The organism is Bacillus massiliglaciei (assembly GCF_900098925.1).
GTDB classification, from domain to species: Bacteria; Bacillota; Bacilli; order Bacillales; family DSM-1321; genus Peribacillus; species Peribacillus massiliglaciei.
Map to the genome: position 1 here is coordinate 1 of NZ_LT622360.1, position 46,360 is coordinate 46,360.

51 protein-coding genes, 1 tRNA gene and 1 pseudogene are annotated in these 46,360 nt (G+C 40.7%); 37 read left to right on the forward strand and 16 right to left on the reverse strand.

Annotation, left to right across the window (positions count from 1 at the left end; genetic code table 11):
* The coding region (locus BQ4305_RS21605; RefSeq protein ID WP_199880795.1) for an IS3 family transposase at positions 1-554 on the reverse strand (554 nt) is incomplete at its 3' end.
* Positions 539-868, reverse strand: a complete 330-nt coding sequence (locus BQ4305_RS16460) for a hypothetical protein (protein ID WP_110928850.1) — start codon at positions 866-868, stop codon at positions 539-541. The genes BQ4305_RS16460 and BQ4305_RS21605, both read right to left, overlap by 16 nt.
* A 727-nt stretch (positions 869-1,595) precedes the next feature.
* Here BQ4305_RS16460 and BQ4305_RS16470 point away from each other — a divergent pair.
* The 10 genes from BQ4305_RS16470 to BQ4305_RS16510 all read left to right on the forward strand — a co-directional run bounded on the left by BQ4305_RS16470 (position 1,596) and on the right by BQ4305_RS16510 (position 12,513).
* Positions 1,596-1,937 carry a peptidogalycan biosysnthesis protein gene (locus BQ4305_RS16470; RefSeq protein WP_199880732.1) on the forward strand — a complete coding sequence of 114 codons (342 nt, stop codon included), beginning with the start codon at positions 1,596-1,598 and terminating at the stop codon, positions 1,935-1,937.
* A gap of 129 nt (positions 1,938-2,066) precedes the next feature.
* Positions 2,067-3,206 (forward strand): MFS transporter, encoded by a 1,140-nt coding sequence (locus BQ4305_RS16475; RefSeq protein WP_110928853.1) that lies wholly within the window; start codon positions 2,067-2,069, stop codon positions 3,204-3,206.
* A 38-nt stretch (positions 3,207-3,244) separates the two neighbouring features.
* Positions 3,245-3,373, forward strand: a complete 129-nt coding sequence (locus BQ4305_RS22045) for a hypothetical protein (RefSeq protein ID WP_267888124.1) — start codon at positions 3,245-3,247, stop codon at positions 3,371-3,373.
* Positions 3,374-3,639: 266 nt separating this feature from the next.
* Positions 3,640-4,332, forward strand: coding sequence for a hypothetical protein (locus BQ4305_RS16480; RefSeq protein ID WP_199880733.1), 693 nt, complete (start codon positions 3,640-3,642; stop codon positions 4,330-4,332).
* A 269-nt stretch (positions 4,333-4,601) separates the two neighbouring features.
* The gene (locus BQ4305_RS16485; RefSeq protein WP_110928855.1) at positions 4,602-5,879 is read left to right on the forward strand and encodes a toprim domain-containing protein; all 1,278 of its coding nucleotides are present in this window, start codon (positions 4,602-4,604) and stop codon (positions 5,877-5,879) included.
* Positions 5,855-7,264, forward strand: coding sequence for a hypothetical protein (locus tag BQ4305_RS16490; protein WP_110928856.1), 1,410 nt, complete (start codon positions 5,855-5,857; stop codon positions 7,262-7,264). The genes BQ4305_RS16485 and BQ4305_RS16490 overlap by 25 nt, the downstream gene beginning before the upstream one ends.
* Complete coding sequence (locus BQ4305_RS16495) at positions 7,224-7,931, forward strand: hypothetical protein (RefSeq protein WP_110928857.1); 708 nt, start codon at positions 7,224-7,226, stop codon at positions 7,929-7,931. Before BQ4305_RS16490 ends, BQ4305_RS16495 begins: the two co-directional genes overlap by 41 nt.
* Positions 7,912-11,136, forward strand: coding sequence for a coiled-coil domain-containing protein (locus BQ4305_RS16500; protein WP_110928858.1), 3,225 nt, complete (start codon positions 7,912-7,914; stop codon positions 11,134-11,136). The genes BQ4305_RS16495 and BQ4305_RS16500 overlap by 20 nt, the downstream gene beginning before the upstream one ends.
* Positions 11,137-11,429: 293 nt before the next feature.
* A complete protein-coding gene (locus tag BQ4305_RS16505) occupies positions 11,430-11,984 on the forward strand; it encodes a DUF6241 domain-containing protein (RefSeq protein ID WP_110928859.1) in 555 nt (184 codons plus the stop codon).
* 19 nt (positions 11,985-12,003) lie between these two features.
* Positions 12,004-12,513: a hypothetical protein gene (locus tag BQ4305_RS16510; protein ID WP_110928860.1), complete on the forward strand. Its 510-nt coding sequence runs from the start codon at positions 12,004-12,006 to the stop codon at positions 12,511-12,513.
* An 87-nt stretch (positions 12,514-12,600) separates the two neighbouring features.
* Here BQ4305_RS16510 and BQ4305_RS16515 read toward each other — a convergent pair whose 3' ends face one another.
* The 3 genes from BQ4305_RS16515 to BQ4305_RS16520 all read right to left on the reverse strand — a co-directional run bounded on the left by BQ4305_RS16515 (position 12,601) and on the right by BQ4305_RS16520 (position 14,640).
* Complete coding sequence (locus BQ4305_RS16515; RefSeq protein ID WP_267888130.1) at positions 12,601-13,647, reverse strand: MFS transporter; 1,047 nt, start codon at positions 13,645-13,647, stop codon at positions 12,601-12,603.
* Positions 13,604-13,987, reverse strand: a complete 384-nt coding sequence (locus BQ4305_RS22050; protein ID WP_267888125.1) for an MFS transporter — start codon at positions 13,985-13,987, stop codon at positions 13,604-13,606. The genes BQ4305_RS16515 and BQ4305_RS22050 overlap by 44 nt, the downstream gene beginning before the upstream one ends.
* Positions 13,988-14,064: 77 nt before the next feature.
* Positions 14,065-14,640, reverse strand: a complete 576-nt coding sequence (locus BQ4305_RS16520) for a cysteine hydrolase family protein (RefSeq protein ID WP_110928861.1) — start codon at positions 14,638-14,640, stop codon at positions 14,065-14,067.
* A gap of 114 nt (positions 14,641-14,754) precedes the next feature.
* On the opposite strand from BQ4305_RS16520, the gene BQ4305_RS16525 reads away from it, so the two are divergent.
* Both BQ4305_RS16525 and BQ4305_RS16530 read left to right on the forward strand, forming a co-directional pair.
* A complete protein-coding gene (locus BQ4305_RS16525) occupies positions 14,755-15,363 on the forward strand; it encodes a TetR/AcrR family transcriptional regulator (RefSeq protein WP_110928862.1) in 609 nt (202 codons plus the stop codon).
* A gap of 191 nt (positions 15,364-15,554) precedes the next feature.
* On the forward strand, positions 15,555-15,893 hold the full coding sequence (locus BQ4305_RS16530; RefSeq protein WP_199880734.1) for a hypothetical protein: 339 nt from the start codon (positions 15,555-15,557) through the stop codon (positions 15,891-15,893).
* Positions 15,894-15,942: 49 nt separating this feature from the next.
* Here the strand turns inward: BQ4305_RS16530 and BQ4305_RS16535 are convergent, their stop codons facing one another.
* Positions 15,943-16,242: a hypothetical protein gene (locus tag BQ4305_RS16535; protein WP_110928864.1), complete on the reverse strand. Its 300-nt coding sequence runs from the start codon at positions 16,240-16,242 to the stop codon at positions 15,943-15,945.
* The gene (locus tag BQ4305_RS16540) at positions 16,239-16,529 is read right to left on the reverse strand and encodes a hypothetical protein (RefSeq protein ID WP_110928865.1); all 291 of its coding nucleotides are present in this window, start codon (positions 16,527-16,529) and stop codon (positions 16,239-16,241) included. The genes BQ4305_RS16535 and BQ4305_RS16540 overlap by 4 nt, the downstream gene beginning before the upstream one ends.
* Positions 16,530-16,742: 213 nt before the next feature.
* Here BQ4305_RS16540 and BQ4305_RS16545 point away from each other — a divergent pair, with 213 nt between their 5' ends.
* Complete coding sequence (locus tag BQ4305_RS16545; RefSeq protein WP_110928866.1) at positions 16,743-17,060, forward strand: hypothetical protein; 318 nt, start codon at positions 16,743-16,745, stop codon at positions 17,058-17,060.
* 56 nt (positions 17,061-17,116) lie between these two features.
* On the opposite strand, the pseudogene BQ4305_RS16550 reads toward BQ4305_RS16545, so the two are convergent.
* Both BQ4305_RS16550 and BQ4305_RS16555 read right to left on the reverse strand, forming a co-directional pair.
* Positions 17,117-17,446, reverse strand: a pseudogene (locus BQ4305_RS16550) (transposase); the annotation flags it as partial.
* A 5-nt stretch (positions 17,447-17,451) separates the two neighbouring features.
* Positions 17,452-17,664 (reverse strand): helix-turn-helix domain-containing protein, encoded by a 213-nt coding sequence (locus tag BQ4305_RS16555; protein WP_110928868.1) that lies wholly within the window; start codon positions 17,662-17,664, stop codon positions 17,452-17,454.
* A gap of 283 nt (positions 17,665-17,947) precedes the next feature.
* Between BQ4305_RS16555 and BQ4305_RS22110 the strand changes: the two genes are divergently transcribed.
* Complete coding sequence (locus BQ4305_RS22110) at positions 17,948-18,115, forward strand: GIY-YIG nuclease family protein (protein ID WP_324611598.1); 168 nt, start codon at positions 17,948-17,950, stop codon at positions 18,113-18,115.
* 221 nt (positions 18,116-18,336) lie between these two features.
* Here the strand turns inward: BQ4305_RS22110 and BQ4305_RS16560 are convergent, their stop codons facing one another.
* Entirely contained in the window at positions 18,337-19,113 is a 777-nt protein-coding gene (locus BQ4305_RS16560) for a 3-hydroxybutyrate dehydrogenase (protein WP_110928869.1), read from the reverse strand.
* Between the two features lie 228 nt (positions 19,114-19,341).
* Between BQ4305_RS16560 and BQ4305_RS16565 the strand changes: the two genes are divergently transcribed.
* The 6 genes from BQ4305_RS16565 to BQ4305_RS16590 all read left to right on the forward strand — a co-directional run bounded on the left by BQ4305_RS16565 (position 19,342) and on the right by BQ4305_RS16590 (position 26,571).
* A complete protein-coding gene (locus BQ4305_RS16565) occupies positions 19,342-20,286 on the forward strand; it encodes a 3-hydroxyacyl-CoA dehydrogenase family protein (RefSeq protein WP_110929672.1) in 945 nt (314 codons plus the stop codon).
* Entirely contained in the window at positions 20,283-21,458 is a 1,176-nt protein-coding gene (locus tag BQ4305_RS16570; protein WP_110928870.1) for an acetyl-CoA C-acetyltransferase, read from the forward strand. The genes BQ4305_RS16565 and BQ4305_RS16570 overlap by 4 nt, the downstream gene beginning before the upstream one ends.
* A 58-nt stretch (positions 21,459-21,516) precedes the next feature.
* Positions 21,517-23,187, forward strand: coding sequence for a sigma-54 interaction domain-containing protein (locus BQ4305_RS16575; RefSeq protein WP_110928871.1), 1,671 nt, complete (start codon positions 21,517-21,519; stop codon positions 23,185-23,187).
* Between the two features lie 539 nt (positions 23,188-23,726).
* Complete coding sequence (locus BQ4305_RS16580) at positions 23,727-25,112, forward strand: GntP family permease (protein WP_110928872.1); 1,386 nt, start codon at positions 23,727-23,729, stop codon at positions 25,110-25,112.
* 101 nt (positions 25,113-25,213) lie between these two features.
* The gene (locus BQ4305_RS16585) at positions 25,214-25,909 is read left to right on the forward strand and encodes a CoA transferase subunit A (RefSeq protein WP_110928873.1); all 696 of its coding nucleotides are present in this window, start codon (positions 25,214-25,216) and stop codon (positions 25,907-25,909) included.
* 14 nt (positions 25,910-25,923) lie between these two features.
* Complete coding sequence (locus tag BQ4305_RS16590) at positions 25,924-26,571, forward strand: 3-oxoacid CoA-transferase subunit B (RefSeq protein WP_110928874.1); 648 nt, start codon at positions 25,924-25,926, stop codon at positions 26,569-26,571.
* A 14-nt stretch (positions 26,572-26,585) separates the two neighbouring features.
* Here the strand turns inward: BQ4305_RS16590 and BQ4305_RS16595 are convergent, their stop codons facing one another.
* Entirely contained in the window at positions 26,586-26,810 is a 225-nt protein-coding gene (locus BQ4305_RS16595; RefSeq protein ID WP_110928875.1) for a hypothetical protein, read from the reverse strand.
* A 287-nt stretch (positions 26,811-27,097) separates the two neighbouring features.
* On the opposite strand from BQ4305_RS16595, the gene BQ4305_RS16600 reads away from it, so the two are divergent.
* From BQ4305_RS16600 to BQ4305_RS16610, 3 genes are all read left to right on the forward strand, one after another.
* Positions 27,098-28,342, forward strand: coding sequence for an MFS transporter (locus BQ4305_RS16600; RefSeq protein WP_110928876.1), 1,245 nt, complete (start codon positions 27,098-27,100; stop codon positions 28,340-28,342).
* Positions 28,343-28,510: 168 nt separating this feature from the next.
* Positions 28,511-29,650, forward strand: a complete 1,140-nt coding sequence (locus BQ4305_RS16605; protein WP_110928877.1) for a zinc-dependent alcohol dehydrogenase — start codon at positions 28,511-28,513, stop codon at positions 29,648-29,650.
* A gap of 142 nt (positions 29,651-29,792) precedes the next feature.
* Positions 29,793-30,251, forward strand: coding sequence for a hypothetical protein (locus tag BQ4305_RS16610; protein ID WP_110928878.1), 459 nt, complete (start codon positions 29,793-29,795; stop codon positions 30,249-30,251).
* A 164-nt stretch (positions 30,252-30,415) separates the two neighbouring features.
* Here BQ4305_RS16610 and BQ4305_RS16615 read toward each other — a convergent pair whose 3' ends face one another.
* The gene (locus tag BQ4305_RS16615) at positions 30,416-30,784 is read right to left on the reverse strand and encodes a hypothetical protein (RefSeq protein WP_110928879.1); all 369 of its coding nucleotides are present in this window, start codon (positions 30,782-30,784) and stop codon (positions 30,416-30,418) included.
* Positions 30,785-31,063: 279 nt separating this feature from the next.
* Here BQ4305_RS16615 and BQ4305_RS16620 point away from each other — a divergent pair, with 279 nt between their 5' ends.
* The 5 genes from BQ4305_RS16620 (at position 31,064) to BQ4305_RS21610 (ending at position 33,522) form a co-directional block, all read left to right on the forward strand.
* A complete protein-coding gene (locus BQ4305_RS16620) occupies positions 31,064-31,849 on the forward strand; it encodes an HAD family hydrolase (RefSeq protein WP_110928880.1) in 786 nt (261 codons plus the stop codon).
* 83 nt (positions 31,850-31,932) lie between these two features.
* Complete coding sequence (locus BQ4305_RS16625; RefSeq protein WP_110928881.1) at positions 31,933-32,349, forward strand: YbjN domain-containing protein; 417 nt, start codon at positions 31,933-31,935, stop codon at positions 32,347-32,349.
* Between the two features lie 217 nt (positions 32,350-32,566).
* Positions 32,567-32,640, forward strand: a tRNA-Gly gene (locus tag BQ4305_RS16630).
* A gap of 233 nt (positions 32,641-32,873) precedes the next feature.
* On the forward strand, positions 32,874-33,329 hold the full coding sequence (locus BQ4305_RS16635; RefSeq protein ID WP_110928882.1) for an ASCH domain-containing protein: 456 nt from the start codon (positions 32,874-32,876) through the stop codon (positions 33,327-33,329).
* Positions 33,330-33,345: 16 nt separating this feature from the next.
* Positions 33,346-33,522, forward strand: a complete 177-nt coding sequence (locus BQ4305_RS21610; protein ID WP_199880735.1) for an N-acetyltransferase — start codon at positions 33,346-33,348, stop codon at positions 33,520-33,522.
* 199 nt (positions 33,523-33,721) lie between these two features.
* On the opposite strand, the gene BQ4305_RS16640 is transcribed toward BQ4305_RS21610, so the two are convergent.
* From BQ4305_RS16640 to BQ4305_RS16650, 3 genes are all read right to left on the reverse strand, one after another.
* Positions 33,722-35,080: an IS1182 family transposase gene (locus BQ4305_RS16640; RefSeq protein WP_110928883.1), complete on the reverse strand. Its 1,359-nt coding sequence runs from the start codon at positions 35,078-35,080 to the stop codon at positions 33,722-33,724.
* Between the two features lie 279 nt (positions 35,081-35,359).
* Complete coding sequence (locus BQ4305_RS16645) at positions 35,360-35,605, reverse strand: type B 50S ribosomal protein L31 (RefSeq protein WP_110928884.1); 246 nt, start codon at positions 35,603-35,605, stop codon at positions 35,360-35,362.
* Positions 35,606-35,742: 137 nt separating this feature from the next.
* Positions 35,743-36,414 (reverse strand): B3/B4 domain-containing protein, encoded by a 672-nt coding sequence (locus tag BQ4305_RS16650; RefSeq protein WP_110928885.1) that lies wholly within the window; start codon positions 36,412-36,414, stop codon positions 35,743-35,745.
* 105 nt (positions 36,415-36,519) lie between these two features.
* Here BQ4305_RS16650 and queG point away from each other — a divergent pair, with 105 nt between their 5' ends.
* The 5 genes from queG (at position 36,520) to BQ4305_RS16675 (ending at position 42,265) form a co-directional block, all read left to right on the forward strand.
* On the forward strand, positions 36,520-37,668 hold the full coding sequence (queG, locus tag BQ4305_RS16655) for a tRNA epoxyqueuosine(34) reductase QueG (protein WP_110928886.1): 1,149 nt from the start codon (positions 36,520-36,522) through the stop codon (positions 37,666-37,668).
* 86 nt (positions 37,669-37,754) lie between these two features.
* Positions 37,755-38,609 carry an amidase domain-containing protein gene (locus tag BQ4305_RS16660; RefSeq protein WP_110928887.1) on the forward strand — a complete coding sequence of 285 codons (855 nt, stop codon included), beginning with the start codon at positions 37,755-37,757 and terminating at the stop codon, positions 38,607-38,609.
* 64 nt (positions 38,610-38,673) lie between these two features.
* Positions 38,674-39,162 carry a tRNA (uridine(34)/cytosine(34)/5-carboxymethylaminomethyluridine(34)-2'-O)-methyltransferase TrmL gene (gene trmL, locus BQ4305_RS16665; RefSeq protein ID WP_110928888.1) on the forward strand — a complete coding sequence of 163 codons (489 nt, stop codon included), beginning with the start codon at positions 38,674-38,676 and terminating at the stop codon, positions 39,160-39,162.
* A 43-nt stretch (positions 39,163-39,205) separates the two neighbouring features.
* Positions 39,206-39,955: an oxygen-insensitive NADPH nitroreductase gene (gene nfsA, locus BQ4305_RS16670; protein ID WP_110928889.1), complete on the forward strand. Its 750-nt coding sequence runs from the start codon at positions 39,206-39,208 to the stop codon at positions 39,953-39,955.
* Positions 39,956-40,369: 414 nt separating this feature from the next.
* Positions 40,370-42,265 carry a PrkA family serine protein kinase gene (locus tag BQ4305_RS16675; protein ID WP_110928890.1) on the forward strand — a complete coding sequence of 632 codons (1,896 nt, stop codon included), beginning with the start codon at positions 40,370-40,372 and terminating at the stop codon, positions 42,263-42,265.
* A 79-nt stretch (positions 42,266-42,344) separates the two neighbouring features.
* Here BQ4305_RS16675 and BQ4305_RS16680 read toward each other — a convergent pair whose 3' ends face one another.
* Positions 42,345-42,557, reverse strand: a complete 213-nt coding sequence (locus BQ4305_RS16680) for a heavy-metal-associated domain-containing protein (protein WP_110928891.1) — start codon at positions 42,555-42,557, stop codon at positions 42,345-42,347.
* A 127-nt stretch (positions 42,558-42,684) separates the two neighbouring features.
* Here BQ4305_RS16680 and BQ4305_RS16685 point away from each other — a divergent pair, with 127 nt between their 5' ends.
* The 4 genes from BQ4305_RS16685 (at position 42,685) to ltrA (ending at position 46,313) form a co-directional block, all read left to right on the forward strand.
* Positions 42,685-42,870 (forward strand): hypothetical protein, encoded by a 186-nt coding sequence (locus tag BQ4305_RS16685; protein WP_110928892.1) that lies wholly within the window; start codon positions 42,685-42,687, stop codon positions 42,868-42,870.
* Between the two features lie 387 nt (positions 42,871-43,257).
* A complete protein-coding gene (gene yhbH / locus BQ4305_RS16690) occupies positions 43,258-44,430 on the forward strand; it encodes a sporulation protein YhbH (RefSeq protein ID WP_110928893.1) in 1,173 nt (390 codons plus the stop codon).
* 294 nt (positions 44,431-44,724) lie between these two features.
* Entirely contained in the window at positions 44,725-44,895 is a 171-nt protein-coding gene (locus BQ4305_RS21615) for a hypothetical protein (protein WP_199880500.1), read from the forward strand.
* 158 nt (positions 44,896-45,053) lie between these two features.
* A complete protein-coding gene (ltrA, locus tag BQ4305_RS16700) occupies positions 45,054-46,313 on the forward strand; it encodes a group II intron reverse transcriptase/maturase (protein ID WP_110926134.1) in 1,260 nt (419 codons plus the stop codon).
* Positions 46,314-46,360 lie beyond the last annotated feature (47 nt).

The window sequence follows — 46,360 nt, forward strand, 5'->3', positions numbered from 1 at the left end:
ATGACTCCTTTAGGGTTTCCTCGCTTTTCTAGTGCTTCATTCAAGGTATCAATCACCAAAGGAATTTGTTGATGAGTATAAAGTTTATAGGCAACAATTTGATTATTAAACAAGTCCATGATCGTTGATAAATATAAAGTGTCTGGCCCATATTGGATGTAGGTAATATCTGTTACCCACTTATGGTTAGGTTTGCTTGCGTGAAACTCTCGCTGTAATAAGTTTGGTGCGACAACGACAGATTCTCCTTGAGACTTCCACCTTCTCTTTTGTTTTACTTTACATTGAAGGTGATATTTCTGCATGATTCGTTGAACAGTATTGCAGCTCAATTTGATATGGTAGTCACGTTTTAAAAGCTCCTTGATTTTTCGATGACCATATCGGTATTTAGTTTTTTCGCAAAGGTAAATAATCGCTTCTTCTTCCTTAGACAACTCAACTGGTTGCGCATTTGCCCAGCGATAATAGGTGGATCTAGGAACATTTAAAGCTGATAAAATAGCTGATACTGTATATTTCTTTCGTAAATTCTGAACTAATTGGAGAACGATTTCTTTTTCAACTCCTTTTCGATCTCCAAATACTTTTTTAAGATTTCATTTTCCTGTTTTAAATGATTCAATTGACGTTCTTTTTTCTCTTCAGGACTCGAACTGTCTGGTCCATGACCATAGGAATATTGTTTTCCTATTGGTTGATCAAATCGATGAACCTGATTATCTCGATACCATTTCATCCACGTTTTGATTTGAGATACATTTTTAATCTCATACTTCTCCATGATTTCACGGTTCGAAAACTGACCACTCATTTTATCTTTCACAACTGCCCACTTAACTTCATTTGAATATACATTTTTGCCCATGCAAAAACACCTCCGAATTAGTACTTTGTTTAAGTGTACCATTTCGAAGGTGTTTTATAGTGTCTCATTAATTTAGGTTAGTCTAGAAATATAAGCTCTTCATGCAGGCTTCTTATTTCTTAACGTTTCAAAAAAAGTATGGGAAGTTTAATAGATAAAAATTTCCTGAGTCCAGCCTTCATATTAAAAAATTAATATGATAAGATAAAGTTTAGTGAATGGATATTTTTTCCTGATTCCTTTCGGGTAGCTAATGCTATCTGTGATTTTCTCGTAAGTCTAACGGAGCAATAGAGATTTGAGACTGGTGTCTATAGTAGTGGAATTGAAGGGATAAACAGCACTGTGAATAATGGAAATATGTCAGGTGTTGATGCATTCATTCAGGCACAAGTTATCTGGAAAGAGATGTTATTGACCGTGCAATTGTTATTACGATGGATGATATTGATAAAGCCAGTATTCATCATAAAAATAACGAAAAGATCAGGAGAGCAAATCACTGAATATTCAGTCGAATTTATTTTGAAAAGTCTCAAATAGAATTAGGGAGTTATGGAATGATTAAGAACATTGTATCTTGGATGACTTCGTATATTTCAATGGAAAACTGAATAATGCAGTTTCTGCAAGTCTTAAATATAACTCCTTAATTGATCAAATTTTGAAGGAATTCACAGCAAAAAAAAGATAAGGTAAGCGAATCTATAAGAGGATGCAAAAGAGTATGTCTACATTTGATGAATACCTATTGTCAGTCAAGAAAAAGAAGCGATGGGATATTAAGAATAAAATAAAAATAAGGCAACAGTACGGAGCAACCATAGAAGTCGTAAACAGTATCAATCACAAAGAGTCGGAGAAGGTTTTTGAATTATATAGTAATACGGCAGAACGAGGTGATGCTTCTCCATATCCCATCATCTGCTCTAAATCCAGTTTTGGGCAATGGGATGAAATGGGGGAGAGCTATAAATGGATTTTAGTAAATTCCAATCATATAATAGCTTTTGCTATAGTCGTTAAAGAAGGAAATAATTTGTTATTTAAACATGTTGGCATGGATTAAGAGTCTTGGTTGCAAACTTGTAGAATTAAATGCTTACTTGTCCGTTAAGAATCTTTTCTTAGAAAAGGTAATGAGCAAAGCATTAACAAGGGCTTTTAAATAAGAGTTTTATGTGGAGATGATCGTGTAATGAAACGCTTGTTGTATATTGTTTTTATGTTTAACTTTCTTTTTAGCTTACTGACTGCCATTTTACCATTATTAGTATTTGACATAACCAGTTCTGCTGCAACTTCCGGTTATGTCTTGTCTGCTTTTATGATTGCCCTTTTGGGAACGAGAATGGTCTTACTGACTCATGAGGTTGACGCTTACTTGTTATTAAGGACGGGCTTAACAGCTTATTGCCTGGGCTTCTTGTTATTATTAGCCAATGGTACATCAATAGCCATGTTCTATTTTGGGGCCATTATATTGGGTATGGGGGTAGGAATAGTTGCTCCGATCCTCATTACCATTATAACCGATATCAGCCGAAAGCCTAATGTAGCTGTTGGATGGCACAATTCACTTTTAGGAATTGCATCTGCAATAGCTCCCATACTAGGTATTTCACTTTACTATTTTTTTGATCAACGAGGTTTTTTGTATCTAATTCTAACCATTTTATCTATTACAACACTTGGTATAGCATGTTTTGTAAGAAGAATAGGGGATAAACAGCCTTTAAAAAAAACCAGGATTAATAGAGAAGCTTTTAGTAAAGAATACATTCCCAGTTACATAATCTTCTTATTGACTTCTATTAGTTACGGTGCAGTTATCGCTTTCTCCCCTATTTTTTATGAAAAAATAGGCTTGAGAGTGGATGTATTTTACTTCTTTTTTTGGAGCTTTTTTATATTAGCCCAATTAACTATGTTAAAAATTAAAAACAAGTTTACAGAGAATACTCTTCTGAATATATGTATCTTATTTGTTTTTATAAGTTCACTTTCCATTATATTTACAACGAATTATGTAATATTAATACTTACGGCAATAGTATTTGGATTCTCTTACGGAGGAATTATGAATTTATTTTATAATCGCATTGCTGCCGTTAATGAGAGTAAAGCTAAAACGGATGCATATAGTATTTTCGGGTTGATGTCTTACTTAGGTGTAGGATTAGGTTCAACGCTTCTGAGTCCTGTTGCAAATCATTCATTAATAGTCCTTTTCATTCTTTCTTCCTTGTTTCCTTTAGCGGGAGTACTGATAAGCATTTCATTAAATAAGAAAAATAAAGCGAATGTATTGGAGCATAAGCAATTGGAAATACGATGATTTATAGTACAGGGATAGATATGGTACGGAAAAATTAAGTGTTTGATACAGCTATACATGTAATAGGCGGAACGGAAGCGGGAGGAGAAATCTACAATTTATATAATCAAGGAGTAGATAATCAAATTGAATTTCTTGCCGTCAATCCTCTATTAGGCTATGGATAGACGAGTGTTACTATAAGATACCCGCTAATCTTATGATTTAAAAATAAGTATGAGTAAGTCGTTTCGTGCGGGGATAATAACAAAAGGCAGGTAAATCTGTCTTTTTTGTATTAATGGAAAAACTGACATAGCTATTAAGGGATCTAAAGCTGAAAATGGAGATTCAAGCATATGCTTCCTGATCTTTATTCATCATTCTATTTGTTTTATACTTTATGAATCTATATGGTAAAACTAAGTATAAGCAAATTTGAGGGAGGATGGACATGCAATATTTGAAATACATAGGTGTTCTGTTTATATCTGTGCTATTAACCGGCTGTGTGGATGCGACAGCCCATGTAAATATTCATAAGGATGGCAGTGCCGATCTTAATATGGAAACGACTGTAAATTCAGAGGTGGATTCTATTGCCGGTCCTGCGATAGAGGAGATGATTGACCGGCAATTGAGCGGCGATGGCTATAAGGTGAGCAGCAGCAATGGTACGATTCGGGTTTCCAAGCATTTTTCATCCATGGAAGATATGAACGAGGGCGGGGGAAATAGTCAGGTAATGAAGGATTTCACGGTTATAAAGGAAGACCATTTCTTTTATAAAACGTATCAGGTGGACGGGGAAATCGATTTGGCGTCTCAGATGAACTCGCAGATAGAGGAAGTCATTGATAATTCGTTTGTAAGATCTTTAATTACGCAAAATTTAGAACAGGCTGACCTGAATTTAGTGGTTCAATTGCCAGTCAAACTGCCGACGGAGAGCAATGCGGACGAAGTGAGCGGAAAGACATTAACATGGAATATTTCAACAACGGAAAGCACTCCCATCGAGTTAAAAGTGAGTGCACCAAATGTAACAGCCATTGCGGCTGCAGCCGGAGCTGTTATTGTCGTGTTGATTTTAGCCATTATCTGGAATTTGAGAAGGAAGAAAAGGAAGGCTGAAAATCATGAATAAATCATTGATAACGCTAAAGAAAGATATATTCCTGTAAAAATGCCTTAAGATAAAGTTAGTAAAAAAAAAATTTAAAGAATGCATTTTATTTCACAAAAATACCAGGTCGATGAGATGAGAAAGGAAAGGAATATTTTTGATACAGGAAAGCAAAGAATTGCTCTCCTGTTTTTCTTTTGCTCATTTCAAGACAGTCCTATAAAAACTTAAGTGAAAAGTTGATCTCTGCTCTATGATAAAATAAAAACAAATTAGAGGGGGATTATAGTTTGATCAATAATGGTTGGAATGATTATTTATATAAATATATTTTATTGAAGAATGAGGAGCTTAATTTACAAGACATTAGAGAGAGTAATGGAATAGTAGATATTCCTGTAATAAAAAAGACAGCCCGTACCAGAAGGACTGTTGCAATGTTGACAATGGGAGTTAACAATCAAATTGTACCCCCGCAAAAACTGTTGAAAGATTTTGCAAGTCCCTCGACAAAGAAAAAAGTTGAACTGACAGATGAAACTTATGAATGGATCCGAAATGCCTGGATCATAAGAGAGTATCGTTTGGCAAAAGATGAGAGAACCGTGAAAAGCGAACAGTTTCGAATGGGACTGTCTTTATTCCAATATAAAAAGCAAATCGAGAATGAACTGGAAACAAAGAAAAATGAAGCCCTTTTGGAATGGACAAATCGATGGATTAAAATAAAGCAATCTTCTTCTGCACTTAACTATAAACGTAAAGAAAAACTCAATAGATTAAAAGATATATTAGATAAAGTTGTAACTGGAGATGAAGTTACTACTAATAGTTCTGTGTGGCGGTTTCAGAAACAACTATTATTTCTCCATTTTTTAGTGGCTTTTTATCAAATTTCAATGATCGAACGTCATTTTGATTGGAAGCAGATTGGAGCCAAGTATTATAGAAAAATTGGCGGTTCAAAAGAGTTCGATTTTTATAAAAAGGAATTCATTCAAGGGGCTGAAGAGTTACTTGATTATCCATTACATTTACTTGGACTAAGCAGTTTAGGGACGATTACGCCAATTTTTTTTACTGGACCGATGCAGGGTGAAAGTGTTTTATACAAGTATGGACCAATTCATGCGACAACAGATTTAGCGGTGTTTTCTGAGGAATTTCAAACTGATGCAGAGGTATTGTGGTTAGTTGAGAATCGAGGGATTGTAACAAGAATGGGATACGAGAAGGACTTTTTAATAGATTCAAAGAGTTTCGTGTTAGGAATAGATGGTCAGTTAAGGTCTGCGCATCGAAGATTGATTGAGCAGCTTGTCTCCAATATAAAAAGTGTGATTATTTGGACAGATGTTGATGAAGCGGGACTTATCATTGCTAAAGAAGTAGGAGAAACCGTGCAAAGATTTCAGGTATCCTGTAAATGGGTTGTTCCGCCATTGGAAACAGTTCTAAATCTTGAAGAACTTCAATTACGATATGAAAAAGCAATACAGGTTCAAAAAGAAGAACAGGAACAAGAGATTGGAGGGGTAGAACTGTGGAAAAAATGGATCAGTCCTTAATTTCTATTTTTAATATCGAAATGGAAAAACCAGAACTTCACCAAACAATGCGCGATATGGCTGCACTAGCAGGGGTTTTAAATGAACTAAGCGATAAGGAATCATTTCAGGCGCCTACAAACGTATTTCGCTTTTTACGTGTACTTTATCTGATTAATCAAGAAGCACTTGGTATGACTGACCCTATAGAAAATGAGGATACACTCTTTTATCGGTATCGCCATACTTTTGGCTCTGCTGAAGAGGTTACAATAGAATATGTGAAGCACTTAATCTATGTATTGGGTAAATTTAATTGGATAACCAAGACAACAAAGAGAATTAAGATGCGTGATTTAGGAAAAAGAATGATGGATGTTTTAATTCGTTTAGCCAATGATTCGCTTGCTTATTATATGAATGACGATGTGGCTAGGTCTTTATTTCAAGCAAAAAGAGACGCGGAAATTAGTGAAGCTTATGATGATAAGGGGATTTCAGGCGGAAATAAATTAGCTAGTATGATTAAAAATGTTGAAGAGGCTATCTTGCTGTTGGCTGAAAGGGAATTAGAGTATCTAGCTGATCGAAATGCTTTATCTCAAGTAGAAATAATTCATCACTTGATGAAAGAGTTAGAAACAAAAATGGTTGAACGTCTGGCGAAATTTGAAACATTTGATCAGGAATTAGTGTTCGCATCTGTCAAGCAGAGAGGCATGACAGCTATCAGTGCTGGCACAAAGATTAGCCTTGGAACGATCAACAAAATTCTTAAGTTTGCCCATATACAAGAGTCAGATTTTATAGAAACGATACAACCAGAATTACTAAGAAATTTTATCGAAAAATCGTTTGATCCGGCGATTGGATCAGATATTCCAAATGCACATCAAATACTTAGCTTTATGGAACAAGGTCAATATGAGGATGAAGATTTAGATGGGCTTTGGGTGCCGGTTAAATTTGCTAGTCATTTGTCTCCGCAAGCTATTGAGGAAGGGATAGACTATGTCGAGCATTATCAACCTATAACAGATGAAATTGAGGAAGTATTAGAAGAAGAGTTTCGAGATATAGATGAAATCATGGAGGATAATTTGGAAGAAGTAATGGGCGATTCAAAATGGCAAATGACAAAGCAAATGATTCATACTGAGCACATTGAGAAATACCTTGAAGAGATAGAAGAAGCAGGGTTGGATGAGTTAGTTATACAAGCTGGTTCTAACAAATGGAGTGATGTATTAAACGGATTAATAGGTGTATCAGCATTAGTTGCAAATAAAAAAGCAGAGATTAATGAAACAGCAAAAAAAACATTACAAGGTAATATAGAAGAAAGAGATTGGAGGTGGGCAGATAATGAACAAGGAAGCTACGGAATTAGAAAACGAAGCAAATGAATTTATTAACGATAATCCTTTAAATGCATTACAGTTGATTCAAGGCTTTTTAACTAAGGAAGAAGAGCTTACTTTTATGCAAATTTTATTTTCCTCATCTGCTACGATTAGGGTAGGGAATTTTGGTTTGTCTCGAAAAGAAGTGGAAAAATTGCTGGGAATAAATGATGAAGAGGCATTCTTTTCTTTCTTAAAGCGAGTGAATCAAGCTATTAGCCGTTACTTCAAAGTTATTTATGATGACCGAAGAAACCAAGTAGTAGCACTTATGCGTGTTCCCCCAAAACAAGCTAGAAATGTGTTAAATAAGGAGAGCTTGGCAATCCTTATGTTTATCTTTTATCATCAAGAAGTATTGCAGAATGAGTATACATTGTTTTCACAATTGATAAATAGCTTTGGTCATGAGTCCTTACAGGTAACGAGAAAGATTCAAGCAAATTTAGATCCATTAAAAAAAATAGGCGCAATCGAAATTTATGACACGAACTCGGATGAAGAAGCATATCAGCTTACTTCGATAGGTGCACATCTATTTTCTGATTCATTTTTACGCAGATATGCAGAATTCAGTCAATCCAATCAGCTCCATATGGAGGACGTTCTTCGCTTCTTTAAACGCTACAATATGAATGGAGGTAAGCCAGATGATACCTTGGAGGCTTAGATTTTCTGGAATTCGGGATTATATTCCAACAGTATTGGATTTATCTGGAGAACATGATCATATTCTTATATCGGGACCTAACGGAGCGGGGAAATCTACCGTAACATTTTGTATGGGCGGGGTTCTCAATTCAAGTAAAGTGGATATGGAAGGACTAAAATCGAACAATCTGTCATCTAACAAGACGTGGCGGGCAAAAATTGATCTTCTATTTAAAAATGAAGGAGAGATTAAGGTTGATGCTCCTCTTTATGTACAATTCCGGTTGGAAATTGAACAAAAACCTGGGGATCCAATCAAAAGAGAATTTTATATTGAAGAGGGAGATGAAATTGATGAATGGGGACGTAGTACGAAGTTCACTAGTGGTGGTAATTTGAATTTTTCGGAATATAAAAATCAAGTACTGTATAAGTATGCGGTTGACCCTGATGCTTTTTATTTAATTTGGTACCAAAAAGAGGTCAATCAGTTTGCCATTATGCACCCAGAAGAACGCTTCCGAATTTTTAGTGAAATGAATGGTATCGATAAAATTCAGAAAAACTGGGAAGAGAGTAAAGAGCTTGTTAAAGAAACGGAACAAAGTTTAAAAGAAGCCGAAAGTAAACAAGGCCTGACAAAAATGCACCTGAAACAAAAGAAAATGGAACTTGATCGGTATCATGATCGTAATCGTCGACGAGAAGAAGGGTTTAACCAGTATTACCAAGGGCTAAAATGGTTGGAAATATACTATATAAAGCAAATCGAATCTTTGAAAGAACAAATTGAAGAATTATTAGCCAATAAAAAGGAAAAGATTGAAGCTAAACGGGAGAAGGAAATTCTTTTAGCTGAAAAAAAGGAAGAAATCGAAAAGTTCAGAGGTGCGCTAAGTAAACTTGATATTCGAGAAGACCAGCTGGCACTGGAAGTAGAAGAAATTTCAAAACAAGTAAAAGATATAACTGAGAAGATAGAGGACATATCTGAACAAATTGCTGAAAGCACAAAAGAAGTTGACCGAATTGGCATGTCAGAGGATGAAGTTAAGCAAAAGTTAAATGAAGCGGAAAAGAACTATCAGGAGGTAGAATCTTTTATAGATGAAGAGGTTGCAAGAGCACAGAGTCTATCAACTCGGTTAAGTGAATTAACTACCCGACATGCGAAATTGTCACTGGAACTTAATCAGGATAAAGATCAGGAAAGAAAATTCCAAGATTTAATCACCACCTATAAAAGTAGCAATACCATTCAAAATGAGATGGATAACAATAATCTTAAAATTGAATATAATAAAGATAAATTACGGGAATTAAGTGAAAAAGAAAGAAAGGTTAATAAAGAATGGACACTTTTAAAAAATAATAAAGTTTACAATCCACGTCAAGACCAATCCATCCGTTTTTTTGAAAAGAATCAAATAGAAGTTTATCCGTTACGTGAACTTGTCGAATTAGATGAGACAGCGAGACAACAAGATGAATATTTATTTGATACGATCAAATATACGTTATTTGTTAATGAAAAAGTATTTTATGCACCCAATGACCTCTACCATGTGTCATTACCGAATTTAGTCCCAGATAAAACTATCATGCATTTGCCAAACGAGCATCTCAAAATTAAAGCCGATCTAGATGAGAGTCTATACCCCTATGCTATTAAAGCGCTTTGGTGGGTTGAGTCTTTTTTTAAAGAAGAAAAGCCTTTAATTATTAATGGACAGCTTGTTGATAAAAAAGGGATTCGAGGACCGCAAGAAGAAAAAAGAATTATATTAAGTGAGAAAGTAGTGCAATTCCAGCAAATGAAACTGGGACAAGAACTAACGAAAATAAAAGAAGAAAAGGTTAAACTTGAAAAGGGTATACAGGAACGAAATAGCAGAAACTCAGTCTTATTTAGCAGGAAAGAGTCATTAAAAGAAGCTGAAGCATTTTTTACGAAAGAAGATGAAAGAGAATGGCGGCAAAGTCAGTATGACCAACTAAGTAAAAAGATTGAAGCTATTAATAATGAAAGTCGTTTAATCCAGGAGGAGTTAGATGCACAGAGGATGTCCTTTGCTCTTTGTAGGCAATCCGTAACTACTTACCAAAGTTATCTGGAAATCTATCGAAAATATAGTAGGGAACTAACAAAAATAATGGAAGTGCAGAAATTAAAAAGTCTCCTAATAAAGTTTAATCATGATCAAAAAGAAAAAAGTATTCAATTAAGTGAGCTTTCAAATACAATAGATACAAAACGACGTGATGAAAAACAGCTATCTAGGAAACTAGAAGATTTAGAAATGGATCTTTCTTATCGAGACCGTGAAATTGATCAAATGGAGCGACAAATAAAAGCAAAATCAGAGGAACACATATCAAACGAAGAGAGATATGCTCGCACAAGAAAAGAAGTACAGAAGGTTCAAGAAACAGCGAAAGACTTAGTTGCTAAATTGAACGAGGAGTTAGGTGATTATTCCGGGTTGACAAAATCAAAAGCTGAAGATTTACGCAATAATGGAAAAATAATCTTTGAATTTGCGACAAATGAAACTGGCATTGATGAGGCTGCGCCTGAAAACTATGCAAAAATGAAAGAAGAATATGATCGGTCAGAAAATGAAGTGAAAAAATCAAAAATTTTATTAGAAGAATACTTGGAACGAATGGAACAGTTTAAAGAAGATTTGGAAGATACAATTAACATGAAAATTATCGGAGTGAACCAAAAATTTGTCCATTATATGTCTTTGTTTGGTTTTGAGGGGAAGATTGAATGGGATATGAACACGGATCGCCGAGGACAAAGTCGGTATACACTCTTTATTAAGGCGAGAAAAGAAGGTCACCGTGGAAAATTAGAAGATGTTAGTGTTAAAGCACGAGGTGGCAAAGTGGGAAAAGGTGTATCAGGTGGAGAAGAATCACTCAGTTCTTTGTTGTTTGCACTAGCACTATTGCAGACAATTGAGGCTTCGCCGGGTTACATTGTATTAGATGAATTTGATAGTGCCCTAGACGAAGGTAGAAAAGAAAAAGTGTTTGGTTTATATGAACAGGAATTACAACGAAAAATGATTATTCTCACTCCAAAGTCTCATGAAGAAGAATACTTATATCGTTTCTCAAAAGCATACGTTGTGTATCATAATCCTAATATACCTAAAAGCACAGTGTTTAAAGTGAAGCGGGTTAGGGACAAAGAGATAGATAAATTGTATTGAAAAACATAAAATCCTCTAATTGTTATATAAATGGACAATGACTGTTATTATCAAATTTATTTGACTTTTGAATATGAAAAAGTATTGGGATTATTTGTGATGGAAAGATCTATTAGATGTTGTGTATAAGAAAACGGATTATCAGGCTTCCAAATTGTATTGGAGGTCTTTTTTTCTGCTGGTAACGGAATTTCACGGAATCTGCCCGTATCCTCTTAATCTAGTACTTTCGTATGGTATCATGGTAATGGATATGATATCCAGAGAAGGAAACGTTCAAGGGGGCTTCATAGATGAAAACAAAAATTTCCATTTCAATCCTTTGTTTATTTATCATGCTGGGAGGATATCTTCTTTTACATGATAAATTCGATAAAGCTAAACCACAGAAAAAGCAGGCGGAGCTTGAAAAGCAACCGGAGGAACAGAAGGCCGCCGCGGAAAGCGAGCAGGAGCCTGCAGAAACGCCAGAGGATCAAGCGGATTCGGTTATCGATGATTTGTACCTCACCTATAATATGAGTGAACTGGAGCTTGTGGAGATTATGCATGATATGACCCATCAAAAAGTGAAAGCAAGGGAAAAGTGGGGTGCTGTCCCGATGATTCCTGAAACAATCGCGGCTGTGCAAGATGTGATTAAACACACGGAGTTCGAACATAAACAAGAGCTTCTTGAGATTGTAAAACAATGGAAGGCTGGAGATTTCTCTCAGGCTGTTCAGCAGCATAATTATTTCTGGGAAATTCAGGGCGGAAATGTAGGGGATGCTTATGGCCTTATGTCCGAAGAGGAAGAAAAGAAGTATATTATAAAAAACTTTGGAGAAGAATTTCTCGAAAAATAAGTGCCAGGGAGAAATGGGTATGCACAAGATCCTATTATTATTGGTTCTGAGCCTTGGAGTGATGGCAGGAGGGTATTTCATTTTCCTGGGACAATTGGGAGATGATTCAGAAGAAACAATAAAAGAAGCTGTGCCTGAAGATTTTTCCCAAGCAGAAAAAGAGGTCGGTGTCATTGATGATGAAAGGCTGATTCCTAGACGAATGTTGGAAATGTCTATACAAAAAGTTTCCATTGGGGGACCAGAGTACCAGGATATACCTAAAGGCGTCGCCATCGAAGGAGTTCACCATATACAGATGAATGACGAGAACATTTTGTACTTGCTTCATAGTTTTGATTCTTTGAGTACAGATGTGAATTCCCCTTGCAGAGCGGTCCTGACAAAATGGCTGAATCATAATGTCAGCGATGTGGATAAAGACGTACAGCGAATTCTTGCCACAATTTCAGACAGAAAAGATGTAATAGAAGTGGTTAAGAAAACGGAAGCGGAAGAAGAAGCCTATAAGAAAAAATATTTTCAGTAATATATAGGGGCTTAGTGAGGCCGCCGAATATAACAGAAAAAAGAGTGACAGAGAACATAAACGTTCTGCTGTCACTCTTTTTATTTCTCAGCTTTCGGACAGCCTGTTCCGCCCAACCTTGATCAATGAACGATCCATCAGGGTAATTGTAATAAGCAGCAGGCCCGCACAGATACAAAATACAGAGATATGATGAATGCCGACAGCCGTAGCTTCATCTTTCAAAAACAGGCCGTTTGAGCAGGAGGCAAGAATGGCGCCCATGTACATAAAGGTCCGCAGCAATCCGGCTGAAGCTCCGATCTGTTCTCTTACCGCCTGGAAATAGACCGCATTTTGGATGGCTAAGTTCAGCAGGCCTTGAGGCACGCCCAGCAGCAAGACAATCAATCCCAAGAAGTAAAGGCTGCTGGACGGGCGGATGAACAGCAGCAGCGAAATCGCAATCAGCTGTACGAGGCTGCCGACAATCAGCTTCATGCGAATGGCAGGGCTCTTGCCTGTCAATTTAGACACGATCATCGCTCCCAAAAACATCGGCAATAATAGCAGTCCGGCATGGGAAGGCGTTAATCCCCGTCCCTGTTCCAGCCACTGCGGGAAGCTGTAGATAAAGCTATAAGAAATCAGGGCGGACAGGATACCGCGGCTATAGGTTAATAAAAGCGACGTATTGCTGCCTAATACACGGAGATCGATGAAGGGCTCTTTGATTTTCAGCTCAAGAATGACAAAAAAGAATCCCATGACAGCTGCCATGATCAATAAATAAATCGCATGCCAGCTTGGGTTCATTAAGAACAGCAGCAGCGAAATCAGGGTGAAGGCGAAGAAAGCAATACCCATAAAATCGATCGACACTCTTTTCTTCTCTTGTTCCGGTAAGGAGGCCGCAATTTTTGGAAAGCGGATATACCCTAGGATAATACAGGCGATTGACAAAGGGATATTGACTAAGAATGTGCTTTGCCAGCCTCCGAGATCGATGAGCAGTCCTCCTAATACAGGACCGATGACGCCGATGGTCTGGTTAGCAATCGCCAGAATTGTAAGCACCCGCCCAGGACTTTCCTGGCCTGTGCGGTCGGCTTCACTGCGGATGAGATACATGGAGGGAGGCAGGGTAGCCTGCACACGTTCCAAAGCCAAGAAGCACCCGGGCGGCAACGAGCCACCAAAAATTAGGTGTGAAGGCCACAATTAAACTGGCGATTCCGACTAAGGAAGTACCAATTAAAAATAGGAGCCTTGGGCCGAAGAGATCAATCAATTTTCCAACAACCGGCTGCCCAATCGCCGTGGCGAGATATAAAGCAGAAATCAGCCAGGCAGTTTGTGAAGGCGGCGCCCCAAAGGCCTGACCTATGGGAAGTAGGGCAACGGAAATGATTGTTGTATTGATTGGATTCAGAATCGATCCCAACACCATGGGAAGGATCAGTTTCTCGTTAAATGGACTTTTATTTTTGGACAAAGCGATTCCTTCTTTCATAAATCATAGATGCACAAAATGAAGGGCCTTTGCGTTTTTTTGCAAAGAGCCCGCCATCCTTAATCTAACGATTCAATCCAATGGTTTACAGTCAGTACATCTGCCTGGCGCGGAAATACCTTTTCCAGCAAGACACGGTGTACGTCAGCATCCCTGTCAAAGCAGGCATCCGCTAATACTTTGATTTGAAAATCCATGTCCGCTGCTGCTCTGACAGTCGACAGGACAACTCCGCTTGTTGAAATTCCGCTGAGCACAACGGTATCGATTTGCTGGGAACGCAAGATCATTTCAAGATTGCTCCCTGCAAAGGCACTTATGCGGTATTTGGTCACGATCGGTTCGTCGCCTTCCGGTTTAACCGCTTCATAAATTTGCGTGGAATCATCAAAAACCGTCATGGCCCCATAGTGCTGAGTAATGACAGAGAATGACTTGTTTTTTGGGCTGATCTCCGGATATCCCTTGCTAAAGCCGACTCTGACATAAATGACTGGAATATCGTGATCCCGGGCGGCTTTGATTGCTTTTTGCCATGGGATGATGGCTTCTTCTTTATTTTCGCCTAAGCTTTCCACAATGCCATTTTGCAAATCCATGACTAATAAGGCTGACTTGCTATTTTGTTCTGTCATTTGTTGTATACTCCTTTTTATTCGGTTACTATTTAAGTGGAGACATCTCACACTTATAGTAAATGGAGACATCTCCGTTTGTCAAATTGCTGTTACATCCAGGAGTGAGGAAAAATGAGTGAAAAGCATAGATTCAGTCCCCGCACGGAACGCCGTGATGCTGCGGAAAACCGCCAGCGGATATTAGATGCAGCCGTTCGCCTTTTTGAGGAAAATGGGGTCGAACCGGTCAGCATGAACCAAATTGCCGCAGAAGCTGGAATCGGTCCGGGAACTCTGTATAGAAGGTACCGTAATAAAGGGGAGCTATGTTTAGATTTAATAAAAGATAATGTCGTTTACGTATTTGAAGAGATGGAGTCCTATTTAGAAAGAAATAAAACAGAACCTCCCCATGAGCGGCTGAAGGAAATACTCAGCCTGTTTATCCTGTTCAGAGAGAGCAAGGCCCAATTACTTAAAGGCGTAGAAGACTCGATGTCGGCGAACCGGACGGCGTCTCCGACAAACAGCCCTTTATATGGAGAACTGCATCAGCACTTCCTTCACTTATTTGAAGAGATGAGCAGGGAGGATCAAGTTCAGCCAAACAGCGTATTTAAAGCGGACATGCTGCTTGCAGCGTTAAGAAGCGACACATATTTATTTCAGCGGGAAGCAAGGGGACATTCGCCTGAAGAGATCCTGGAACAGCTCTGTCTGACATTTATCCCGCAAGGATGAGAGACGAGGAAAGTCTTGGCTTCATGCTGGGACTTTTTTCTTCTGCTGTTGAATGAACAAACAGTAAAGAAATATACAAATGCTTTAGCTCTGTTTTTACATTTAATAGTGGGTGGATTGTTTTTGAAATGGAAAGGTTAAATAGAATGTATAAGAGAAAATAGCATATTAACCCTTGGATGATAGGGATTTTGTTTGCGTTGTGGTTTTTGATAATCCCACCTATTGTAGCGTTTATACTTATAATTCAAAGAAATAAAGAACTAAAGACTCATCAGAATATCTGGTCAGAAAATAACTTTGATGAAATGTTAAATAATAAAGAACGACTTAGAATTCTGAATGAAGAAATACAGAAACTTACATTTGGAAAACAAAAACATGAACTAGAAATTGAAGAATACCAGTCAATTACTAATCTGACGGAAGTGAAAGATAAAATAGCTGCAAAAATAGATACGCATAATGAAAAAAGCGAAATGCGTTCAAAACAAGTAGGTGATATACGAATGTTAATAGATTTTCTTTAAAGCATATCCATATCCTCATATGCAATATAATAGAACTTCATCTGTTAAATTATCTTAATTGTTGATCAGCAAGCGAATAGAGCTTTGAAATTTGCGTTCTCGTTTCCACAATAGCAAGGTAAGTATTTTCTAGTCTTTGAATATTCCTAACAAAATCATCCTCATAGTTTGATACCCTGTTAAAAAAAGCTTCTTTAGCTTTTCCACTTTTCCAAGCTGCATCTCCTATTTCATTTATAAAATCTCGTAAATTAGCTTGTTCCATTCTAAAAGTTTGAATGTAGTTTTCCAAAAGAAACTTCATTTCGTTTAGTACTTGAATTTCCTGGTAGAGTTCTGTTTTTCTCATTGAGAGTGGGATCCTCCTTTTTTCGCTAAACGTTGGTCCTTTTCTTCAAAACTTTCGGAAGCCTTGCTTATTATTTCTGTTAACCGGCCCGTTTCTTCGGAAAACCAATCATAAAACTGAGTCATTGAGGCTTGAACGATGTCTTCTATACCAATATATCTTAGATCGGTAACAATATCTTGGAACCCACGTACGAAAGGATCATCACCTTCTGTTCCTCTAAAGGAAATGATGACTTCTTGATCACTTTCGTTTGAAAATACAGCTGCGTCAAAACCGGTAGTCATTATGCTTTTGGTATATTCACTTTTCCAAACTTCTGAAGCGTTACCATACTTAAAAGCATACTTTTTTCAATTTTTCATCGTAAACTAAAGTAGAAAAACGATGAAGTGTCCGATCTCTTATTATAGAATCCATTTGTAAAACCTCCCAATTTTCACTATACTAATTTCAAAAGGAAATTTGTAGCATTTTTCTAAAACAGAGGGGATTTTTTTATGGTTTTTATAAAGAACATTTTAATCTTAGTAGGAGTTGTTTTGCTGATGAGTGCTTGTGGGGAGAAAGATCGCAAGGAAGAAATTTTGAAAAAATCCACGAATGCAGCAGTAGAATTTATGAAAGCCGAAGATGTAACACTAGTTAATACAGAAGCAGAAATAACCTCTGCAATAGGCGGAGGAACTGTTTTTGTAAGAGGCGAAGATATGAATACCGGTGAGTCCTATACTGTTAATGTTTTTTATGAATACGAAGAGGATAGCTATATAGCTGATTCTTATGGTTATGGGGTTATGGGGATGATAGTGAAGTAATCGAAAAATAAAAAAAGCATCGAAAAGGTAGTGACCCCATAAAGTTAGAGTTTATATTATGCAGCTGATTGCCTGGTTTGAGTTCGGTATTGCACTGGACTTAAGCCAGCCAATTTTTGCTTAATCCGTATGTTGTTATAATAATCTATGTACTCTGCTATTTTTTTCTTAAGCTCACCATACGGCATGAGTTCTTCTCCGTAATACATTTCCTGTTTCAGAATTCCAAAGAAATTCTCCATGGCTGCGTTATCTGCACACGTGGCTTTTCGGGACATACTTTGAAAGATTTTGTTGATCTTTAGTGCCTTCACCCATTTAGTATGTTGATACTGCCAGCCTTGGTCTGAATGAATTGTTGTGCGATAGCCAGCTTCATTTTTAACCATATCTATACAGTACGTTTGAATTGAACAGAATAAACTTGTTTTCCTCGTTTCCTTTCTATGCCTGCTTCTCCAAATTCTTTATAAGAACGTACCCAGTTTTGTATGGGTGAACGATCTGGTATGCCGTATTTTTGGGCTAATTGATGATAGCTTAAACTACCTGATAGATATTCCCTTACGATTCTTAATTTCGTTTCTTTACTATATTTCACCATAGAAAAACACCCCAGAAGTTAGATTTTGAACTCTAACTTCTGGGGTGCGGCACCAAACGATGCTCTGAAAACGATAAGATGAAGAGTCACATTAAAGAAAATGTGATTTTGACCTTTTTTCTTTTGACAGATCATCCAGAGAGGTCTTACCTTAAGAGAAAATTATTAATCAAAAATCTGAATTTTTCACTCCTTCATGAGGTCCTCTTTTTCTGTGCCTCTTGTCTAGCTGCCAAAGTATTTAAATAATCTTTCGCTGCTTTGTCTAAATCGATTGTTCATATTGGATAATTCAATTAGTGGAAATGCCCTTCATAAAGCATTTTCTTCCAAACGTTTAAACAAAGTAAATGAGCGTAAAGAATTTTTTAGAGTAGATCTAAAAGAAATAGAAAATGTAGTGAAGAATAACTATAATAAGACCGTAGCTTACAAAATTGGCTGGAGTTGAAGAGTGTAGAAAATCTGTTCAGCAAGAAAATAAGGATTTATAGGAAGTTTAATATAAAAAAGAGGCTGAGATAAAAGGATATGAGCTAAGAAAAATCCGAACTAGGATTCATCATTCGATAATAAGAATGTTGAATAGTTCGGACTTTTTCTATAAAAAGACTCTATTGTCCCTAAATATTCGTATTTAGTGATGTCCCGCCTATTTAAAAATAGGGATAATTATTGCGCGGTATATCCGCCGTCGAGAACAACGGCCTGGCCTGTTACACCCTTAGCTTTGTCACTGGCCAGGAAGATGGCATAATCAGCGATTTCACTGACATCCAGCAATCTTTTTTGCGGAACGAGCGGGTAGATGACTTCTTCTAGCACATTTTCAAGCGGGACCTTCCTCGTTTTTGCCAGGTCTTCTAATTGTCCGCGCACAAGCGGTGTATCGACATAGCCAGGGCAGAGGGCATTTACGGTAATTCCGGATGATGCTCCTTCGAGCGCTGCCACTTTTGTGAGTCCGATTACGCCGTGCTTGGCACTGTTATAGGCGGCTTTATTGGCAAATCCAATGAGTCCGTTAATGGAGGAGACATTAATAATCCTTCCAAAACCTTGTTCTTTCATGATCGGCATCAAGTGTTTAATAGCAATGAACGGGGCCGTCAGCATGATTTTGATCATCAATTCAAATTTCTCCGTCGGAAATTCTTCAATCGGTGCGACATGCTGCAGTCCGGCATTATTGATGAAGATATCGACTCTTCCGTAGTGCTTTTTGGTTTCATGGATCAGCTGGACAATTTCTTCCTCAACCGTTACATCTGCTTTAAGGCCAATGACATCCAGCCCTTTATTTCTCAGGCTTAATGCAGCCTCTTCAACAGTGCTTTGCTGAAGGTCGGATAACACAACCTTGGCTCCGTTTTCTGCGAAAATTTTGCCAATCTCGAAACCTATGCCTCTTGCCGATCCTGTTATAACTGCGACTTTACCTGTAACCATTTTAACATTCCTCCAGAAAAGATGTAATGGTTTAGGTCTCTGTCCTCTAATAGTCCATATGGATAAAACTGTGGGGGAATAGTGGGGTTGATTGATTAAGAGTGTAACACAAAATAACTTTTTGGCAAAGGTTTTGTCTCTGCCGTAAAATCTATGATTTTGGCATGAATATTGCATGTTAATTAGGATGAAGCGGACCGGTTTCCGCGGGAGGAAAGGAGAATGAGAATGAAGAATATAACGGTGATTGGTTCAGGCGTAATGGGGAGCGGGATTGCGTTAGCATTTGCTTCAAAAGGATGCCGCGTTGTCCTTCATGATATCGGGGCAGACATTTTACTGAAAGCCAAAACGAGAATCACAGCTGATGCTGCTTTGCTTGCGGAGGAAGGAGCCCTGATGGAACAGGAAAAGCGGGATACACTTGCAAGTATTGTGTATTGTCCTGATTTGGCGGAAGCCGTCAAGGATGCCGATATGGTGATTGAAGCGATTCCGGAAGTGATCGAGCTGAAATGGCAGCTGTTTGATCAATTGGAAACACTTTTGAAACCGCATACAATTATTGCGTCCAATACATCGACATTTCCTATTACCAAACTGATGGAGAAGGCTTCATTTGCTGAACGGATGGTGATTGCTCACTTTTTTAACCCGGGCCATCTTGTCCCATTGGTGGAAATCATTCAGCATGAACAGACCGATCAGCGGGTGCTTGAGAATGTGATTAACTTGCTGCGCAGCATTGGAAAAGCCCCGGTTTTATTAAAGAAAGAGATTGCTGGGTTTATTGGCAACAGGCTTCAGACGGCCCTGATGAGAGAAGCTTTTCATTTGCTTGAGGAGGGGATAGCGGACGCAGAAGGGATCGATACAGCAATTACGGCCGGTCCTGGTTTCAGATGGTCGTTTACAGGTCCGATTGAAATAGCCGATCTTGGCGGGCTGGATACATGGCAGCGTGTATTTGACAATGTGGCTCCAACTCTGAATAACAGTAAGGGAGCTCCGGAGCTGATCCGTTCCCTTGCGGAAGCAGGGAAGCTTGGTCTTAAGTCCGGAGAAGGCATTTTTCACTATGATGAGGCAGCTGCTGCCAGGAAAATCAATGAGCGAGACCGGCATTTCATCCGGCTTGGAAAAATAAAAACGGAGAAGGAGGAAGTAAAATGAGAGAAGTAGTAATTGTAGGCGCAGCACGGACACCTGTTGGAACGTTTGGAGGGAGCCTATCAAAGGTATCGGCGGTAGACCTTGGCGTTGCAGCTGCTAAAGAGGCCATAAAAAGGGCAAACATTCCGGCCGACAGCATTGATGAAGTATTAATCGGAAATATCCTGTCGGCTGGTTTGGGACAAAATGTAGCCCGGCAGGTAGCCATCCATGCGGGTCTTCCGGATACTGTTCCGGCGATGACGATTAATAAGCTGTGCGGTTCAGGACTCAGGACCGTCATTATGGGCGCCCAGTTTATCGCTCTTGGAGACGCGGATGTTATTCTAGCAGGGGGAATTGAGAGTATGAGCAATGCGCCGTATTTGCTGCCGAATACGCGTTTTGGACAGAAGATGGGGAATATGGAGGCTGTCGATTCGATGATTTATGATGCTCTGACCGATGTCTTCAATCAATACCACATGGGCGTGACAGCAGAAAATATCGCGGAACAATGGAAAATCTCGCGTGAAAGCCAGGATGAATTCGCCCTGAAAAGTCAGTGGAAGGCCGAGAAGGCGCAAAAGGCAGGCATTTTTGCTGAAGAAATCGTCCCTGTTGAATACAAACAAAGAGGCAAAACCATCCGGGTTGAAGAGGATGAGCATCCAAGACATGGTCTGACAATCGAGCAGCTCGCCAAGCTTCGGCCAGCTTTTAAAGAAAACGGCACAGTTACAGCCGGCAACTCATCCGGAATCAATGACGGAGGGGCTATGCTGGTTCTGATGGCCAAAGAAAAGGCAGAGGAACTCGGAGTAGAGATTCTGGCTGCTGTTAAATCGTATGCAAATGCTGCTCTTGATCCAAAAATCATGGGGTACGGCCCAGTGCCTGCAGCCAGAAAAGCGCTGGAAAAAGCAGGGATGACGGCTGGAGAGCTTGATTTGATGGAAGTGAATGAAGCCTTTGCCGCCCAATCTCTCGCCGTGCTTAACGATTTGGAGCTTGACCCTGAAAAGGTCAATGTGAATGGCGGTGCGATTGCCCTTGGCCATCCAGTCGGTGCTTCAGGTGCGCGCATTCTGGTCACGCTTTTATATGAAATGAAACGGAAAAACGCGAAAACCGGATTGGCTGCTTTATGTATTGGCGGCGGCCAGGGAACAGCATTGATTGTAGAGAGATAAGCGATTCCTGTCTTCCCCCCCATGATATAATAGTAGAATAAAAGGCGGGAAGTGTGGGATGGACCTTGTAAATGAACATGCCCAACGATTAATGAAAATGATTTTGGAAGCACTTCCATTTGGGGTCCTGGCAACGAAACATGAACAAGAAATTATTTTGACGAACCGGGTATTGACAGAGGCGATTGACGGAGAACAGGCTGAACAGCAGCTGCGGATAATCATGGAGAAAGATCTGAATCCTGCAGTCAATACGCCGATCCATATAAACGGTCAGCACGGATTTGTCCGAAAAGAAATCATCCATGGTTTGGAGGAAGAGTATCAGCTCTACTTTCTGTTATTTTCTAATAATAAAAATGATTTTCTTAACAGCGATAATCATGAAGAACTGCTTTTTAAAGATATCATTGAATTTACTTACGATGGCCTGGTGATGGTGGATACAGACGGATATATTCAGATGCTGAGCAAAGCCTATGCCGATTTTCTTGGAGTCGATCAGGAAAGTTCAATCGGAAAGCATGTGGCAGATGTGATTGAGAATACGAGAATGCACATCGTAGCCAAAACGGGCAAACAAGAGGTTGCCGAACTGCAGAAAATAAAAGATGGGTATATCATTGCCACCAGGTCTCCGATGAAGAAAGACGGCAGACTGGTTGGGGCTGTAGGCAAGATATTGTTCAAAAACGTCGGGCAATTCACCGCACTTTCCAAGCGGGTCAGATCGCTTGAATCAGAAGTGAAACGATATAAGGGAGAATTCAGGGAGCGGAATAAGGCCTCTTATACTTTTGATCAGATGATGGGGAAAAGTCCCGCTTTCCTGGAAGTAAAGGAACAGGCCCAGCAAGCGGCCGAAAGCGATTCTAATGTACTGATTTTAGGGGAAAGCGGAACAGGAAAAGAGCTGTTCGCCCATTCGATTCACAATGAGAGCCGGAGGGCCATGGGGGTTTTTGTGAAGGTAAACTGTGCGGCAATCCCGGCAGACCTTCTCGAATCGGAATTGTTTGGCTATGAAGAAGGATCGTTCACAGGAGCTAAAAAGGGCGGCAAGTCCGGTAAGTTCGAAGCAGCAGACGGCGGGACGATTTTTCTCGATGAAATAGGGGAACTCCCGCTTCATATGCAGGTGAAGCTGTTGCGTGTGCTGCAGGAGAAGGAAATTGAGCGTGTGGGCTCTACTTCAAGCATCCCGATCGATGTCCGGGTGATTGCAGCGACCAATCGGAAACTCGAAGAAATGGTGGAGCATGGGGAATTCCGTCTGGACTTATATTATCGGTTAAAGGTAATGCAGATACAGGTTCCGTCCTTAAGAGAAAGGTCAGAAGATATTGAAATCCTGATGCATCATTTTATTGAAAAATACCAAAATATCATGAAAAAGCGGGTAAGCGGGATGCATGATACAGCTTTACGGCTGCTGCGCCTCTATTCCTGGCCAGGCAATATTCGTGAGCTGGAAAATATCATTGAGAGGGCGATGAATATCGTTAATGAGGGAGAGATGATTTCCGCCGGACACTTGCCGTCTGAAATAACAGGAGCATCGAAAACATCCGGTACGCTGAGGACGCTGGCAGAGATCATGGAGGAAACAGAGAGGAACACACTGTTGGAGTCTCTGGAAATGGCATCCGGAAATAAATCGGAAGCAGCCAAGCGGCTGGGGATCAGCCGGACTACCCTTTATGAGAAAATGAATAAATATGGTTTGTGACTGAGAGTAAGCAGGCGGATGAGGTGTCCGCTTGTTTTTTTATGTGTAAAAAAAGGGTTCTGCCCAAAAGGGATGGAAGTAAAATAGACGGGTAGAAACTGAATTTTTTTCTTCATTGTTAGGAAAACCGTACACAAGAAAACCAAAATGGATAGAGGTGTAAGGATAACCGTACATCTTTTTACCTCTTCCAGAAAGACTGTCAGCTAATCCGCACAATTTGAATAACCGCAAGTGAACCTAAGAACGGAAATGAGGATATCTGCAAGGATTTAGAAGATCAAAATAGTTGGCACAGGTTTTGCATATATAATTAGGGAATGGTTTTACCTGTTCATCTAATAGATTTTCAACATGGAAAAGGGGGAACAGCGATACAGGTTTTGATAGATTTGTAAGCGCTGTCAGGTTAACGTGCAGCCGGACTTGGGGAAGGAAGGCTGGGCGGAAGAGAAAGGTTCAGAGAAATCAAGATATGGGGGTATTTTGTTTTTCTGAACTTTAGAGATAAGGGGTTCATGAGAAAAGGGGGAATTCGAGTGGTGATTCAGATTTTAGCCATTGTTGTGGCGCTTGGACTTTTAATTTTTTTAGCTTACCGGGGCTATCCGGTTATTATCATCGCACCGATTGTGACACTGCTGGCGGTCATTTTATCAGGGGGACTGCTGCTGCCTAGCTATACAGAGACTTATATGACGAACGCAGCAAACTATGTAAAATCGTTCTTCCCGATCTTTCTGCTCGGGGCTGTATTCGGGAAAGTCATGGAAATGAGCGGAGCGGCTGCATCCATTGCTAGGACGATTGTCGGGTCTCTGGGTTCGAAGCGGGCGATTCTTTCCGTCGTTCTGGCTTGTTCGGCGCTGACATATGGCGGTGTTTCCTTGTTTGTTGTAGCATTTGCGGTTTATCCATTTGCTGCGGCTATATTTAAAAAAGCTGATATTCCAAAACGTTTGCTTCCAGGCACGATTGCGTTAGGTGCATTCACGTATACAATGGATGCTTTGCCTGGCACGCCGCAAATTCAAAATATCATTCCGACGAATTATTTCGGAACGGATACGTATGCTGCTCCATTAATCGGAATCATTGGAGCAATCATTGTCTTCACTGGAGGGATGATTTGGCTAGAACGCCGGAGAAAGCAGGCGGCGGCAAAAGGGGAAGGGTACGGAGAAGGACATATCAATGAACCTGAAACAGGAAGTGAAGAGGATCTGCCAAAATTTTGGCTTTCTCTTGTCCCGTTAATCTTGGTAGTCGCCTGTAATTTCATTTTCAGCCGCAGTGCCATTTCGGTAAAAAGCTGGTATGACGGCGCAGTTTTAAAGGATACATTCAATATTGCAGATGTAAGTACGGTAACGTCTTCCTGGGCATTGATCGTTGCTTTGGCGATTGGGATTATCGCTGCTATGCTGCTGAATGTGAAACGGACCAAACTAAAGCTGGCATCTGGTTTGACAGCTGCTGCCATGGGATCGCTGCTTGCGATTTTTAATACTGCGTCCGAAGTTGGATTCGGAAATGTGGTCAAAACATTGCCGGGCTTCTCTGCCATCCAGGACTGGGTTTTCAATGCAAGCAGCAATCCGCTCGTTTCGGAAGCTGTTGCTGTAAATGTTTTATCAGGAGTCACAGGTTCGGCATCAGGGGGTCTGTCCATCGCGCTGGAAGTCATGGGCAGCCAGTATTTGCAGCTGGCCCATAATCTTGGGATCAGTCCTGAAATGCTGCATCGGATTGCCTCCATGGCGTCAGGCGGAATGGATACACTTCCGCATAATGGAGCCGTCATTACGCTGCTTGCAATTACCGGGCTGACACACCGCCAGTCCTATAAAGACATTTTCATTCTTACGATTTTAAAAACGCTGACAGTCTTCATTATCGCGTTTGGCGCTTCACTGTTTATCTAAATCCATCATTTTGGTCCATTGTTATCCATGCGAGATGTTTAGGGCGACATCCTGAAGTGAGGTATAAATTTCAGTATTTAAATAGAATAGGAGATGAGCAAATGGGAAAAACAGTATCATCTTTGGAGCAGGCGATTGAGCAGATTAAGGACGGAGCTACTATTGTTGTCGGGGGATTCGGACTCAGCGGAATTCCAGAAAATCTGATTATCGCGCTGCGTGATAAAGGCGTGAAGGATTTGACAATCGTCAGTAACAACTGCGGCATAGACGACTGGGGTCTGGGCCTGCTGCTGGAGAACAAACAAATTAAGAAAATGATCGCTTCGTATGTAGGAGAAAACAAACGATTTGAACAGCAGTTTTTAAGCGGAGAGCTGGAGGTCGAACTGGTCCCTCAAGGAACACTGGCCGAGCGGCTCAGAGCCGGCGGCGCTGGGATTCCTGCCTTTTATACAGCAACAGGAGTCGGCACTGAAGTAGCGGAAGGAAAAGAACATAAAGACTTTGACGGAAAAACATACATCATGGAGAGGGGAATTATCGGGGATTTTGCTTTTGTGAAGGCCTGGAAAGCGGATTCTTTTGGCAATTTGGTTTATCGGAAAACCGCCAGAAACTTCAATCCGATTGCTGCTGCGGCAGGAAAAGTGACCATTGCGGAAGCAGAAGTGCTTGTGAACATCGGAGATTTGGATCCAGATGAAATTCACACTCCGGGTGTATATGTGCAGAAGGTGTTTGAAGGGAAAGGGTATCAAAAAAGAATAGAAAAACTAACGACATCCACTACCTGAAGGAGGAGTTAAGAATGGGCAGACAGCAAATTTTAGAACGGGCTGTAAAGGAAATCCAGGATGGAATGTGTGTGAATTTGGGAATTGGCATGCCAACACTTATTGCGAACATGATTCCGGCCAACTTTGATGTCATGCTTCAGTCGGAAAATGGATTGCTTGGGATTGGGGCTTATCCGGATCCGGATGAAGTCGATCCTGACTTGATAAATGCAGGTAAAGAGACCGTGACGGCAAAACCGGGAGCTTCTTTCTTTGACAGTGCGGAATCCTTCGCAATGATTCGCGGCGGCCATATTGATCTCGCTATTTTGGGCGGAATGGAAGTGTCGGAAACAGGGGATTTAGCCAACTGGATGATCCCCGGGAAAATGGTCAAGGGTATGGGAGGAGCAATGGATCTCGTTCAAGGTGCCAAGCGGATTGTTGTCATTATGGACCATGTAAATAAGCATGGCGAATCGAAAGTGAAAAAAAACTGTACACTGCCGCTGACTGGAAAACAAGTGGTGGATATTCTTATAACCGATCTGGCTGTGTTTCAATATACGAAAGCTGGTATGGAATTAATCGAATTACAGCCAGGAGTTACTGTAGAAGAAGTAAAACAAAAAACGGAAGCAAACTTCCTTGTAAACGCAAATTTAAATATTAACAGTTAATACTAAATCCCGGACTATTTAGCAGTCCGGGATTTTCTGATTTTTTTAGTTATGAATTCCGTTACAAAGAAAAGAGCCAATCCTGAATTAAGAATAAATAAAGAACTTAAAGGAAAATCCTTTTCAACAAAATCAAAAAGGGTATGTATGAAAAGAACTGCTCCCCAAAAAACAAAAGCTGCAAAATAACCTAAATGGACGGCAATTGGATCATGATTTTTATCTTCTTTAAAGAACATGTCATTCCTCCTAAAACAAGCTATTCACTTACTTAAATTTACCTTTACTATAAAAAAATGTCTAATGGTCCGGAGGCAAAAGTTTATCAGAATTTCATCATTTTAGACCATTTGAAGGAATGGATAAAATCGGTATTAATGATAAAATAAGGACATAAATCTATTGAGGGATAATCGGTGTCAACGAATTTCGAGTGACTTTCATTTTCTGCTGTTTTTGCATGGAGTGAGTTCTGAAACATCATCTATTATCTGCCAAATTTTAATTAGAAATGAGTGAACAGTGCTTGAACACATTTGAAAATAGCCATAAAGAGAATTGGCTGCGGAATATCATTCTCTTTTTAAGCAGCCAGACCATCTCCCTTTTCGGATCTTCTCTAGTTCAATATGCGATGATGTGGCATATCACCTTAACGACGGAATCTGGCATGATGATGACGCTGTATATTATTTGCGGCTTTATCCCAACCTTTATTTTGTCTCCTGTGGCCGGTGTGTGGGCCGACCGCTACAGCAGAAAAATGCTGATCATGATATCGGATGGGATGATTGCGCTGGCTACATTGATTCTGGCGATCCTCTTTTTCATGGGTTTCGATTCCATTTGGCTTCTCTTTGTCATGGCGGCAATCCGCGCTTTTGGAACGGGTGTGCAAACACCGGCTGTCGGAGCGATTTTGCCGCAAATTGTTCCAAAGGATAAACTGACCAAAGTGAATGGAATCAATGGGAGCATCCAGGCGATTATCATGTTCGTCTCTCCTATTGTCAGTGCAGCTCTGCTTGCGATGGCCTCGCTTGAAATAATTTTCTTTATTGATGTGATTACGGCAGCGATTGCGATTTTCACTTTGCTTGCCTTTTTGAAAATCCCAGTGCATGAGAAGGCAAAGGGAGAGCAATCTGCCAGTTATTTTAGCGATTTTAAACAAGGTCTGCGCTATGTGAATCATCATGCCTTTCTAAAGAAATTTTTCCTTTTCTTTGCGATCTTTTTTGTGCTGATGGCTCCGGCTGCGTTCTTGACGCCGCTGCAGGTAACCCGGAATTTCGGCGGCGATGTCTGGAGGCTTACTGTGATCGAAATTGCCTTTTCTGTAGGTATGATGGCAGGCGGCGGTATAATTGCTTCCTGGGGCGGTTTTTCAAATAAAGTAAAAACAATGGCCTTGGCCAGTATGATTATGGGAGTCTGTACCCTTGCGCTCGGACTTGTGCCTGCCTTTTGGGTTTATTTAGCCTTCATGGCCTTTTTCGGGGTGGCTATGCCTATTTTCAATACGCCGACGACTGTATTATTGCAGGAAAAAGTAGACGAATCCTATTTAGGCAGAGTCTTTGGCGTGATGGGAATGATTTCGACTTCAATGATGCCGGTTGGCATGCTGATATTTGGTCCGGCTGCTGATTTTATCCCGATTGAATGGCTTTTGATCGGAACCGGCATTTTGATGATTCTATTGACCGTTTTCTTAGCAAGGGACCATGCACTGATCGAAGCTGGTAAACCTGCTTTGAATGAATCATAAACATATTGAAAGATCCCTGTCTGGAAGCCAGGGATCTTTTGCTTTAGTTTTTTTATGTCATGTGTCATTGTGAATTTTTGTCCTCTTATAAAGAAGAATGACTGAATCATGCATACCTCGTAAAGATGTTGGGGTATATAAATAGTAATCTGATTTAGGAGGTCGAGTATGAAAGGCGTAACGTATCAAGGAATGAAGGATATTCAAGTTAAAGAGGTGCCTGATGCTAAGCTTCAGGAAAAAGATGATATCATCGTAAGAATTACTTCAACTGCGATTTGCGGATCGGATTTGCATATTTACCAAGGGGCGCTGCCGGCAAGCAAGGACTATGTCATCGGTCACGAGCCGATGGGAATTGTAGAAGAGGTCGGCCCTGAGGTAACGAAGGTGAAAAAAGGTGATCGGGTCGTTATTCCTTTTAATATTTCCTGCGGTGAATGTTTCTATTGCCAGCATGACATGGAGAGCCAGTGCGATAACTCAAATCGAAATGAAGCCCTTGATACGGGCGGTTATTTTGGCTTTACTGAACGGTACGGAAATTATCCAGGGGGACAGGCTGAATATTTGAGGGTTCCATATGGAAACTTTATGCCGTTTGTGATTCCGGAATCAGCAGAGGTGGAGGACGAAGCCGTTCTTTTCATGTCTGATGTACTGCCGACTGCCTATTGGAGCGTGGAAAACGCCGGCGTTAAAAAGGGAGATACGGTCGTTGTGCTTGGCTCAGGACCGATTGGACTGATGGCACAGAAGTTTGCCTGGATGAAAGGGGCAAAGCGGGTCATTGCCGTTGATAATCTTCCTTACAGGATGGAACGGGCGAAGAAAATGAACCAGGTCGAATTAATCAATTTTGATGAGCATCACGATACAGGCGGGTATATCAGAGAAATTACCGGCGGCGGAGCAGACGTTGTTATCGATTGCGTCGGAATGGACGGCAAGAAGTCGGTAGCGGAAAATATTCAGCAAAAGCTGAAGCTGCAGGGCGGTACATTGAGTGCTGTTGAAATCGGCCTGAATGCAGTCCGTAAATTCGGAACCATCCAATTAACAGGTGTTTATGGTTCAAAATATAACATGTTCCCGCTCGGCAATTTATTTGAACGAAACATTAATGTGAAAATGGGACAGGCCCCTGTTATTCATTATATGCCGAAATTATTCGAGATGATCACTTCAGGTGAAATCGACCCTACAGAGATTGTGTCTCATAAAATGAGATTGGATCAGGCAGCCATGGCTTATCAGCTATTCAATGATCATGAAGATGAGTGCGTAAAGGTCGTCTTAAAACCATAAATAAGCATAATAAAAAAAGCTGGCGGAGAAATTCTATTCTCCGCCTCTTTTGCGGAATGAATCTGGTCTATGCAGTTTCTGGAGTAAGAAGATTTCGGCAAATTATTATATAATAGACAAGGAGATTAGGAGGGGTATACATATGGTATTTCAAACAGAAGAAGAAGCCGTGCAGGGAATAAAAGAGCGTTATCAGCCAGTTAAATATGACTTGACGGTTGCGATAGTAGATAAAAGGTTTGAAGAAGTGAAGGCAGAAGCGGAAATTAGGGTCGTACCGGTCCCGGCCAAAGGAATTCTTGAAATTCTTATCGAAGAATTGGAGTCTGACCATATTTATGCACCGGATAATGGAAGCATTTATGACAGCTTTGGCATTGACGAAAGCATTCAAATCTATGATGAGGTGCTGGAAACAATTCCGCTGGCACAGATGGTTGGAAATGATGCCGCTTTGACTAACATGGATGGACGCCTTTCTGAGGAATCCCTAAAGGGACATTTGGAAAAGGCACTGAATGCATATAGATTTACCGATATGAGCGGTAAATACCGATTTAATAAAAGATGCTCCATTAAAGAAATGAAAGCAAAGGATTGAGAACAACTGATAGCAGAAGGACGAACACCACTCAATTCCGCAGGCTTCCTCTGTGCCTTAAGGAAGCATCAATGATTAATCTATAGAGGATAAGAAAAAATCTAATTTCTCCTAGAGAAGTTAGATTTTTTTATGCCCTGTACATGGAAGCAGGGAGTGATTCTTCAGAAGCTTGTGACACTGTCAAATGGTACAGATTTTCCATTAATGTGAACCAGAATGTTTTTGTGCTCTGGGCCTGCTGTTAATTTATACACATGCTGTTTCATGTTTTCCTGAAGCTCTGATTCATCTAATTTGAGGATGAGTGTTTCCCTTTGTGTTTCAATGTCTGCTGCAACCATTCCTTTTGAATGGAAATTAATATAAGAGCTATTACTGCCATCAGTGAGTAGCTGAAGTGTTAGGTTTGGATTCATCTTATTTTGGATGTCGGAAAGAATGGTCTCTATTTCGCTGAGACTTAAAGCGGAAGAACTGCAGGACGCCAAAATGAAAAGCGTCAACAACAGAGGGGTCAGTCTTTTTTTCACTGTTTCTTCCTCTTCTCTTTATGAATGAATGGCGGAGATTTTTTACGGGTAAATGGCTGAGGCTGTCTTTCTTTAACTATACTGCCTTATTAGTTGGAAAGATACATCTGGTTTATGAAGATGCAAACCGGCCGTGAATAAAGCCTTTGCCTGCTTGGATGTGAGTGGTCGGTGATTGAACTGGTTTACAGGAAAATCTATTTTTCGCTATTTTTCTCTGCCATTCTGGTTTATTATTAGAATAGTTAGAAAAGAATTGCAGGGGAGAGAAGGACAGCCATGATTAAAGCAGTGTTTTTTGATTTGGACGATACACTCCTATGGGATCAGAAAAGTGTTCAGGCTGCTTTTGAAGCAACGTGCAAAGCAGCAGCTGAGAAATATGACATTGATCCGCAAAAGCTGGAGGAAGCAGTTAGAAAAGAAGCAAGGGAGCTGTATGCTTCTTATGAAACCTATCCTTTTACACAAATGATAGGGATTAATCCTTTTGAAGGGCTTTGGGGAAATTTCCTGGATGACCATGATGATTTCCGAAAGATGGCGGGCATTGTTCCGGCCTATCGGAAAGATGCGTGGACAAGAGGGCTGAAAGCAATCGGAATCGATGATGAGAGACTTGGTGCGGAGCTGGCTGAGCGTTTTCCTGAGGAAAGAAGGAAGAGCCCGTTCATCTATGAGGAATCCTTTAAGGTATTAGATGAACTGAAAGGGAAATATAAACTGCTTTTATTGACAAATGGTTCCCCGGATTTACAAAATACGAAGCTTGAGATTACACCTGAGTTGGTTCCTTATTTCGATCATATTGTCATTTCAGGAGCTTTTGGACGGGGGAAACCGGACCCGGCCATATTCCATCATGCCTTGGAACGGATGGAGGTCCGTGCGGATGAAGCGATCATGGTAGGCGATAATCTAATGACTGATATACTGGGTGCTTCCAGGGCAGGCATTCCTTCAGTATGGCTGAATCGCCATGATAAAGAAAGAAATGAAGTCATTCCAGATTACGAAATCACTCATCTGGAAGAGCTTTATCCTATTCTTGAAAAATTAAAGTAAGCAGACGGCCGTACTTCGGGAGTTGGGGTGCGGCGGCTGAAGGTTTATACATGATTAGGCGAATTCCGAAAGGGTGACACAGGATGTCGAATGTTGCGAAATTCAAGGCTTTTTTACAGAGAGAAAAAATTGGCATGTCTGAGAAGAAGGATGAAGACGGAACAACATTTTTTCGTGCGGAACAAAAATTGAAGGATGGCTGGAAAGTACTGTTGGTCATTGCTTTCAATCCGGATGAATCAGTTGCGGATCTGTTTTGTTTCAATGTCGCAGAAATGAAAAATCCGGATAAACAAGCAGATGTCCATCACTTGCTAAATGAGTTTAATATTCAATTCCGTTATTCGAAGTGCTATGAAGAAAATGGAATCATCTCGCTGCGTTACTCGTATTCGCTGGAAGGAGAATTTCTGCCTGATCTCGCATTCAGAAAACTGATTATGCTTCTTGAAACGGCAAACGAAATCTACCCCCGGTTGATGGATACTATCTGGTCATAAAAAAGTTCTCTTTTTGAGAGCTTTTTTATCATCATTCCTCCGGGTCTGAATATAATAGGATAACGAAAAAAGGCAAGCTCCTCTAAAGGAAAAAACGGATGAAATACGTATTTAAAGAAAAAATTAAAAATATGTAAAAAAACTATTGCATAGTTAGCGAAATTCCCCTATAATTAATTTTGTTGATTCGATGATTCGACAGCGTTCTACAGCATATGCGGGTGTAGTTTAGTGGTAAAACCTCAGCCTTCCAAGCTGATGATGAGGGTTCGATTCCCTTCACCCGCTCCATACATACGTTCATAACGCAGAATTTCGTTACCACGAGAACGAAGTTTTGCGTTTTTTAATTTTTTTATTAGCGAGCAGAAGAACTAATAGCATCCCATAATTTGCAGTCCATTTCGAATAGGAAATGGACTGTTTTTGTATGTTCTAGAATCAATATGCCGCTCAGCTTTTTGCTTAGAATGATATAATACGTTTTAATCGTTTACTTATTAGCTTGTTAGGAGGGAGAAGCGATGAATGAAGCTTCACAGCGATATTGGGATGAATTTTGGGCGTCACAGGGCAAAGTAAAACCAAAAAAAGTTAGTGCCTGGCAATTTGGAGCTGAACCAGATGAATTGGCTCAATTGGTCATAAACGGTGTGAAAACCGCCACTTGTTCAGGGCTGGTATTTTATGAAATTGAACAGGAACCGCTGCCTGCTGTGGATGATTATAGCGTGATCTTAACTGGCAGTAATGAGCCGGCCGCTATTATTAAAACAGCAGAGGTAACAATCATGCCGATGAATGAGGTTCCAGAGGAATTTGCAGCGGCGGAAGGCGAAGGGGACAGAACCTATCAATATTGGAAAGAAGTTCATGAGGAATTTTTTTCCAAAGTGTTAAGGGAGGCAGGGCTGGAATTTTCAGAAGGTATGATGCTGGTATGCGAACGCTTTGAATTAGTTGATGTAAAAAGCAAGTGATGAAGCAGGTGCTGTCATGATAAAAAGCATGAATGATGTAGAGGGATTAAAAGAAATGTTTGTACATGTGGAAAAAGAAAATAAAATCGGCAAAGCGTTTTACAAGGCGAAAGGATTCAAAACGGTCTCGGAATTTGAAGAAGATTTTGATGGCCATATCCTTCAGACTGTGAGAATGGTATTGAAAGTGTAAAGTTCGTTTAGACAATACAGAAAAATATTAATCTATATCCAAAAATAAAGAGGTTCAAATCCTTTGTGATTTGAACCTCTCAGATTGTCGACAAAAGGCCTTCAGAATGGTCTCATTCTGAAGGCCTTTTGTCTTTTTGAGATTTTCTTAGGTATTTTATGGTCTGATTTTAAGCAAAATGCTCTTCGAGTATTCTATTTTAGACCATAGCCGAAGCTTGCCATGTCCAATTGGCAAGCTTCTTTAAATTCATAGCAGCAAAAGTAAGCATCGCCTGCATGGACAATTTTTTAATCCCTCGAAGGGTTGTCCATCGCATACCATGCTTTTCTTTCGCATCCGCAAAGACACGTTCAATCGTTTCTTTGCGTCTTGCATATATTTGTTTGATATCGTTTTGATGACGAAGATGATCTGCTTCCTCCACATACTGCGCCCAAATATGACGTTCAATCATTTTTCTGTGCTCCTTACTATTTGTACATTGAGCGAGTAAAGGACAATTGGCACATTGAACTGGGTTCGACTTGTATTGGCGTTTGCCTTCTTTGGTGGTAGTTGAATATTTTAGAACCTGTCCTTCCGGACATAGGTAGCAATCATAGTACTCGTCATATACATAATCGTGCTTGCGTAAAAACCCATCTTTCGTTTTGGGTCTTGTATAAGGAAGTACTGGTTGAATCTCATGTTCAAATAAGAATTTAGTAATCGCAGGAGTTTTATAAGCAGCATCGGCAGCAACAGCAAGTGGCTTCTTCACTTTTTCCATAACCTTTTCAACAAGTGGCTGAAGCATATGATTATCATGAACATTTCCAGGTGTCACAACAGCCCCAAGTATAAACCCATACCGGTCCGCAGCCGCATGGAATGAATAAGCAAACTGTTTCGTTCTTTCGTCTTTTACATAATAGCCACTTTCAGGATCTGTTGTACTCTCTTTAATCTCCTTAACTTCTTCTTTTTCAAATTTATCTGGTGGGAATGGTTTCTTCCCATGATCAACTCGATCCTGATTCAATTCTTCTTGAAGTTTAGCTTCATATGCCCGAGTCTCTTTACGAACTATCTTCTTTTCGAATTTACGTTTATTCGCACTTGCTTTAACATGTGTTGAATCGATGAAGACATGGTCAGCACTTAGTAGTCCTTTATCTGCAATTTCTTTAAGAATTCGATAGAAAATCTGTTCGAAGATATCCGTATCTTGGAAACGACGTTCATAATTTTTACCGAAGGTAGAAAAGTGCGGTACTTCTGAATGAAATCCAAACCCTAAAAACCAACGATACGCCATATTTGTTTCAATTTCTCTTATTGTTTGACGCATTGAACGAATTCCAAATACATATTGAACAAATGTCATTTTAATTAATACGACTGGATCAACACTAGGTCGACCAAGTGTTGAATACAGTGATTCAACTAGTGGATAGATGAAAGAAAAATCAATCGCTGATTCAAGCTTTCTGACCAAGTGATCCTGTGGTACAAGTTGCTCTATTGTAATCATTTCCATTTGATCACGTTCACTTATTTGATTTTTTGTCATCATATCCATTCACCTCAGACATTTATTTAGAAAGGAGTTGATTGTAGTGCAGGCGGCGACTCCTGCGGGAAAAGCGTGAAGGCCGATACCCCGCAGGAGCAAAGCGACGAGGAGGATTGGGCCACGCCCGCGGAAAGCGTCCGCCGAAACGAAAATCAACTAACACTATTTCAAAAACTATTACTATTATTTTAAAAGAAAAAAGACTGTAGGCAAACTCGAATTTCGAGTTTGTCTACAGTCTGAGAGGTTCAAATCCTTTGTGATTTGAACCTCTTATCATTAATTCATTTTATATTTTTCAAGGAAACGGTCTACACGGCCGCCTTTTTCAGCAAATTTCTGTTTTCCTGTGTAAAAAGGATGGGTATCAGAGCTCACTTCTACTTTAATGAGCGGATAGGTGCTGCCGTCTTCCCATTCAATGGTTTCAGACGTCTTCTTAGTGGATCCTGCAAGGAAGCGATACCCGCTGTTGGTGTCCATGAATACGACTTTACGATAATCTGGATGAATATTTTCTTTCAAAACAATCACCTCTTCAATAGGATACCTTTATATTAAACGTAATCATTACGATTTGCAACTAATATGCTTGTAAAACGTTAAGGAAGAGATGCCCTTTGCCGGACTGAATGGAACATATCAGTCCGGCAAAGGTTTCTTTAGTCAGCGGATAAAATGGTATATGAACCTTCTCCGCCGTGAACTTGAATAAACATCTCCATCAAAGACTTCGTCATCTTGCCTGCTTCCTCTGCAGAAGAGGATGGCTGAAGGTAGATAATCTGAATCGCATCCTTCGTCTCTTCTGTCACCTTTGTCCGTTCAGAATCCACAAAGGGGCTTCCGAATGGGCCGGTGGTATCTGCGGATATAATCATGTTTTCCAGGTTATTGATTCTTCCGTTTAAGCCTGAATATTCCTCATCTTTTTCACCGATTTTCAGTGTGAGAGGTCCATTAAGCTTGTTTATATCGTAAATCCCGATGGGCACTTCATACAGCAGGGAGAAAAAGTTAGAAAGGTCAATAGCCGAATGGATGGGCGTTATGTAATTTTGCTTTTTAACCCTGCGGAATAGGGCTTCAGATGATGGTCTGTAGCGGGACGGGTCGGTTCCGGCCATTTTAAAAATATTCCGCCACTCGCGAATCCCGGTGAAATCGCTGATCGGCTTTTCCTGAAGATCAAAGAAAAGTGCTTCCTGAAACAGCTGAAGCCTTCCTTTCACCATTTGCGGTGATGGACCGACTTCAATATGGTTATATGTAATGATTCCTGCTTTAAAGGCGGGAACAGCATTTCGTAAGTTTTCTGATAACGAGATTTCCAAGCGTTTCACCTCCAAAAATGTTTGAAAATAGTTTATCATAGATAGCAATGGTTTGAAATGCAGAACAGCTTCTGCCAGAAATGATGCAGGAAGAAGGTGAATACATTGGACATACATGCATTGAAGCAAGAAGTGATTTTATATAGTAAGAAAATTGGGATTGATAAAATCGGGTTTGCCGAAGCAACGCCCTTTGATGAATTGCGAAACAGGCTGATCAGGCAGCAGGAACTTGGCTATCAGTCGGGTTTTGAAGAGCCGGATATCGAAAAAAGAGTCCGGCCTGAATTGATTTTTGAAAAACCAAGATCGATTATTTCAATTGCGCTTGCCTATCCGGCCAAGATGAAAAACGCGCCCCAAAGCAAAAGAGGAGAACGTCGGGGGATTTTTGCGAGAGCATCCTGGGGAACGGATTACCATACAGTGCTCCGCAATAAGCTGACACTGCTTGAAGCATTCATTAAGGAAAAGGCGCCGGAAGCTTTGATGAAATCGATGGTGGATACAGGAGAATTATCTGATCGGGCAGTGGCCGAACGGGCCGGGATCGGCTGGAGCGGAAAGAATTCGCTGATTATCACACCGGAATTCGGTTCCTATGTGTATTTGGGGGATATGATCACGAATCTTCCGTTTGAGCCTGATGCTCCGATCGAAGACCAGTGCGGTTCATGCAATAAATGTGTGGATGGCTGTCCGACGGGTGCGCTCGTACAGGGGGGGCAGCTTAATTCCCAGCGCTGTATTGCTTTTTTGACGCAGACAAAGGGATTTTTGCCGGATGAATTCCGCAGTAAAATCGGAAACCGAATCTATGGCTGCGACACATGCCAAACGATTTGCCCGAAAAACAAAGGCATCGATTTTCACCTGCATGAGGAGATGGAGCCTGATCCGGAAATCGCCAAGCCGCTCTTGAAGCCGCTGCTGACGATTTCTAATCGGGAGTTCAAGGAGAAATACGGCCGTGTTTCTGGATCGTGGAGAGGAAAGAAACCGATTCAGCGCAATGCGATTCTTGCCCTCGCCCATTTCAAAGATGAGACGGCCCTGCCGGAACTGATCCAGGTAATGAAAGAGGATCCAAGACCCGTGATCAGAGGAACGGCAGCTTGGGCTGTCGGAAAAATCGGCCGGGAATCGGCAGCGAATACTCTGAAAGAAGCGATGAAACAGGAAACGGAAGAAGAAGTGTTAGAAGAAATGAGAAAAGGACTTGCCTTTACTCAAGTAAGCAATGAACTCAGCTGAATCAATCAGCTGAGTTTTTTTGTGCCGTTGCACAAGTCCCTTGTCATATATATAACCATAAAGCCGCAGGTGAAAGGGGATTTGGAATGAAGAAAAAGCTGCAGGCTGTTCTGCAGGAAAGGGTGGACAGCTGTTTTTCCAGCCGCACAGTCAGTGAAGATGATAAGGTAAAAAGGAAGAAGCTTCTCCTGCACAACAGGCAGGCTGAACTCTTGAGAATACAGGCAGCCGGCAAGGTATATGAAAAGAAAGAGATCGGGGAGAGGACATTCATCCGCTATCAGGTGCACGTGCAATATTTTTTTCAGCAAGGTCAGGAATTTTTTATTGAAGAGGAAGCGGAGGAGCGCGAAGCCATTTTCTTGAATGGCAAACTGATCAGTGATGCAGAATTAGAGGCTGTACCGAATGAAGAAAGCATACCCGATACTTATCTGTCTCCAGTTAGACTGAAATATGAATACGATCGTATGAAGGCTGTCCAATATGCTGAACGCTGGTGGAATGATTTTAATCCGGCCTATCACAAATTCGAGGATGACTGTACCAATTTTATTTCGCAGTCTCTTCATGCAGGAGGGATTCCGATGTGGGGCTCTCCTAATCGCTCAAAAGGATGGTGGATGTCAGGGGAAAGCTGGAGCTACAGCTGGACAACGGCCCATGGACTGTATCGCCTGCTGGCCTCGAACAGCGGAATCCGGACACAGGAAGTGCAATCGGCGGGGGAATTGATGCTTGGAGATATTATTTGTATCGATTTTGAAGGAGACGGCCGTTTTGATCATTCCTTGATCGTCACGGCAAAGGATGCGAACGGGATGCCGCTCGTCAACGCCCACACAACGAACAGCAGGCACCGCTACTGGACCTATGAAGATTCGTCGCGCTACAGTGAAAATATTGTCTATCGGTTCTTCAGGATTCTGGATGGAAGCTGATTCGTAATGCTGAGAGGAGAAATGGTATAATAGGAGGGAAGTTTAAACCAGAGGTGAAAGTACATTGGCTATTCATGTAGTATTATATCAGCCGCAGATTCCATCCAATACCGGAAATATTGCAAGGACCTGCGCGGGAACCGATACATCCCTGCACTTAATTCGTCCGTTAGGTTTTTCAACCGATGATAAAATGTTAAAGCGGGCGGGCTTAGACTATTGGGAGCATGTAAACATCACGTATTATGATTCCATTGAAGAATTTTTTGAAAAGAATAAAGAGGGCGAGATATACTATGTAACCAAGTTCGGAAAGCAGGCTTATTCTGATGCCGACTTCCGTGACAAGGATAAGGACATTTATTTTATGTTTGGCAGGGAGACAACTGGACTTCCTCCTGAGATTCTCGAGCAGAATCAGGAGTGGTGCCTGCGGATGCCGATGACAGATAAAATCCGCTCTTTGAATTTATCGAATACGGCTGCCATTCTAATTTATGAAGCATTAAGACAGCAGGATTTCAGAAATTTAGATATGATACAAAAAGGATGATTTTTTTCATCCTTTTTGACCATATTGCCAAAGGAGTGAAAGTATGAACCAGGTCATCGAGAAAATATTGGACCACCGTTCAATCCGTTCATTTGAAGACAAGCTGCTGAGCGGGGAACAAATCCGTACCATTGTAGAATGTGCACAGGCTGCCGCTACGTCCAGCTATATTCAGGCGTATTCCATCATCGGTGTAACCGATAAAGAGAAAAAAGCAAAGCTTGCAGAATTGGCCGGACCGCAGTCCTATGTAGAAAATAACGGACATCTGTTCATTTTCTGTGCCGATTTGCACCGCTTGGAAGTTTCGGGTGAGATGGAAGAGAAGAATGTTACAGAATCCATTGAAAGCACGGAAAAATTTATGGTTGCCTGTATTGATGCTGCGCTTGCTGCCCAAAACGCTGCCCTTGCTGCAGAATCAATGGATCTTGGTATCTGCTACATAGGCGGAATCCGCAATAATCTGGAGGAAGTTTCTAAAATTTTGAATATCCCAAGCAGGGTCGTACCATTGTTCGCTTTGGTTGTCGGGTATCCGAAAAACAGATCTTCGAAAAAGCCCAGACTTCCACTGGAAAATGTCTATCACGAAAATGGCTATCAAACCGATGATGACTTATTTAAAAAGCAGCTGGAAGAATATAATGAAACTATTTCAGCGTATTATAACGAGCGGACAAAAGGGAAACGGAAGGACCGCTGGACCGAACAGATGGTAGGCATGCTCAGTCAGAAAAGCCGTCTATATATGAAGGATTATGTAGAAGGTCAAGGATTGAAAAAAAGATAAATATAGAAAAAAGAAAGGGCGCTTCCGGTTTGGGAGCGCCTTTTGCTTTACTTTTTAACCCCTGGCTTGTCTTCATATCCTGCGGTAAAGATGGCTGTTATAAACGTGATGGCAACTGCGATAATGATAATGGTGCCTGACCCCATAAAAAACACCCTCCTTAAGGAATTTCTTTTTAATATGTAAAGTATACCCTAATTACTGGAAAGTGTGAACGCGAAACAATGAAACAATTTTCTGAGAGAAATTAAAAAAAGGCTTTCATCAAAATGGCTTGAGGTATGCCGCCAACAGTCCCGTTTGCTAGTTAAAGCATCTGTAAAAATACAAGCTCTTTTGATTCTGGACACATGTTTGTCAGACTTGCTGCATAAGTTTAAGTATTCTCTGAAAGTCACAGGGGGAGGACCTTAAATGAATATACTAAAGAAGATCGAAAAATTTAGAGAAGATGAACAGAAGCTGTATTGGGAAGGCACTTTTGCAGAGTATTTGGAAATTATAAAAGAAAAACCGCTCGTTGCCCAGTCTGCCCATTCAAGAGTATACAACATGATTAAGGATGCAGGAATCGAAGAGATTAATGGTGAAAAACATTACAACTTTTTCAGTGGACAGCTTTTCGGCCTTGAAGAATCATTAGAAAGGCTGATAGAAGAGTATTTTCACCCTGCTGCCAAACGGCTGGATGTCCGTAAACGGATTTTGCTTTTAATGGGGCCGGTATCAGGCGGGAAATCCACACTCGTCTCTCTTTTAAAAAGAGGTCTTGAAAACTATTCATTAAAGGATTCAGGAGCCATCTATGCCATCAAAGGATGCCCGATGCATGAAGATCCTCTCCATCTGATCCCGCAGCATTTGCGTGACGATTTTTACGACGAATATGGAATAAGGATTGAGGGAAACCTTTCTCCGCTTAATCTCATGAGATTGGAAAAAGAATACGGAAACCGAATTGAAGATGTTATAGTGGAACGGATTTTCCTTTCAGAGGATAAACGTGTCGGAATCGGGACGTTCAGTCCATCTGATCCGAAGTCGCAGGATATTGCGGATTTAACAGGAAGCATTGATTTCTCGACCATTGCCGAATATGGTTCAGAATCAGATCCGCGTGCCTATAGATTTGACGGAGAGCTGAATAAGGCTAACCGGGGAATGATGGAGTTCCAAGAAATGCTAAAATGTGATGAGAAGTTTTTATGGCATTTGCTTTCACTGACACAGGAAGGGAATTTTAAAGCGGGCCGATTTGCTTTAATTTCGGCAGATGAGCTGATTGTCGCTCACACGAATGAAACCGAATATAAATCTTTCATCTCTAATAAAAAGAACGAAGCGCTTCATTCACGGATTATCGTCATGCCGATTCCTTACAACTTGAAGGTGTCGGAAGAAGAAAAAATTTATGAAAAGATGATCCGTGAGAGTGATGTATCCAATGTTCATATTGCCCCGCATACACTTAAGGTGGCGGCGATGTTCAGTATTCTTACAAGGCTGATGGAACCGAAGAAGGGCGACATTGACTTAGTGAAAAAGATGCGTCTGTATGACGGGGAAAGTGTAGAAGGCTTTAATTCAGCGGATATTAATGAAATGAAGAAAGAGCATCAGGATGAGGGGATGAGCGGTATTGATCCGCGTTATGTTATCAACCGCATCTCATCTACTATCATCAGAAAAGAAAATCCTTCTATCAATGCACTGGATGTGCTTCGTTCGTTAAAAGAAGGACTGGATCAGCATCCGTCGATTACAAGTGAAATGAAAGAAAGATATTTGAACTTCATTTCGCTGGCACGGAAGGAATATGATGCTATTGCCAAGAAAGAAGTCCAAAAGGCATTTGTGTATTCATACGAAGAGTCTGCCAAAACATTGATGGATAATTATCTGGATAATGTGGAAGCGTACTGCAATAAATCAAGGCTCCGTGATCCATTGACCGGTGAGGAAATTTCTCCGGATGAAAAGCTGATGCGCTCGATTGAAGAACAGATCGGCATCTCGGAAAATGCGAAAAAAGCATTCAGAGAGGAAATTCTGATTAGAATCTCGGCATACGCCAGAAAAGGAAAACGGTTTGATTACAATTCGCATGACCGCCTGAGAGAAGCCATCCAGAAAAAGCTGTTTGCTGATCTGAAGGATGTTGTAAAAATCACCACTTCAACGAAAACACCGGATGAAAGACAGCTGAAAAAGATTAATGATGTCATTGCCAGACTGGTGGAAGAGCACGGATACAACTCGACATCAGCCAATGAACTATTAAGATATGTCGGCAGCCTGTTAAATCGATAATACTTAAACCCCCTGCCTATGCAGGGGGTTAGCTGCTGTATGGGCCAAAAAGAAGGAGTACTCTAAAAGATGCAGGAAATCAGGAACGGATAACATTCAGCCCGTATTCTTCAATTACATTAATAATTCTGCCTTGAGACAGAACTGCCTCACTGTAATCAATCTTGACTTCTCCATCATCTACATCTACTATTGCCCGTTGGATCCCTTCTATTTCAAGAAGAATCATTTGCAAGTTCTGAATGGGTCCTTCTGAGGTCGCTTCTTTTACATAAAAAGTCGCCGTTTTCATCTGCAACACTCCTATTCATAACAGTATCAAGTTTCTTAATGCTTCTATATATATACCCCGCCGTCTAAGAAATATGTATGGTTTTGCTGTCGAAACATCTGGGTATATCGAAGGAAGAGGTGATAACATGTTGCATTCAAATGGGAAGAAGGATGAAACACCTGAGAACAGCTCAATGGCCAAAGATCTGAAGGAAATGAAGGATCTGGGCAAACAAATGGAGCATCTTCGGACGAACGAAGAACTGAAAGAATGGAATAAGCGGCCTGGAACGGTCCAGCATGAGGAAACCGAAATAAAAAAGCAGGAATGAAGCCTTTCATGACAGAGAGGCTTTTTTTATGCTGTTTTGTTAAGAACACTCCGCACGTTTCTCTTCCATGCCCCGTATGATTAACCACGGGGCTGCAATGATTTCATACTAAAAGAAACGGCCAATAAGAATTCTGTTTGAAATAGGCAATCTGCGCTTGTCCCCATTCAGCCCATAATCAAAATTTTAGTAAATTATTCGTTGTCCCTGCATAGGATAGAGTAATACTATTCAATTTGACAAGGGTACTAGGCAGAGGCCCGGATTTTTTATTCTCTTTTTAAGGAAAAATCGTGAGGGGCTTCTTTTGGGGCGTGACTTTTCACACTAACATAGCTTATGAAGGAATGATGAAAAAGGTGCAAACAATTTTTAGGGGGGAAGTATATGACGGAAGAGAATAATCATCAATTTGTAGTATCTGAGGAAGATTGGTCCCTCCATCGAAAAGGGTATGATGATCAGCAAAGACACCAGGAAAAAGTGCAGGAGGCCATTAAGAATAACCTTCCTGACCTTATATCGGAAGAGAGCATCATCATGTCAAATGGGCGTGACGTTGTCAAGATCCCGATCCGTTCTCTTGATGAATATAAAATTCGATATAATTATGATAAAAATAAACATGTAGGGCAGGGAGACGGAGAAAGTAAAGTGGGGGATGTCATTGCCCGTGACGGCAGTCCTTCCGATAGCAAAGGGCCGGGAAAAGGACAGGGAGCCGGAGATCAGGCCGGTGAGGATTACTATGAAGCAGAGGTTTCTTTGATGGAGCTGGAGGAAGCCTTATTCAGCCAGCTGGAGCTTCCGAATCTGAAACAAAAAGAACAGGCCGAAAATACGTTAGAGGATATAGTATTTAATGATATCCGCAAAACCGGTCTGATGGGGAATATCGATAAAAAGAAAACGATGATTTCAGCATTTAAACGAAATGCACTTAGCGGAGATCCTGGTTTTCATCCGATTTATAAGGAAGACTTCAAGTTCAAAACATGGAATGAAATTCAGAAACCGGATTCAAAAGCCGTTGTATTGGCCATGATGGATACTTCCGGCTCTATGGGACTGTGGGAAAAATATATGGCGCGCAGCTTCTTTTTCTGGATGAATCGTTTTCTGCGCACGAAATATGAAACGGTTGAAATCGAATTTATCGCACATCATACAGAAGCAAAAGTCGTGCCGGAAGAGGATTTTTTCTCTAAAGGAGAGAGCGGGGGAACCATTTGTTCATCCGTCTATCGAAAAGCACTCGAACTGATTGAATATAAGTACGATCCCGCTAAATACAACATCTATCCATTTCACTTCTCCGACGGGGATAATCTTACCTCCGATAATGCGCGCTGTGTAAAATTGGTAGAAAAATTAATGCAGGTATCGAATATTTTTGGATATGGAGAAGTCAATCAGTACAATCGCCATTCCACCTTAATGACGGCTTATAAGAATATTGATAATGAAAAATTCCGCTATTATATCCTGAAGCAGAAAGCAGATGTATTCCATGCAATGAAAAGCTTTTTTCAAAATGAGGAAACCAAGAAGTACGCATAAACATCTTTTGGCGGGAGATAGACAAAAATAAAAAATCAAATTTCTCATAGAGAGAGATTTGATTTTTTTGTGTGCGCCCGGCATGGGTGCAGTCTATAGGGTGAGAGTCCCGAACCATGAAGGCAGTAGTAATGGTTAGCTTAACGCAAGGGTGTCTGTGGTGACGCAGAATCTGAAGGAAGCGAGCGGCAAACCTCCGGTCTGAGGAACACGAACTTCATATAAGGCTAGGTACCATTGGATGAGTTTGCACAACAAAACGAAGTCCTTACTGCCGAAGGTGGTACAGAGTAAATGAAGCAGATAGATGGAGGGAAAGACTGTACTCTTACCCGGGGAGGTCTGATTGGAACGCCAAGTTCCCTTGGTAACCTATCCAGCGATGGACAGCTGAACAATCAGAAGTCAGCCGAGGTCATAGTACCATTCCAACTCGAGATGGAATGGGAAGGACTGAACTATTAGGAAGAACGAGAACTAGGCATATAATTCCTGTATAGAAGCAGACAATCCGAAAGGACTTACTTGAAGGAGGAAGTGGTGAATTCCACAGGGGACTTCATGAGGGTGGAGCAGGAATAACATAATTAGATTTCTACGTTCACGTCGAAAGGAAATATCACATGTTAATGGATCTGATTCTGTCACGGGAAAACTTAATAGAAGCACTTAAACGTGTGGAGAAGAACAAAGGGAGTCACGGCATAGATGGAATGTCCGTAAAATCCCTACGAAGACATCTCTATGAGAACTGGGAAACTCTTTGTGATTCATTAAGGGAAGGTACCTATCAACCTAACCCAGTCCGTCGAGTCGAAATCCCGAAACCGAACGGTGGAGTAAGATTACTAGGAATACCTACCGTGACAGACCGGTTCATTCAACAGGCTATCGCCCAAGTTCTAACCCCACTTCTTGACCCAACCTTCTCAGAACATAGTTATGGGTTTAGACCAAATAGAAGAGGTCATGATGCGGTTCGTAAAGCAAGGGAATATATAAGTGAAGGTTATAGATGGGTGATTGACATGGACTTGGAGAAATTCTTTGATAGAGTCAATCATGATAAGTTAATGGGGATATTAGCAAGTAGAATCCAAGACCGGCTGGTCTTGAAACTTATACGGAAATATCTCCAAGCAGGAATTATGATGAATGGTGTAGTCTATGATGCAGAAGAAGGAACACCACAAGGAGGTCCACTGAGCCCCCTTCTTTCGAATATCCTTTTGGATAAACTTGATAAAGAGTTAGAAAGGAGAGGTCACAAGTTTGTCCGCTACGCCGATGATTGTAATATTTACATGAAATCGAAGAAAGCTGGAGAACGAGTGATGAACTCAATTACATGCTTTATTGAGCAGAAATTAAAGCTCAAAGTAAATAGAGAAAAGTCAGCAGTTGATCGCCCGTGGAAACGAAAGTTTCTTGGCTTTAGCTTTACGGTCAATAAGAAACCGAAGGTTCGAATAGCCAATGAAAGTATTAAAAGGTTTAAGGCTAAAATACGGGAGTTAACCTCCCGTTCTAAACAAATTCCTATGGAAGTTAGAATCGAGAAACTAAATCAATATCTAACGGGATGGTGTGGATATTTTGCATTGGCTGATACACCAAGTAAATTTAAAGAATTTGATGAGTGGATTAGACGGAGACTCCGTATGCTTGAATGGAAACAATGGAAGAAACCGAGGACAAGAGTAAGAAAACTCAAAGGTCTAGGTGTCCCTGACCAAAAGGCATATGAATGGGGAAACTCCAGAAAGAAATATTGGAGAATAGCCTGTAGTCCAATCTTACACAAAACCCTCAATAACTTGTATTGGAGTCACCGAGGGTTGAAAAGTTTATATAATCGATATGAATTTCTGCGTCAAACTTAATGGAACCGCCGTATACCGAACGGTACGTACGGTGGTGTGAGAGGTCG

What these genes read in the sequence shown, in the direction of transcription:
- BQ4305_RS16460 (WP_110928850.1), bottom strand. Translation starts at nt 868, where the DNA reads ATGGGCAAAAATGTATATTCAAATGAAGTTAAGTGGGCAGTTGTGAAA.
- BQ4305_RS16470 (WP_199880732.1), top strand. Translation starts at nt 1,596, where the DNA reads ATGTCTACATTTGATGAATACCTATTGTCAGTCAAGAAAAAGAAGCGA.
- BQ4305_RS16475 (WP_110928853.1), top strand. Translation starts at nt 2,067, where the DNA reads ATGAAACGCTTGTTGTATATTGTTTTTATGTTTAACTTTCTTTTTAGC.
- BQ4305_RS16480 (WP_199880733.1), top strand. Translation starts at nt 3,640, where the DNA reads ATGCAATATTTGAAATACATAGGTGTTCTGTTTATATCTGTGCTATTA.
- BQ4305_RS16495 (WP_110928857.1), top strand. Translation starts at nt 7,224, where the DNA reads ATGAACAAGGAAGCTACGGAATTAGAAAACGAAGCAAATGAATTTATT.
- BQ4305_RS16500 (WP_110928858.1), top strand. Translation starts at nt 7,912, where the DNA reads ATGATACCTTGGAGGCTTAGATTTTCTGGAATTCGGGATTATATTCCA.
- BQ4305_RS16505 (WP_110928859.1), top strand. Translation starts at nt 11,430, where the DNA reads ATGAAAACAAAAATTTCCATTTCAATCCTTTGTTTATTTATCATGCTG.
- BQ4305_RS16510 (WP_110928860.1), top strand. Translation starts at nt 12,004, where the DNA reads ATGCACAAGATCCTATTATTATTGGTTCTGAGCCTTGGAGTGATGGCA.
- BQ4305_RS16520 (WP_110928861.1), bottom strand. Translation starts at nt 14,640, where the DNA reads ATGACAGAACAAAATAGCAAGTCAGCCTTATTAGTCATGGATTTGCAA.
- BQ4305_RS16525 (WP_110928862.1), top strand. Translation starts at nt 14,755, where the DNA reads ATGAGTGAAAAGCATAGATTCAGTCCCCGCACGGAACGCCGTGATGCT.
- BQ4305_RS16535 (WP_110928864.1), bottom strand. Translation starts at nt 16,242, where the DNA reads ATGAGAAAAACAGAACTCTACCAGGAAATTCAAGTACTAAACGAAATG.
- BQ4305_RS16540 (WP_110928865.1), bottom strand. Translation starts at nt 16,529, where the DNA reads ATGACTACCGGTTTTGACGCAGCTGTATTTTCAAACGAAAGTGATCAA.
- BQ4305_RS16545 (WP_110928866.1), top strand. Translation starts at nt 16,743, where the DNA reads ATGGTTTTTATAAAGAACATTTTAATCTTAGTAGGAGTTGTTTTGCTG.
- BQ4305_RS16555 (WP_110928868.1), bottom strand. Translation starts at nt 17,664, where the DNA reads ATGGTGAAATATAGTAAAGAAACGAAATTAAGAATCGTAAGGGAATAT.
- BQ4305_RS16560 (WP_110928869.1), bottom strand. Translation starts at nt 19,113, where the DNA reads ATGGTTACAGGTAAAGTCGCAGTTATAACAGGATCGGCAAGAGGCATA.
- BQ4305_RS16565 (WP_110929672.1), top strand. Translation starts at nt 19,342, where the DNA reads ATGAAGAATATAACGGTGATTGGTTCAGGCGTAATGGGGAGCGGGATT.
- BQ4305_RS16570 (WP_110928870.1), top strand. Translation starts at nt 20,283, where the DNA reads ATGAGAGAAGTAGTAATTGTAGGCGCAGCACGGACACCTGTTGGAACG.
- BQ4305_RS16575 (WP_110928871.1), top strand. Translation starts at nt 21,517, where the DNA reads ATGGACCTTGTAAATGAACATGCCCAACGATTAATGAAAATGATTTTG.
- BQ4305_RS16585 (WP_110928873.1), top strand. Translation starts at nt 25,214, where the DNA reads ATGGGAAAAACAGTATCATCTTTGGAGCAGGCGATTGAGCAGATTAAG.
- BQ4305_RS16590 (WP_110928874.1), top strand. Translation starts at nt 25,924, where the DNA reads ATGGGCAGACAGCAAATTTTAGAACGGGCTGTAAAGGAAATCCAGGAT.
- BQ4305_RS16595 (WP_110928875.1), bottom strand. Translation starts at nt 26,810, where the DNA reads ATGTTCTTTAAAGAAGATAAAAATCATGATCCAATTGCCGTCCATTTA.
- BQ4305_RS16605 (WP_110928877.1), top strand. Translation starts at nt 28,511, where the DNA reads ATGAAAGGCGTAACGTATCAAGGAATGAAGGATATTCAAGTTAAAGAG.
- BQ4305_RS16610 (WP_110928878.1), top strand. Translation starts at nt 29,793, where the DNA reads ATGGTATTTCAAACAGAAGAAGAAGCCGTGCAGGGAATAAAAGAGCGT.
- BQ4305_RS16620 (WP_110928880.1), top strand. Translation starts at nt 31,064, where the DNA reads ATGATTAAAGCAGTGTTTTTTGATTTGGACGATACACTCCTATGGGAT.
- BQ4305_RS16625 (WP_110928881.1), top strand. Translation starts at nt 31,933, where the DNA reads ATGTCGAATGTTGCGAAATTCAAGGCTTTTTTACAGAGAGAAAAAATT.
- BQ4305_RS16635 (WP_110928882.1), top strand. Translation starts at nt 32,874, where the DNA reads ATGAATGAAGCTTCACAGCGATATTGGGATGAATTTTGGGCGTCACAG.
- BQ4305_RS21610 (WP_199880735.1), top strand. Translation starts at nt 33,346, where the DNA reads ATGATAAAAAGCATGAATGATGTAGAGGGATTAAAAGAAATGTTTGTA.
- BQ4305_RS16640 (WP_110928883.1), bottom strand. Translation starts at nt 35,080, where the DNA reads ATGATGACAAAAAATCAAATAAGTGAACGTGATCAAATGGAAATGATT.
- BQ4305_RS16660 (WP_110928887.1), top strand. Translation starts at nt 37,755, where the DNA reads ATGAAGAAAAAGCTGCAGGCTGTTCTGCAGGAAAGGGTGGACAGCTGT.
- nfsA (WP_110928889.1), top strand. Translation starts at nt 39,206, where the DNA reads ATGAACCAGGTCATCGAGAAAATATTGGACCACCGTTCAATCCGTTCA.
- BQ4305_RS16675 (WP_110928890.1), top strand. Translation starts at nt 40,370, where the DNA reads ATGAATATACTAAAGAAGATCGAAAAATTTAGAGAAGATGAACAGAAG.
- BQ4305_RS16680 (WP_110928891.1), bottom strand. Translation starts at nt 42,557, where the DNA reads ATGAAAACGGCGACTTTTTATGTAAAAGAAGCGACCTCAGAAGGACCC.
- BQ4305_RS16685 (WP_110928892.1), top strand. Translation starts at nt 42,685, where the DNA reads ATGTTGCATTCAAATGGGAAGAAGGATGAAACACCTGAGAACAGCTCA.
- yhbH (WP_110928893.1), top strand. Translation starts at nt 43,258, where the DNA reads ATGACGGAAGAGAATAATCATCAATTTGTAGTATCTGAGGAAGATTGG.
- BQ4305_RS21615 (WP_199880500.1), top strand. Translation starts at nt 44,725, where the DNA reads ATGAAGCAGATAGATGGAGGGAAAGACTGTACTCTTACCCGGGGAGGT.
- ltrA (WP_110926134.1), top strand. Translation starts at nt 45,054, where the DNA reads ATGTTAATGGATCTGATTCTGTCACGGGAAAACTTAATAGAAGCACTT.